This window comes from Desulfovibrio aminophilus DSM 12254, from assembly GCF_000422565.1.
Lineage (GTDB): Bacteria > Desulfobacterota > Desulfovibrionia > Desulfovibrionales > Desulfovibrionaceae > Aminidesulfovibrio > Aminidesulfovibrio aminophilus.
The window spans coordinates 337926-393460 of sequence record NZ_AUMA01000003.1 but is presented as its reverse complement, the minus strand read 5'-3'; the positions used below and the strand labels follow the sequence as shown (position 1 = coordinate 393460).

The following is a 55535-nucleotide window of genomic DNA, read 5'->3' as shown; positions in this document are numbered from 1 at the left end:
ATCGTTTGTGTGTTGTCAAGCGATGGCCATGGTGCGCCCTTGGCATGGAGACTAGCCAACCGTGCAAGCTTAGCAGGTGGCATGAAGGACGCGATGCTCCTTGGGTTGCGCAGCTTGAACGTGACCTACTGACAAAGGGAATTGGCAGGTCATGTTTGGCTGAGGATGACACCGCTTAAGGTCAGGGCGGCGGCAAGATACTGTGTTGGGGTGAGGGTTTCGCCAAGTACGAACTGCCCCATGAGGACGGCAAACACAGGGATGAGGTTGGTGAAGGCGGCAGCCCTGCTTGCTGGGATGCGGCTGACAGCCATGTTATAGAGGCTGTACCCGACAAGGGTGACAAAAACACCGAGGTAGATGATGGCTAAGGCCGGGGTCATCAGAGGGACATCCGGGCTAACGGTGGAAGGAAAGGCGATGGCCAGGGGCAGGAAGAAAGCGATGCCGATATAGGCTTGCATGGCGGTCAAAACGAGCGGGGGGTAGCGGAGACAGAGACGCTTGAAAAGGACCGTATATCCTGCCACCGAGGCCACTGCGAGGAACTCTAACAAGTTGCCAAAGGCTGGGGCCGGGGCCGATTCGGTAGCTGCTCCCGCAAGAGACAGCCAGATCGCTCCAGCGATGGCCAAGGCGAAGCCAAAGGCAGCTCGTGAGGTGATCTTTTCCTTGAGCAGTAATACTGCCGCACCTGCGACCATGAGGGGCTGTGTGGAAAAGATCATGCCAGCCTGGGAGGCGGAAGTATAAGTCAGCGCCAAGGTCTCGCATACGAAGCAGATACATGGCTGGAGCAGGGCCATAAGGAACAACCATTTCCAGTCGCCGGGCAAGTAACGCACGTTCCCACGCCAACCCTTGAGTAGGGGCAGGAAACACAAACCGGCCACGACCATGCGTCCAAAGACCACAGCCATGGGGTGAAACCCCTTAAGGGCGTACTTCAAGGCGACGAACGAACTCGCCCAGATAAGCATAGCTAGGACAAGCTTGGCCAACGCTGCCCAGGAATTGGATGCCAATGTCATTTCTCCATGAGAAGGATTTGACTTAATCCCCTGCCTGCCCAGGCTGCAAATATCAAGCTCAGTGGTCAAGCCTCTCGCATCGAGACGTGGGAGAGAGCGCCGCGTCCCGAACGCGGAGACCGGACACCACCCAAGCCCAGGAGAACTGAAGGACTTTGCTTGTCCTGTCCAGCACAGCAGGACGCACGGCATGATACGCAGTACAGGGCGCTTCTGTGGTGTCAGCGCCTCGGCATCATGCAGTGCGCGGAGGATTGCTTGACTTCGCCCCGAGGTTGCAGGCATGGTGCATCGTCACAAGGCACACCTACAGGACGCCACGGCACAACCACACAGGGCACGGCCCCCCGGCACGGGGTAACTGTGGGAGAAAAAGAGGTCGATATTGCCCGCTCACATTTCGACGGCAAAACTCGTGGAACTCGAACCCACGTCCCAGACAGGAACTTGAAAACAAGGGCTTGACCCCCGCCCGTGTTTCCGTCACATGCAGGCCAGGGGATGGGGCTGATCCTGGTCCCCTAAACTGGTACACCAAAGCTTCCAGGCTGGAGAGGCAAGTTTAGGAATAACAGCAAGTTACAAGCGCAAACCCGGAATCCCACCCTCTCCGCCATATCGAATCATCCTGTCCGAGCAGGACGGCAAGGCCCCATGCGGGGCCTTTTTCGTTTCAAACCGGCCGAGGCATTGGCTTCAAGTGATTTTTCACCTTGTGTCGCCCATTCCACCGCGTGGCTGCACGATTCTTGCTCCGTGCCCCGAGGAGGAAAAACATTCCTCCCCGGAACGACGCCGCACAAACGGCGGGGGCCATCCCGCCGAAAGGAGAAATATCATGTATCGTGTGACCAGCGCCATGATCGCCCGCTACATGCCCGGTCTCATGACCGGCAGCAGCGACAATTCGCAGACCTCGGAAACGTCCGCCGCCGGAGCCCAGGTGGCCGCGCGCAAATGCATCCAGGACAATGACAAGAATCGAGACAACGTTCTGACCAAGGACGAAGTGACCATTTCCGATGAGGCGTTTCAAAAACTGGACGCCAACGGCGACAACGCCGTTGATCGAGACGAGATGCGCACCTACCTGAGCAAGAACGGCAAGGCCATCCAGACCTATGTCAAAAACTACAAGTCGTTGTCCAAGACGAGCAATATCCTCAACGAACTCATGGACAACAGCAGCGATGTCGGTTCCACGGACCTGGCCAAGGCCGCGACCGAATACATTAAAAAGAACGACAAGAACAGCGACGGCGTCCTCTCACGCAGCGAAACCAAGATGGCCAATGAATCGTTCACGAGGATCGACACGAACAAGGACGGCGTCATCAGCGCCGAGGAATTGACCACGTTCCTGAAAGGGAGCCGGCAACTGCTCGATTCCATCACGAATTCGAGCACATCCAGCGATTCGAGCAGCACGTCCAAGGTGATCGGCAATTACATCGACAAAAACGATCGGGACAAGGACGGCAAGCTCACGCGCAGTGAAACCAAGCTCACCTCCGAGGCATTCGCCAAGCTCGACACGGACGGCGACGGCAAGCTCAACGCCGAAGAATTGAAGAAGCTCGTCCAGAGCAACGAAAGCCTGTTGAAGAGTTTCTCCTCGGCTTCGAGTTCGGCGAGCAGCACGGATCTGCTCTCCTATCTCATCAAGCAAGGAGTCTAGTCAGGTTCGAACAGGGAACGATACGCGCCGTAGCCTTCGCGCTCCAAGTCCCGGGCGGGCACGAACCGCAGGGCCGCCGAGTTCATGCAGTAGCGCATGCCCATGGGCGGCGGGCCGTCCGGGAATACATGCCCGAGATGGTTGCCGGAGCGCCGCGCCAGCACCTCGGTGCGCGGGGGGAAGAGCGACTCGTCCCGGTGGGTGCCGATGCTCTCCGGCTCCAAGGGGCGACTGAAGCTGGGCCAGCCCGTGCCGGAGTCGTACTTGTCCCGCGAGGCGAAGAGCGGATCTCCGGAAAGCACGTCCACGTATATCCCCGGTTCCTTGCGGTCCCAGTGTTCGTTGGCGAAGGGCGGCTCAGTGCCGCTCTCCCTGGTCACGTGATATTGCAAGGGCGTCAGCCGGGCGCGTAACTCCTTCTCCGAAGGCGAATCGCCTTCGCCCGCGGCCGGTGGCGCCACGGGTGATGCCTCCGCACCCCAGACCTCCTCCAGAAAGCTGTCCCGACCTGATCCGGCCCGATACTGGGCATAGTGGGCCGGTCGACGTCGGCAGTACTTCTGGTGTCCGTCCTCGGCCGGGTAAAATCCCGTGTACGGCCGGATGTCCACCCGGATCGGGACGCGGAACCGACCCGTTTTCTCCAGACGTTCGAGCGAGGCCTCCGCCAGCCGCCGCTGCTCCACGTCATGATGGAAAATCACGGGAGCGTACTGGGGGCCGCGATCCACGAACTGCCCTTCGCCATCCGTGGGATCGATGTGCCGCCAGAACCAGTCCAGAAGCTCGTTGTATGAGATTTGTCCGGGGTCGTAGACCAGTTGCACGGCCTCCACATGCCCGGTGCGGCCGGTGGCCACCAACTCGTATCGGGCCTCCTCGGCCGCCCCTCCGACGTACCCGGACGTCACTGAGAGCACTCCGGGAAGTTTGAGAAAATCCGCCTCGATGCACCAGAAGCACCCTCCGGCGAAGGTGGCCTTGCGTTTCAGCGTCATGAGAATCCTCCCGGCTGTCGAGTCGTGTGCGGCAGCATGGTTCAGGTAACGCCTAGGGAGCGGGTGTCAATGCGGGCACTGCATGGAACCAATTCGATGGTCTGTGCCGCCCGCATCCCAGGTCTTCCGGAGGCCAAAAACCCCGTTTTGTTTCTGGATGGGAATAAAAATTTTAGTATTGAATTTCAATATATAGATTTTATCTAGTCAATTTCTAGATTCAATATTATGTCAGACGGCTTTTTTATAAAAGAGGCAAAGCGTTCGCTCACTGACGAAAAAATAGAACTATCCCAGCGTGATGAATCGTTGTTCCATTTTTTCTGAAGAAACGGACTGATGCGGCGAGTCCGGCCGCTCATCGCGCCGGAGGGATGTCGTGGGGAGTGGTCAGCGTTCCTGAAGGCCTTGGCTCATGGTGTCCAGGAAAGGATCAAGGATGTAGCCGAGCACGCTGCGGGAACCGATGTGGATTCCCGCCACCACGCGCATGCCCGGATAAAGTTGGTAGCGATCCGACCCGCTGGAAAAATGATCGCGTTCGGTTTCCACCAACACGCGGTAGTAGGTCGCTCCGCTGGGCATACTGATGGCGTCCGGGCTCACCTGGGTCACCTTGCCCTCCAGGAAGCCGAAGCGCCGGGCGTCGCGGGAGGCCAGTTTGATCACCGCCCGCTGTCCCGGCTGGACATAGCCGATGTCCGCGATGGGCAGATGCGCCTCGATGATGAGCGTGTCCCCGGCGGGAACGATGTCCATGATGGTCATGCCCGGCTTGATGATCTCGCCCACATTGACCACGTAAAGCGCCTTGACCACACCCGCCACGGGTGAGCGGATCACCGTGCGTGTCAGCTCGTCCGTATACTTGCGCAGCCGCTGGCTGAACTCCAGAAGGTCGGTCTGGGCCTTGCGCAGGGCTCCCTGCACTTCCTCGTGATAGGCGTTCAGGATGCGTTCCCGTTCACTCCGCGCGGCGGCCAGGGCCGAATTGGAGCGGTCCAGCGCGGCCGTGTCTTCCTCGATGCGGCTCACGAGGTTGGATTCTTCCTGCAAAAAACTGAGGTGTTTGTATTTCGAGGTGAGCTGGTCCTTGAGCAACGAGGCGCTGATGGCGATCTGCTGGCGCAGCAGTTCCAGGCTGTGGCGTGAATTACGCAACCGGGCCGTGATCTCCTCCACGTCCTTCTCGCGCTGGCGGATCTTTTCGTCCTGCCCGGTCAATTCGCTTTCCAGGCGTTTACGCCGAGAGCGGAAATGCTCCTGGGACTGGTTGACCACTTCCGGGGACTCCCGCCGGATTTCCTCGGGATAGTCGGGCTCGGCCTTCCCCTGCTCCTCGGCCTCCAGCCGGGCGATCTCCACCCTCAGGGAGTTGGTTCGGACCTGCAATTCCTCCACGTTCGTCTCGCTGGAGGTGGTGACCAGCTCCACTAAGGGCTGGTTTTCGGTCACAGTGTCGCCCTCGCGGACCAAAAGCTCGCGGATGATGCCGCCTTCAAGGTGCTGAATACGCTTGACTTTTGAGCGAGGAATGACTTCCCCCTGAGCTTCGCTCACGATGTCCAGCCTGCCCACGAGGCTCCAGAAGAAAAGCAGCAGGCAGCCCGCCCCGCACAGGTAGAAGAAGGAACGCGTGGCCCGCGAGACCAGAACCGTGTCGTCTCCGGGATCGATCACCGGGCTGAACAGGTCCGCGAATTTCATGACGCCGCCTCCCGCTGCCCGGCCCTTGCCGTGCGGACCACGCTGGGCACGGGCTTATCCGAGAGATCGAGCACTTGTGCGGCGACCCGAAGTATCTGCGGGTCGCGCGTGACGACGACGATGGACATTCCCGCCTTGGCCAGGCGTCCGAGGACGCCGTGGACCGCAGCCACGCCTTCGGCGTCCAGGCCTTCGGTGGGCTCATCGAACACAGCCAGCCGCCCGGCCGGAACCAGGGCGCGGGCCAAGGCCAAGCGCTTGCGTATGCCCGCCGGGAGATCTCGCCCGGCCTCCAGAATGATCGCGTCGAGCCCGTCGGGGCTCATATCCAGGTGTCGGCGTAGTCCTGCCAGTCGCACGACCTCGTTGAGCCGCTCATTGGAGGCTTCCGGCATATTCAGGAGGATATTCTCGCGGAAGCTACCGCTCAGGAAGGTAGGATCCTGGGGCAGGTAGAGAACTTGTTTGCGCCACCATTCCAGGGCGAGCTGGCGCAATTCCACTCCGTCGACGAGGATCTGGCCGCGCAGCGGGTCCAGGAGTCCCACCAGCAGACGGGTCAAGGTGCTCTTGCCCGATCCGTTGAACCCATGAACCACCAGGATGTCCCCGGGAGTCAGCGTCAGGTTGAGTGATTCGAAAAGCGGGCCGCTGGCGTTGGGATAACCGAAGGTCACGTCGCGCAGTTCGATCCGTCCGGTAAAGGACTTCAGGGCGGTTCCCGAAAGGGATTCGCGCGGCAGGCGCTGGAACTCCTCGATCATGCGCAGGCTTTCCCCGGCCTTGTCCAGCAGGAAGGATGCCTGCATGAAACCCGAGGCCAGCTGAACGACCTTGGCCGAAAGGATGCTCACGCCGATGAGCCCGCCCACCGACAGATCACCGCGCACGGCCTGCACCGCGCCCACCGCGTAGACAAGCACGCGCAGCAGCATGGCCGCGCCGCCTATGAGCGCCTGCCCCAGGCCGCGCTGGGCGGCGAGCTTCCGTTGCAGGGAAAGGATGGCCTCCGTGTGTCGGTTCCAGAGCCGCCGCACGAAGAATTCGCCCATGAACGCGCGCAGGGTGTCTCCGCCGGAGAGCACGGAAGACACCAGGTCGCGGTGGGCCGCGGTGGAGGAGCGCATCTCCCGGAAGGCCGAACGTCCGGCCGTGACGTTCATCCAGCCGCCGATCAGCGCGGCAGCCGTGGCCAGGATGGTCAGCAAGGCCAGGAGCGGGCTCAGGAGGAACACGGCCAGAATGAAGATGAGCACGAACGGCAAATCAAGGATGGCCGTGAGTTGCGGGGCGCTGTACGCGGTCTGGATGGTTTGGAGCCCATCGACCATCTCCTGGAGCCGGACGCGTGGAATGCGGTTCAGAGCCGAGAGGCGCACCTGGGTCAACGCGGACAGCAGGGCCGAGGCCAGTTCGCGGTCGGGAGCCACGCTTACGGCCGAGGCCAGCCGCGTGCGCACCGAGGCGAAGGCGAACCCCAAGCCGGCGGCAAGGAGCGTCCCGGTGGTCAGGGTGATGAGGGTGCCGTCAAAGCCGTAGCCCATATAACGGTTCAGAACCTGGATGACGAAGATGGGCGAGGCCAGGGACAGGACGTTGACGAACAGGGAGGCGGTGAGGATCTCCCAGGCCAATCGGCGCGAAAGGAAAAGGCGTCTGAACAGTTCCTTCATGGCGTGGGGACGCCTTGCGGACGTCGGTCGTGTCCGCCCGGGGGAACCCTAGCGGGCCACGTTGTCCAGGGACACGTGCCCCATCTGGTACAACAGGGTGTAACCGGCGAGGGTCTCGTCGATCTCCGTGGCCACGCGTGAACTCACGGCGGAAATATAGTCGCGTTCTCCCACCAGGATGTCCAGGAGATTGACTTCGCCGCCCATGGCCTTCTTCTTCTTGATGAGCCCCAGGAACTCCCAGGTGATGTTGGCCTGGTTCTGATACAGTTCCACATTCTTGCGCATGGTTTCGAGATCGACCCAGGCGTTGCGGACGTTCTCCTCCACCGTGCGGCGACGATCAAGGAGCCCCTTGCGCGCGGCGGTGACGTCGGCGTTGGCGGCGCTCACGTTCTCCATGTCGCCCATGCCGGAAAAGATGTTGTAGGTCATGAGCACGCTGGCGCGGTTTTCGTCGCGCAGACCTCTGTCGCCCTGGTCGTTTTCCTTGCGCAGGGTTTCGCCCACCAGTTGGAACTTGGGGTAGAAGCTCGCCTTGCGGGACTGAAGATCGCCCTCGGCGCGGGCCACCGAGGATTCCAGTTCCTTGAGCGCGAAGTTGTTCTTCACGGCAGTGTCCAGGGCGACGTCCAACGTGTCGGGAATGAGTCCCTTGGGCAGCACGGGCACGACCATTCCCTGGATCTGGACGTCAGTGGGCTCGAAGCCGAAGACGGAGCGGAACATGTTCTTGGCCGTGGCCAGGGCTCGCTCCTGGGTCACCCGGTAGGATTGGGAGCCCGCGAGCTGGGCCTTGACCTGAAGCTCTTCGTAGGACAGCCCGGCTCCCCGGGCGACCAGAGCCTCCTGCATGCCGGAGAGGCGCTTGATGTTGTCCTCGGACTGGATGGCGTATTTCAGCGTTTCGCGGGCCCGGATGGTGGTGAGGTAGGCCGAGATGCCCCGGATCAAGACATCCTGCACGGTCTGGTCGCGCCGGGCTTCCATTTCGCCGGACAGGCCGGAATACATGCCGATGTTTCCCGATGTGCCGCCGAAATCGTAGAGCAATTGGGTGGCGCGCAGCCCCTGGACGTTGCGCCACTTCTCCGTGGTCGCCTGGCCGGGCTTGCTCATTTCCTCGTAGCCGCCCTCGGCCGTGGCGTCCAGACGCGGATACCAGCCGCTTTTGGCCTTTTCCACCATGTGCTGGGAGGATTCATAGGAGGCCTCGGCGGCCTTGATGCGGTCATGGGTCACGGCCAGATCGCGCAGCAGGGGTTTGAGGGGGAACTTCGGAACGTCCTGCGCCTGGGCCGCGCCGGACAGCGCAAGCAAAACGGCCGCCATGCAGAGCAGCAAACAATTCTGAGCCGAACGACGCTTCATTCTCCCCCCCTGAGCGTTCCGACAGCCTTGCTTACGAGGCTTATTTTTTGACTATTTAGAATAAATAAACAAAAAAATCTACTCCCAATACGACGAGAAAAAAGATACATCCCGAAACATCAAAGCATGGGTCGCAAACGCTCCGCAACATGCCGTCCAGCACTGCCGCACCACGGGGAGGGAGCCATGTCAGTCAAGCCCAAGAAGCGTTTCAAGACGGACAAGCTCATCATCCTCGCATCAGGGCTCGCTTGCACCTGCATCATGGCGTTGTTGTTCGTCTTCCGCCCGCCAGTCTTGAATTTCCTGGATTCCAAGATATATGACGTCCTGCTGACGCGCGGGACGCACAAGGCGGCCACGAACCTGCCGCTCATCGTGGACATCGACGAAAAAAGTCTCGCGGAATACGGACAATGGCCCTGGCCGCGTTACCGGGTCGCCCTGTTGCTGGCCAAGTTACACTCCGCCGGGGCCTTGGCCGTGGGGCTGGACGTCCTCTTCGCCGAACCGGATCGCACCTCGCCGGCCATATTGCGCGAGCAACTCAAGAAAGAATTGCAGGTGGACGTCTCCTTCCAGGGGTTGCCGCCGCAACTGGAAGACAACGATCAAGTTTTGGCCGGAGTGCTGGCTTCGGGGCCGTTCGTGCTCGGCTTCAATTTCACGCACTCCTCGACCGGGGCGACCGGAACGGAGTGCGACGTCAAGCCCGCGAGGGTCGCCCTGCTCTCCGGCCCCGACGCACTCAAGCCCGAGCAGTGCCTGCATCAGGCCCGGGAGATGATCTGCCCATACCCGCTTCTGGCCCAAGCCGCGTCCGCCTGCGGCTTCTTCACCACCGTCTCGGATCGGGACGGCACCCTGCGTCGCGTTCCTCTTCTCGTCTCCTGGAACGGCAGGCTCTACCCCAGCCTGGCCCTGGCCACGCTCATGCAGGCCGCCGGAATCAAGAACGCGGTGCTCAAGCTCGGGCCCAGCGGGGCCGAATCCCTGCGGGTGGGGCAGGCCGTGGTGCCCTTGAACAGCCTGGGCGAGATGCTCGTGCGCTACCAGGGCGGGGCCGGAGCCTTCCCCTATCTCAGCGCCGCCGACATTCTTTCCGATCGCGCCGACCTCGGCCAGCTGAAGGACAAGATCGTCTTCATCGGCACCTCGGCGGCCGGGCTCAAGGATCTGCGGTCCACCCCCTTCGATCCGGTCTACCCCGGCGTGGAGACCCACGCCACCATTGTGGACAACATTCTTTCCAAAGACTTTCTGTCCATCCCGGACTGGGCACCAGGCGTGGAATTCCTGAGCATGGTCCTGGTGGGTGTGCTGACCACGCTCCTGCTCACCTGGGCACGGGCCGTCTGGTTCACCATCCCGCTGGCGGCCCTGGCCGTCGGCTTGTGGCTGGGCGCGATCCACGTCTTCGACAACCTGCGTCTGTACATCTCGCCGCTCTTTTCCTATCTGGCCCTGGCCGCGAACTTCGGTCTGATCACGGCCTTCAAGTTCTGGCGCGAGGAACGAGCCAAAAAATTCATCCACGGGGCTTTCTCCCATTACCTGGCTCCGGCGGTGATCTCCCGGATCATGGATAATCCCGACGCGCTGACGCTGGAAGGCGAGGAGAAGGAAGTCACGGTCCTCTTCTCGGACGTGCGCGGATTCACCAGCCTTTCCGAGAAGCTCACGCCCACCCAGGTCACGGAACTCCTGCACGCCTATCTCACTCCCATGACCCGGCTCATCACCGAGAACTCCGGCACCTTGGACAAGTTCATCGGCGACGCCATCATGGCCTTCTGGAATGCCCCCCTGGACGTGCCTGACCACCAGTTCCGCGCCCTGTCCGCGGCCCTGGTCATGTTCGACCGCTTGGAGGAGTTGAACCGGGAATTCGAACGGACTTACGGCTTCGGCATCCAAATAGGGGTGGGACTGCACAGCGGTCGTGTGCGCGTGGGCAACATGGGCTCGGCCGACCTCTTCGACTATACCCTCATCGGCGACAACGTGAACCTCACCTCGCGCCTGGAGAGTCTGACCAAGTACTACGGCCAGCGCATCCTGGTCAGCGACGCCATCCGTGAGGCCTGCGGCGAGCGCTTCATCTTCATTGAAATGGACCGCGTGCGGGTCAAGGGCAAGACCGAGCCCGTGACGCTCTACACCGTTCACACCAAGTCCCAGGCCGAAGCCCAGGCCGAAGAATTGGACGCCTACGGCCGGGCGTTGAGCCTGTATCAGGCCGCGCGCTTCGACGAGGCCGGGAACTCCTTCAAGGAATGTTCCTCGCGTTTCGGGGAGAAGATCCTCTACTCGATGTACGCGGAGCGTTGCGAGGCGCTTCAGGCGCAGCCGCCCGGACCGGACTGGGACGGCGTGTACACGCACAAGACCAAGTAGGCTCGCGAGCCTCGCCGTCCGGGACGAAACCGCCCGCCCTAAAGAACGGCGCCCCTCGCGCCGATAAGACGCGCGAGGACACTGTACAAGCGAGGTGGAGCATGGCCCCGACTCTCAGCAGCGGCATGGAATTCAAAAGGGCCCTTGAGTTGGCCCATAATGGCGACCTGGACGGCGCGCGGGCGATCCTCGGGCGGCTTCAGGGCGACTATCTGCGGCTGTGCGAGGAAAACGAGGCCTTGCGCCGGCAAATGGACGAAGTCGCCAGGGTTTTGGACCTGGCCGAGAACATGGAGTTCGACGGACAGAAATACTGGCTGCTGGAGAATTTCAAGAAAAAAGGTCCGTTCTGTCAGGTCTGCTACGACCGCGAGGCGCTGCTCGTGCGCCTGCAGGAGCACGACAAGCATTGGCACTGCCAGGGCTGCGGCAATCTCTACCTCAAACGCCGGGCGTCGAACGCGGGCAAGACCGGCCTGCGCTCCGTCCTGGGAAAGACCATTCCCCTCTTCGGCGACTGATCCTGGGGCGGGCCTCCCCCCAATCCCACCTACGGCGAGAAGCGTGTGCCGAACAGCATGGTTCGGCGCAGCCAGAACTCCAGTTCTCCGCGCGGATCGAAATGCGCCACGGCGTAGGCCAAGCCGTTGGGATTCATATCCGGCAGGAAGATGTCCAGAACCACGTCCCGCCCGGCCTGACGCTTCTGTCGCCAGATGCTCCGGGAAAAATCCTTCAGGGCTTCCGGCTCGGGAAGAACGGTCACGTCGAGGAAAATCTTCACCTCGATGACCGCCACGTCACCCACGCGATCTTCCTCGCTCTCCAGAATCTTGTAGCGGTACCCGTGCAGCGTGCTGTCCGCCACGGGCATCTCCGGCCGCCTGGGAGTGAAGGGGTTGGTCAGGCCCTTGGCCACCGGGGCCTGGACGGACGGCGCTTGTGGCTTCGCCGCGACCGCTGAAGACGACGATGCGGGAGCAGTGGTCGGAGGTGCGGGCGCTGGGGTCAGGTCTGGACCTGCCGGCCGGGGCGGGGCCTCGGACGGCGAAATTGATGCGGCGGCTGGTGATGGGGGGATAGTGGTTTTCGGCGAGTCCTCGGCTTGCCCATCGAGTTCGGCGCGCGTGGCGTAGCCCCAGGCCTTGGCCGGATCGGGCGCGGTTTCGGATGGTGAGTAGACCGCGTACCAGTTTTGCCCCACATCTTCCACGCGCACCGGCGTGCCCCGCTCCAGCGTACGGGCGTGTCCGGCGTGGACCGAGGGGCTGCGGGAAAGGGCTACCTTGTTTTTGGTCGTGAGAGCCTGGCCCCAATTCGTCGAGTTCATGAGCGCCATGGGCGGTGTGGCAGGTTCCAGCCGGGGTTCCTCGGAACCGGGACGGGATTTTGAGGGGACCGGGAGCGGCCGCACCGGTTCGATAGGGGCGAGTGTCACGTTCTTGCCCGCAGGCAGCAGAAAACGCGCCTTGGAATAGCCGATGGCCCGGGACTCATCGCGTACCGGGGCGTCGGGGGGGAAGACCGCGAACCACCCATCGCGGAGAAAGTCCACCTTGACCACTTCGCCCGGCTTGAGCGTCCGCACGTGTTCGGAATCGGGGTCGCGTTTCGCGCGGACGGCCAGTTGGCGGTCGGCGGAGCGCAGTTCTCCCCAGGCGTTGGAGTGGCGCGCGGCGGCCTGGATGGGCGGCGCTGCTTCCGGGGAAGTGGAACTCGCCGTCGGGGCGGACGGCTTCGGAGTCTCCTCCCGGGACGGTGCGGCGGACGCGGGTGTCGTCTCTTTGGTGCTCGCGGCGACATCTTCGGCTGGGACGGGCGGTTTCACAGCCGCCTGCTTGGGTTGGGGGGCTGGCGACGCCGCAGGGCTGGTGGTCGAAACGGCTGCCCCGGCGAGAGCGGGCTTGAAGAAACCGGCCCGGGCGTAGCCGAGGGCCCGGGATTCGTCGCGGGTCTTCTCCGTGAGGCGGAAGACGGCATACCAGTCGTCGCGGAGGAAATCCACCCGAACGACCTCGCCGGGCATGAGCACGTCGCGGGAAGGTGAATTGAGATCACGGGATTGCCGCAGGTTCACCGGGCTCACCGGGGTGGCCGTCTCGCCCCACTCCTGCGCACCGGCTGGAAGCGCCAGGAAAAGGACGGCCAGAAGGACAGGCAGTACTCTTTGGATCATTTCTTCTTCGGCGGCGGCTGGTCGCCGGCCTGATCCAGGGCGCGCAGAACCTGGTCGGTGATGTCCATGGCCGGATCGACGTAGCCGATGGCCTCCGGGTCGGTGAGGATCATGGTGAAGCCCTGGCGCGTGGCGATCTGGCGCATGATCGCGTCGGCCTTCTGCATGACGTAGCGGGCCAGGCGCTGCTCCTCCACCCGCACTTCCTCGTTGCTTTCCTGGATCAGCCGGTCCTGTTGCTGGAGTTTCTGCCGCAAGGCGTCAGCCTTGCGGCGGGTCTCGTCCTCGGACAGGTTCCCGGCCTTCAATTCATTCTGCAACGCCTGGAGTTCCTGGGTCGCGGCCTGGATGCGGCGATCCTTCTCCTGGGCGAAGCGGTTCAGGTCTTCCTGGGCCACCTTGCCCACCTTGGATTCGTTGAGCACGCGCTGGGGATGAAGAAAGCCCACCTTGCCCTGTTGGGCCAGGGTCGGAACGGCCGTGGCCAGGGCCAGGACAAGGACAAAAAACGCGGTGCGGAATGCGGACATGTGGTCACCTTTACAATCGGTTGGCGGAAAAGATAGCCGCTTTGCCCCTTACTGTCGAGGCCGGACGGCCGGATGGCAGCCCATGCTCAGAGCATGTTCACCGGGTCCAGGTCCAGTTCCAGGCGCAGATGGCGGGGAGCGGGGTTGTCCCGGTGCAGGCGCGCGAACAGGTTGCGGATGGTGGGCCAGTCGGCGGCCTTGAGTAGGCAATGATAGCGCTTGCGTCCGCGCAGCCGGGCCAGCGGCGCCGGGGCCGGTCCCAGGGCCGTGATGGACAGGGGCTTGGCCGCCGCGCGCAGAGCTTTGCCGAAGGCGGCCACGGTCGCCCCGCCTTCCTCCCAGTCTACCGGGAAACTCAGGCGCAACAAGGCCAGCTTGACGAAGGGCGGATAGCGGTACTTCTCCCGCAAGGCTATCTCGCGCTCGTAGAAGCCTTGGTAGTCACCCTCGATGACGAATTTCCAAAAAGGCAGCCCGGGGTTGCGGGTCTGGATGAGCACCTCGCCGTGCCGTTCTCCGCGACCAGCCCGCCCGGATACCTGGACCATGAGTTGGAAGGCCCGTTCCGAGGCGCGATAGTCCGGAAGATTCAGGCCCAGGTCCGCGTTCACGGCCACCACCAGGGTCACGTCTGGGAAATGGTGTCCCTTGGCCAACATCTGGGTGCCCACCAGAACCTGGGCCCTGCCCTGGGAAAAACGGGCCAGGATGTCTTCCAGACGTTCCTGGCGGCGGGCGCTGTCCCGGTCCAGGCGCAGGATGCGTTCAGGTTCCGGAACGAGCTTGCGGAGCTGTTCTTCCAGCCGTTCGGTGCCCTCGCCCAGGGGCAGGAAGTTCCCCCCCCCGCAGCCGGGGCAGAGCAGCGGCCAGGACAGGGTGTGGCCGCAGTAGTGGCAGACGAGGCGTTCGCTGCGCTTGTGCCAAGTCAGGCCCACATGACAGTCCGGGCAACGCACGGTCTGGCCGCAGTCCAGGCAGTACATGAGCGGGGCGTAGCCCCGACGATTGAGCAGGATCATGGCCTGATCCCCGGCGGCCAGGGTTTCGCGCAGCCGTTCCAGGGCCTCGTCGGCCAGCGGAGTTTCAGGGTCGCGCAGTTCCGTGATGTCCAGCACGCATACCGAAGGCAGGGTGCCGCCCCCGGCGCGATGGGTCATGGTCACCAGTGGGATACGGCCGGAGCTGGCGGCGTGGAAGGTCTTCAGATCCGGGGTGGCCGAGCCCAGCACCAGAAGCCCGCCCTGGCTCCCCACCCGGAAGTGCGCTACCTCTTTGGCTTGATAGGACAGGCGCTCCTCCTGTTTGAAGGATTCGTCGTGCTCCTCGTCCAAGACCACCATGCCCAATTTGGGCACAGGCAGGAAGAGGGCCGAGCGCGTTCCCACCACCAGGGCCGGGCGTTTGCCGCGGCCCAGCCGCAGAAAGGACGCCTCGCGCCGGGCCGGGGATTGATAACCGTGATAAAAAATCCGCTCCGCCTCCGGGAAACGTGTCGAGACCGCGCGCCAGAGGGCACAGGCCAGGGCCACCTCCGGCGCCAGAAGAATGGCCGAGCGGCCGGACTCCAGGCAATGCGCGGCCAGCTCAAGGTAGACGTGCGTTTTGCCCGAACCTGTGACCCCATGCACCAGCACGCTTTCGGCCCCCGACGACTCCAGCGCCGTACGGAGTATGGCCAGGGCCGCTTCCTGCTCCCCGGTATTGGCCAATTCCTCCGCGGGAGTGGCGCAGACTCCGACTCCGGATTCAAAGGGATCGTCCTCTTCGGCGGCATAGGACACGCGCACGAGACCGGCGTTGGCCAGAGCCTGGGCCAGCGCCAGTGCGCCGGGGCCCAGGACGCGGGCCAGGGCTTCCAGACTGTGCGGCCCCTCGGCCAGCAGGAAGTCCAGGAGTTCGATGCGTTTTTTCGCGTTGGGCCGGACGGGCCAGGGCGGATCGCAGGCCAGGGAAACCTGGCGCTCACGAGCTTCCTTGGCCGGATGAACCCTCACGCGCATGTTTCCGGCCAGCCAGATGTCCATGAGCGCGGCCCGGTTCGCGTCATCCATGGATTTCAGCGCCCGTGGCGGCAATCCGGCCGGAAAGCGTCCACCGGCGCGGTCGGCCAAGGCGAAGGTCAACTGGGCCGTGCGTAGGCCGCGCGGCAGTATGGCTTCCAGGATGCGCCCCAAGGGGACCATCTGACGGGCGGCGAGGTTCCGGGCCATGTCCATCCAGGCCACGTCCAGCAAAGGCTCGCGGTCCAGCGGCCACAGCAGCTCCTTGAGCGTCACGCCTTCGGGCGCATTCTCTTCCGGCCCTTCGAGCACGGCGGCGCGCAATCCCTGTCCCACGGGCGCGAGAACCCGCTGGCCGGGCCATGGCTCGGGGAACCAGGCCGGTCGCGCGTAGGTCAGGGCCGCGTAGGGTGGGCTCGTGAGAACGGCCCGCCAAAGTGCTCGCATGATGTCCACCGGGGTTGCGTACTTGTGGTTAGCCCAGGGAGTGGGCGAAAAAAAGCCCCCGGGGAACGCCCCGGGGGCCGTGATTCCCGCGATCGTCCGTCAGCAGGGCATGAGTTCGCGCAGCCGCCGCACCAGGGGTTCGCGCAGTTCCTCGTCATGCAGGGCGAAGTAGATGTTGGCCGTGAGATATTCGACCCAGTCCCCGGCGTCGAACCGCTGACCGCGCAGGCGCACCGCCAGGAGTTTTTTGTCGTTGGCCAGCCCCTGCAGGGCGTCGGTGAGCTGGATCTCGCCGCCCACGCCCGGCTTCACGTTCTCCAGGTGCTGGAAGATTTCCGGCAGGAGCACGTACCGGCCCACGATGGCCAGCCGCGAGGGCGCCGTGCCGATGGCGGGCTTCTCCACCAAGTTGCGCACCCGGTACATGCCCGGGGCGTATTCTTCGCCCTGGATGATGCCGTAGCGGTTGACCTTGTCCTCCGGCACCTCGATGACCCCGACCACGGCCATGTTCTCGCTTTTGGCCGCGTCCAAGAGCTGGCTGATGCCGGAGTGCATGCCGAACATGAGGTCGTCGCCGACCATGACCGCGAAGGGGTCGTTCTTGCAGACCTCCTTGGCGCAGAGCACGGCGTGGCCCAGTCCGAGCTGCTTCTTCTGGCGTACGGAGATGATGTTGACCATCTCGGCCACGGCCCGGACTTCCTTGAGGATGTCCAGTTTGCCCGCGCGCTCCAGGGTGTCCTCCAGCGACGGGTTGTAGTCGAAATGGTCCTCGATGATCTTCTTGTACTGGTTGTTGATGAAGACCACGTCGGTGAGCCCCGCGTTCATGGCCTCCTCGACCACGTACTGGACCACGGGCTTTTTGAAGATCGGCAGCATTTCCTTTGGGATGTTCTTGGTCGCGGGAAGGGACCGGGTACCCCACCCGGCCACGGGAATGACGACCTTGGTGATCTGCATGCTGCCCCTCCTCCTCTGCCCGCGCGCCGCTCAGCGCAGGTTTTTTTCCAAGAGTTCCGCCAACTCCCCGGCGTATTGCTCGACCTTGTCCGGGTTCTCGCCCTCGACCATGACCCGCGCCAGAGGTTCGGTGCCCGAGTAGCGCAGAAGCACCCGCCCCTTGCCGGCCATGTCGCGCTCCACGGCCTCCACGGCCTTGGCGATGGCCGGTACTTCCTCGAAGGGCGTCTTCTTGACCACCCGCACGTTCTTCAGCACCTGAGGGAACGGTTCGAGAAGATGCGCCAATTCCGACAGAAGTTTACCCGTGTCGCGCATGATCCGCAAGAGTTGCAGGGCGGCCAGCAGACCGTCGCCCGTGGTGCTGAACTCGCGGAAAATGAGGTGGCCGGACTGCTCCCCTCCGAGCATGGCGTTCTCGCGCCGCATGGCCTCGACCACGTAACGGTCGCCCACCGGCGTGCGCATGAGCCTTCCCCCATGGTCCTTCATGAAGATTTCCAGGGCCATGTTGCTCATGACCGTGGCCACCAGAAGATTCTTGTTCAGCTTCTCCTGCTCCATGAGGTCCAGGGCGCAGAGAGCCATGATCTGGTCGCCGTCCAGGATGCGGCCCTTCTCGTCCACCACGATGAGCCGGTCGGCGTCGCCGTCCAGGGCCAAGCCGATGTCCGCGCCCTCGTCCTGGACGATGTCGGCCACCACCTGAGGATGCAGGGAGCCGCAACGGTCGTTGATGTTCAGGCCGTTGGGCTTGACGCCCACGCTGATGACCTCGGCGCCCAATTCCTCCAGGATCAGCGGGGCCACGGAATAGGCCGCGCCGTGGGCGCAGTCCACAACGATCTTGAAGCCGTCCAGGGTGAGAACCTCGGAAAAACTGTGCTTCAGGTAGACCACGTAGCGGCCCCGGCTGTCCTGAATCTTGTGGGCGCGGCCCACCTTGTCCGCGGCAGGGAAGTCCCAGGCCGGGTTCTCGGAGAGGACCATCGCGGATATCTCGTCTTCGACGTCGTCCGGCAGCTTGAAGCCCTGACGGTCGAAGAACTTGATGCCGTTGTCCATGAAGGGGTTGTGCGAGGCCGAGATGACCACGCCCAGGTCCGCGCGCATGTTGCGGGTCAGGAAGCTGATGGCCGGCGTCGGCAGGGGCCCTACCAGGAAGACGTCCATGCCCGTGGCGCAGAAGCCCGAGGTCAGGGCGGTTTCGAAGATGTAGCCGGACAGCCGGGTGTCCTTGCCGATGACCACGCGGTGCATGCGTGCCCCGTCGCGGAAATATTGGCCCGCGGCCAATCCCAGCCGCAGGGCGATCTCGGGAGTCATGGGGAAGGTGTTCACTTCCCCGCGCAGGCCGTCAGTGCCGAAAAGACGTCTCTTGCTCAAGGCTGTTCCTCGCGAAGTCCGCCCGTCCGGGCGGCGGGCGTGTTATTTGGGAATGGTCACCGTCACGGTCTCCGGGTCGCGTTTGAGCACGCGCACCTTGTCCGGCAGACCGCGCACCTGATAGTTCAGTTCGTGTTTCCCCGGCCGAAGCCCCGGGTCCACGACCATGGCGGCATGGATGTCCTTCTTGAACTCCGAAGTACGCAACAGGGCCTGGGGGCCTTCGACGAGGAGCCGCACGTTGTCGCGGGAGGGCCGAACCTTCAGGCCCGGCGAGGCGCGCACGTCCAGGGGAATCTTGATCCACAGCTCCTTGGTCTTGACCCCGAAGGCCAGGATCATGCGCACCAGCCCCGGATCGGCCGAGACCTCAGGCGGCAGCGTCAGGGAGACGTTCTCGTCCCAAACCTCCGGAGGGTCTTCCTCATAGCTGACCACGGCCGTGGCCTTGGCCTGGGTCAGGCGCCTGAGCACACCCTCTGGACCGCGCAGAGTCACCTCGTCGGGCACCACCTTCTTGGAGAGAAGTCGATAGTCCGCAGGCACCTGACCGGACCATTCCGCGCTCACGGGTACGGTTTTCTCGGCCATGCGGTCCACCGTCAGAACCACTTGGTTCGGACGGATCTCGACCACTTCGAAGGCTCGGGAAAACGGCATGCGTTCGGCATCGATGTCGATGAGGTTCTCGCCGACCTTGAGCTGGCGCACGTCCAGCGGATAGCTCAGACGCTTGGCGTCCAGGCCCCGGACCAGTCCCTTGGGACCGCGCACCCGCACCTCGATGGTGCTGACCATGCCCTTGCGGATGGTCAGTCCGCTGGGCGGGTTGGTCATCTCCACATTCATGGAAACCCAGACTTCGACCTTTTCCCGCCCGGTGACGAGATACCAGGTGGATACGGCCAGAAACACCGCCAGAAGGATATATTGCCAGTTTTTGCGCATCTCAACGTTCCAGCACGGTCTTCAGAACCCGGCGCAGCCGCACCTCGTCCAGGCTCGTGGTCAGGCGGCCGCCGATGGCCACCGACACGGCCCCGCGCTCCTCGGAGACCACCACGGTCACGGCGTCGGATTCCTCGCTGATTCCAAGGGCCGCGCGGTGACGGGTGCCGAAGACGGTCTGGCCCTTGAACTTGGAGCTCAGCGGCAGGATGCAGGCGGCGGCGGCCAGACGTCCCTTGCGCACGATGACCGCGCCGTCGTGCAGGGGCGTGTCGTAGTGGAAGATGGTCAGCAGAAGCTCCTTGCTCAGGCGGGAGTCGATCTCCACCCCGCGCTCCACGATGTCGCCCAAGGGCATGGTGCGTTCCAGGACGATGATGGCGCCCATCTTGATCCGCGACATGGTCATCACGGACTGCACGAGCTGATCCAGGGTCTCCTCGCGCAAATCGGGCTTGCGCCAGAGCGGACCGGCGCCCACCTGGGCCAGGGCCTTCTTGATGTCGCTCTGGAAGAGGATGATGACCACCAGGAAAATGGAGCCCAGGAAGTTGGTCAAGAGCCAGTTCAGAGTGTACAGGCCGAAGACGTCGGAGAGGTGGAAGACGAAGAGCACCAGAACCAGGCCGTAGATCACGGCCACCGCGCGGGTGCCGCGCACGAGCAGGATAAGATAGTAATAGATGAGCGCGACGATCCCGATGTCCAGGATCTCGCGCAGAGGCAAGGTCAATCCTTCGAACTCCATACCGCCCCGCCGTGATGAACTCAGGCCATGGCCGCCGCCAGGCGCAATGTGCGGACAGTTTCCGCCACGTCATGCACGCGATGCACGGCCACGCCTTTCGCGGCCAAGACGGCCGTGGCAACTTGGGTCGCCGTGCCGCGACGCCCCGGTTCCAGCCCCAGCAACCCCTGAAACAGGGATTTGTTGGAGAGCCCCATGTACACCGGACGTCCCAGACTCTCGAACCGTTTGATTTCGCGGAGAAGGCGCAGGTTGTGCTCCAAGGTTTTGCCGAAGCCGATGCCCGGATCGAGCACGATACGATCCTCCGGAAGTCCGCGTCCGCACAAATACTGCAACCGTTCCTCGAAAAACGCCAGCACTTCTTCCACGACGTCGCCGTAGGCGGGAGCCTTCTGCATGACCCGAGGGCGTCCCTGGCTATGCATGAGCACGTAGCCGGGTTTTTCCTGGGCCAGCACGTCGGCCAGAGCTTCGTCGAAACGACAGGCCGAGATGTCGTTGACGATCCCCGCTCCGGCCGCCAGGCTTTCAGCCGCCACGCGGGCCTTGAAGGTGTCCACCGACAGCACCGGATATTCCCCGGAGCAGTCCGGCAGTGCCGCTCGGGGGAGCGTCGCCAGTTCCGCGATCACCGGCAGCACGCGGCGCAGTTCTTCGTCTTCGGAAACTTCGGCCGCGCCTGGACGCGTGCTTTCCCCGCCCACGTCCAGAATGTGCGCACCCTGGGCCGCCAGTTCCCGGCCGTGCGCCACCGCGGCTCGGGTGTCGAACCAGCGGCCGCCGTCATGAAAGGAATCCGGCGTCACGTTGACGATGCCGGCGATGAAAAAGGGGGCCGGTCCCAAGACCTTGCCCCCCTTGATGCTCCAACTGTTCTCACGCATGAGCCTTAACAGCTCCTATTGCACCTTTTTACCGTCGTCGCCCTCGTCCTCTTCGAGAGAGAACTCGTCCGAATCTCCCGTCGCTGGCTTGCCCTCGGCGCGCGGCACGTAGCCCGGGCCGGAGCCGGAACCGGAAGACGCGGAGCCGCCGCCGGGGCGCTCCGCATTCAGAGGAGGGAGCGGCTCTCCCTTGATGAGCAGGTCGATGTCATCCCCGGAAATGGTCTCGCGCTCAAGCAGGGCTTCGGCGATGCGGTCCAGGGCGGCGCGATTCTCGCCGATCAGAGTCCGGGCCTTGGCGTGGGCCTGATCGATGATGCCGCGAATTTCGTCGTCGATGGTCCGGGCCGTGTCCTCGGAGTAGTTTTTGTGCTGGATGAGTTCACGCCCGAGGAATATCTGCTCTCCTCCGTCACCGAAGGACAGGGGGCCCAGTTTGTCGCTCATGCCCCACTGGCAGACCATCTTGCGGGCCGTTTTGGTGGCCCGGTCGATGTCGTTGCTCGCGCCGGTGGTCTTCTGGTTCAGCACCAACTCCTCGGCCACCCGGCCGCCGAGCATCATGGCCAGCTGGTTCTCCAGGAATTCCTTGGAGTAGTTATGGCGATCGTCCACAGGCAGCTGCATGGTCACGCCCAGGGCCATGCCGCGGGGAATGATGGACACCTTGTGCACCGGATCGGTGCCGGGCAGCAGCTTGGCGGCCAGAGCATGGCCCGCCTCGTGATAGGCCGTGGTCTTCTTCTCCTCATCGGAGAGGATGACGCTGCGGCGCTCCTTGCCCATGAGCACCTTGTCCTTGGCCTCCTCGAAGTCGGCCATGTGGACCTGTTCCTTGTTCATCTTGGCCGCATGCAGAGCGGCCTCGTTGACCAGATTCTCCAGATCCGCGCCGGAGAAGCCGGGCGTACCCCGGGCCAGGACATCCAGGTTGACCTCTCCGGCAAGGGGAACCTTGCGGGTGTGCACCTGGAGGATACGCTTGCGGCCGCGCACGTCCGGGGTCGGCACCACCACCTGGCGGTCGAAGCGACCGGGCCGCAGAAGCGCCGGATCGAGCACGTCCGGACGGTTGGTGGCGGCCACCAGGATCACGCCCTCGTTGGACTCGAAACCGTCCATCTCCACCAGGAGTTGGTTCAAGGTCTGTTCACGTTCGTCGTGACCACCGCCCAGGCCCGCTCCGCGCTGACGGCCCACGGCATCGATCTCGTCGATGAAGATGAGGCAGGGCGCGTTCTTCTTGCCCTGGACGAAGAGGTCGCGCACACGGGCCGCGCCCACGCCCACGAACATCTCCACGAAGTCGGAACCGGAAATGGAGAAGAAGGGCACCCCGGCCTCGCCGGCCACGGCCCGGGCCAGAAGCGTCTTACCCGTGCCGGGGGGGCCCACGAGGAGAACGCCCTTGGGAATACGCCCGCCCAGGCGGGTGAACTTCTTGGGTTCACGCAGGAAATCCACGATTTCCTGCAGCTCCTCCTTGGCCTCGTCCACGCCGGCCACGTCCTCGAAGGTCACCTTGGCGCTTTGCTCGTTGATGAGCCGGGCCCGGGACCGGCCGAAGGACATGGCCCCCCGTCCGCCGCTGCCGCCCCCCTGCATCTGGCGCATGAAGAAGACCCAGACGCCGATCAGAAGCAGCATGGGGAACCAGGAAACCAGGAGCGTCATGTACCAGGGCGCCTCTTCCTGGGGTTCGGCGGTGACCTCGACCTTGTTCTTGATCAGGGTCGCCACCAGGGTCGGATCCTCCGGGGCGAAGGTCGCGAAGCGCTTGTCGGCCCCCATGGAGCCGGTGATCTTCTGGCCTTGGATCTTGACCGAGAGGATCTCCCCGCTGTTCACCTTGGTGATAAACTCGCTGTAGGAGAGCTTGTGCTGCGGCTGCGGCGCCTGGTTGAAAAGATTGAAGAGGACCACCATCATCAGTGCGATGGTGATCCAGATGAAGAGATTTTTGGCGAAATTATTCAAACAGTGTTCCTCCGCAAGGTCGGGACGGGCCCACCCGGGACGCGGGTGTCGGCGGGCATGAATGCCACTTTAAGTCCGCGAGAAAAAAAATCAAGGGGACTGGACGGATTTCCCACCCTTGCCCTGGCTCCGTTTCCTTGGTAAGTGCCTCGGATTCGGAATCAATGGAAGCGTTTCGTCACCGGTGTGGCGCGTGGGCTTCAAACCCATTGCGAGACTCATCCTCTCGGGCAGGTTCGACTCCTGTACGCTTCCGCCACTCCGCCGACTACATGGCGTACCCCAGTTGTTTGAGAATCTTCATGGACTTGTCCGAAAGGACGAAGCCCTTCTCGTACTTCACGTTCTTGCCCTTGACCTTGATCTGAAAGATGTATCCCGCGTCGTAGAGATAGTCGATGACGGCCTTGTCGTAGTCGTCCATGATGTCCGTGGGGGCCATCCCGCCGAACTTGTTGGTCTTGGAAAAATGGTAGACGTCCACCAGAGCGTCGATATGCTCCTTCTCCAACTGGTCCAGGGTGACGACCTCTTCTTCCTTGACCTTGTCCCAGTCCCCGCCGTGGTCGGAGAAGTCCACCCCAAGCTTTTTCAGTTCTTCCTTGGCGTGTTCCGCGATGCGGTAGCCCGTGGGGTTGGAGCCGCAACGGGTGAAGATGACGCCCTCCTCCACGATGCCGTTCTCCTGGAGCGACTCGAGCACCGCGTCGTCGAACATGAAGCACTCCTTGCGGGGCAGCAATCCGTGATAGCGCTTGATGCGCGAGTACCGGTTGATGTCCTTGAGCAGTTGGATGTGCTTCTCGGTCAGGATCACGGTTCGGCCTTCCATCCTTTGGCCGCCAGCCAAGCCGACACAGCGGATATCTGCCGACGCACGGAGTCGGGGCCCGTGCCGCCGGGGGTGCTCCGCCGGGCCACGGCCGTCTCGTGGCGCAGGGCCTCGAAAACGTCGTTCTCGATCAACGGCGAGAAACCGCGCAGATCCTCCAGGCTCAGGTCTTCCAAACCGCAGCCGCGCGATTCGGCCAAAGCCACGGCGGAGCCCGCCGCGTGATGGGCCTCCCGGAAAGGCAGACCACGGGCCGCCAAGTAGTCGGCCAACTCGGTGGCGTTCAGGAATCCCCGAGACAGCGCCCGGCGCATGGCCTCGGGCACGAAGGTCATCTCGGCCAACATGTCGGCCATGATGGACACCGAGGCCGAGACGGTGCGGTCGGCGTCCAGGAAGGGTTCCTTGTCCTCCTGCATGTCCCGATTGTAGGCCAAGGGCAGTCCCTTCATCAGGGTCAGCAGGGACACCAGGGAGCCGTAGACCCGGCCGGTCTTGCCGCGCATGAGCTCACAGACGTCCGGGTTCTTCTTCTGGGGCATGATCGAGGAACCCGTGGAGTAGGCGTCCGGCAGGCGCACGTAGCCGAAGGCCGGATTGGCCCAGAGGATGAGCTCCTCGCAGAAACGCGAGAGGTGCATCATCACGAGGCTGCCGCCGAACAGGGCCTCCAGGGCGAAATCCCGGTCCGAGACCGCGTCCATGCTGTTGCCGAAGATTTCGGTCATGCCGAGTTCCGCAGCCACCGAGGCGGGGTCCAGGGGATAGGTGGTGCCGGCCAGCGCGGCCGCCCCCAGGGGCGAGACGCGGATGCGCGTCTGGAAGGATTCCAGGCGTTCGGCGTCGCGGCGGAACATCCAGGCGTAGGCCAAGAGATGCTGGGCCAGGGACACGGGTTGCGCGGGCTGGAGATGCGTGCAGCCCGGCAAGAGCGTGTTCTCGTGCTCCGAGGCGCGCGCCAGAAGCACCTCCACCAGCCGGGCCAATTCCCTGGTCCAGGCCGAGACGCGGCCGGAGACGAAAAGCCGGAAGTCCAGGGCCACCTGATCGTTGCGCGACCGGCCGGTGTGCAACTTGCCGCCCACGGGGCCGACGATGTCGGTCAGGCGGCGCTCGATGTTCATATGCACGTCTTCCAGGGCCACGTCCCAGGCGAAGGTTCCGGCCTCGATCTCGGCCAGCACCGCGTCCAGACCGGAAACGAGGGTCTCGGCCTCCTCGGCCGTGAGCAGGCCCTGGCGGGCCAACATGCGGGCATGGGCCTTGGACCCGACGATGTCCTCGGCGTAGAGCCGCCGGTCGAAGGACACCGACTGGGTGTAATCCTCCACGGAGGAGTCGGTGGCCGCCCGGAACCGGCCGCCCCACATCTTCTTCCCGCTCATGCCCCGCTCCCGTCTAACGTTTGCCGGACATCCGGCCCTTGAGCCGCAGACCCACCAGCCGGATGAAGCCGCGCGCGTCGGCCTGGTCGTAGACCTCGTCTTCCTCGAAGGTGGCCAGCTTCATGTCGTAGAGCGAATACGGCGACTTGCGGCCCAGGGGGATGACGTTGCCCTTGTAGAGCTTCAGGCGCACCGTGCCGGTGACGCGCTCCTGGCTCTTGTCGATCAACGCCTGCAGGGCCTCGCGCTCGGGCGAGTACCAGTAGCCGTAGTAGACCATCTCGGCGTAGCGCGGGATGAGGCCGTCGCGCAGGTGCATGACCTCGCGATCCAGGCAGATGCCCTCCAGGTCGCGGTGCGCCGCGTGGATGATGGTCCCGCCGGGAGTCTCGTAGACCCCGCGCGACTTCATGCCCACGAAGCGGTTTTCGACCATGTCCACCCGGCCCACGCCGTGGCGGCCGCCCAATTCGTTGAGCTTGGCCACCAACTTGGCCGGAGAAAGCTTCTTGCCGTTCACGGCCACGGGATCGCCCGCCTCGAAGTCGATGGTTACGACCTCGGGCTTGTTCGGGGCCTTCTCCACGGGCACGCAGTAACGGTGACAGTCCTTGTGCGGCTCGTTCCAGGGGTCTTCCAACTCGCCGCCCTCGAAGCTCACGTGCAGGAGGTTGGCGTCCATGCTCCAGGGCTTCTTCTTGGTCACGGGCACCGGAATGCCGTGCTCCTTGGCGAAGTTCACCAGATCCGTGCGCGACTTGAGATCCCACTCGCGCCAGGGGGCGATGGTCTTCAGCCGGGGATCCAGGGCCATGGTGGTCAGCTCGAAGCGCACCTGGTCGTTGCCCTTGCCCGTGGCGCCGTGGGCCACGGCCTGCGCGCCCTCGGCCTGGGCGATCTCGACCATGCGCTTGGCGATGAGCGGACGGGCGATGGAGGTGCCCAGCAGGTAGCGCCCCTCGTAGACCGCGCCGGAGCGGAACATGGGGAAGAGGAAGTCGCGGGCGTACTCCTCGCGCAAATCCTCCACGTAGGCCTTGGAGGCGCCGGTGGCATGGGCCTTGGTCTCCACGCCGGAAAGGTCCTCGTCCTGGCCCAGGTCGGCGGTGAAGGTCACCACCTCGCAATCGTAGGCCACCTGGAGCCACTTCAGGATGATGGAGGTGTCCAGGCCGCCGGAATAGGCCAGCACGACCTTCTTGATTTTCTTGGGCTTGGCCGCCTTGGCGGCAGGCTTGGCAGCGGGCTTGCTCATTTCGAAATCCCCTTAGATTGTCCCGAAAACCCATTCCAGGACCGCTTTCTGCATGTGCAGGCGGTTCTCGGCCTGATCGAAGGCGATGGATGCCGGGCCTTCCAGCACCGCCTCGCTGATCTCCTCGCCGCGATGCGCGGGCAGACAATGCATGACCTTGCAGGCGGGCTTGGCCAGGGACAGCAGGCGGTCGTCCACCTGAAACCCGGCGAAAACCCGTTCGCGTTCACGCTGCTCCCCTTCCTGCCCCATGCTGGCCCAGACGTCGGTGTTCAGGTAGTCCGCGTCGCGGGCGGCGTCCTCGGGGTTCCGGGTGAGCGTCACGCGCGCGCCCCGCTCCCGGGCCTGGGCCACGATGGCGGGATCGGGGTCGTAGCCCGCGGGGCAGGCCAGGACCAGATCGAAGCCGAAGAGCGCGGCCGCGTCGATGAAGGAATGGGCCATGTTGTTGCCGTCGCCGATCCAGGCCACGCGCAATGAACCCAGGTCCGACGTGCGCTCGTACATGCTGAGCATGTCGGAGAGCACCTGGCAGGGGTGGTGCTCGTCGGAGAGGGCGTTGACCACCGGGATGGAACTGAACCGCACCAGGGTTTCCAGTTTCTCCTGGCCGTAGGTCCGCACCACCAGGCAGTCGGCGTAACGCGACAGACAGCGGGCGGTGTCCTTGAGCGGTTCGCTGCGGCCGAGCTGGGATTCCACCGGGGTCATGAAGATGGTCTGTCCGCCCAGGTGGCGCACGGCCACCTCGAAGGACACGCGGGTGCGGGTGGAGGACTTTTCGAAGATGAGAATGGCCGTGCGGCCGTCCATGGTCTTCGTGCGGATTCCGCCGTCTTTGAGTTCCTTGGCCCGGTGCAGGATCTTCCAGGCGTCTTCCCGGCTCAGGTCCGCGATGCGCAAAAGATGTCTGGGCATGTTCACTCCTTCACTGGTCGGGGCTTTGCCCGACTGGGAAAGCGGCCATATTGCCCCACGCGTAATCGATTGTAAAGTGCGGGAGGCCGCCGCTTACAGTCGGACGGCGTCCACGGCGTGCTCGGTGAGGGCGTCCATCTCCGGGCCGTGGTCGAACCCCGCCAGATGAAGCAGGGCGTGGGCCAGAAGGCGGGCCAGATGCCGCGCGGGCTCCTGGCCGTAAAGCCGCGCCTCGCGCAGACAGGCGGGCACGGAGAGCACGATCTCGCCCAGTCCGTCCTCTCCGCCCGACTCGAAGGCCAGGACATTGGTCGGCCCGGGGCAGCCCAAATGGCGGAGATTCAAAACGGCCATCTCGCGGTCGTCCACCAAGGCCAGGGAAAACTCGCCGTCGATGCCCAGGGCTCCGGTCAGATCCGCCAGCAACCCATCCAGCTCGCGCCGCGACAGGGGCAGCCGCGGGTCCGGTGCGAGACGGCGTTCAACGACCGCCACGCCGTTTTTCCTCGGCCTGATCGTGCTGATCGTAAGCCTGCACGATGCGGCCCACCAGGGGGTGGCGGATCACATCGTCCTCGTTGAAGCGGATGAAGGCGATGCCGGTCACGGCGGAGAGGATTTCGGCGGCCTGGATGAGTCCCGAGCGGCTTCCGGCGGGCAGGTCGATCTGGGTCACGTCGCCGGTGACCACGGCCCGGGAGCCGAAACCCAGGCGGGTGAGGAACATCTTCATCTGTTCCGGGGTGGTGTTCTGGGCCTCGTCCAGGATGACGAAGGCGTCGTTCAGGGTGCGGCCGCGCATGAAGGCCAGGGGGGCCACCTCGATGATTCCGGTGTCGAGCATTTCCTGCACCTTGCGGAAGTCCAGCATGTCGTGCAGGGCGTCATAGAGCGGGCGCAGATAGGGATTGACCTTCTCGACCATGTCGCCGGGCAGGAAGCCGAGCTTTTCCCCGGCCTCCACGGCCGGGCGCGTGAGCACGATGCGCTTGACCTCGCGCCGGGTCAGGGCCGCCACGGCCGTGGCCACGGCCAGATAGGTCTTGCCCGTGCCCGCCGGGCCGATGGCGAGGACCAGATCGTTTTCGCGGATGGCCGTGAGGTAGTCACGCTGAGTCACGGTGCGCGGGGTGATCGTCTTCTTGGGCGAGGCCGTGTAGACGCTGTCGCGGAAGACGCGGGCGAGATCCGTGCGCGGGTCGCGGGCGAGCATGCGGCAGGCGCAGTCCACGTCCTGGGGATGCACGGGACGGCCCTGCTGGAGCAGACCATAGAGCTGCGTCAGCACGGACTCGACGAGATTCAGGCGGTCCTCGGTCTCGGCCGTGAGCGTCAGCCGCCCTCCCCTGCTCTCGATGCCGACCCCCGCCCGTTCGCCCACGAGCTGAAGATTGGCGTTCTGCGGGCCGAAGAGCTGTCCCGCCAGCACCGCGTCGTCAAAATCCAGAGTACGGACAATATCCTTTTTGCGTCTGCTCATGCGCCTCCTAGCGCCGCCCGGCCCGCATCCAGGCGCAGACCCGGCGCTCCAGCAAGTCGGCGGCCTCATACAGCGCCGCGCCCATGACGCTCATGCCCAGGATGCCGGTGAACATGGCCACGTAGTCCATGCGGCCCCAGGCGTCCATGATGCAATACCCCAGGCCGCTCGTAGTGGCAAACGACTCCACGAAGAACAAAACCGCGACCGAGACGCCCGTGCCGAGACGCAGGGCCGTAAAGCCATGCGGCAGCGCCGCCGGGAGCAGCACCTCAAGCAGGATGTCCAGCCTGCCGCCTCCCAGGGAGCGCACCGAGTCCACGTACTTGGGATGTACCGAGCGGACCCCGTCGCGGGTGGTCACCAGAACCTGATAGCCGAGGATCAGGACGATGATCGCGATCTTGGCCGCGTCGCCCAGGCCCAGGAGCACCAGGAGCACGGGCAGGAGCACGATCTTGGGCACCGGATAGGTGAGCAATACGAATGGCCCCAACAGGGCGTCGGCGCGACGCGATCCGCCCATGACCAACCCCAGGGGGAAGGCCAGGGCGAAGGCAAGGAGCATGCCCAGGCCCGCGCGCACGAAGCTGGCCCAAAAGTGGCACCAGAACTCCGTCGTGCCCAGGGCCCGGATGAAGGCCCCGCCCGCCTCCAGCGGCGGAGGCAGCACGGCCGAGCCCAAGGAGGCTGAGAGAACCTGCCAGAGAAGTCCCAGGACCAGGACCACCAGCCCGTAGCTCAGGGCCTTGCGGGCCAGACCGCTCACCACAAATCCTCCACGCTCCGGCGCAGCCTGCGCACGAGTTCGAAGTAGTCGTCCCGTTCGCGGTAGCGCCCGTCGCCGAAGCCGGGGTTGTCGAAACTCGCGGCCACCCCGGCGGGCCGTCCCGCCAAAACCAGGATGCGCCGGCCCAGGAAGACGGCTTCCTCCAGGCTGTGGGTCACGAGCACGTAAGGCACGCGCCGCCTGCTCCAGACGTCCAGCAGCGTATGCTGGAGTTTTTCCCGGGTCAGGGCGTCCAGGGAGGAAAAGGGCTCGTCCATAAGCAGGAGTCGGGGTCGCCCCACGAAGGCCCGGGCGATGGCCACCCGCTGCTTTTCACCGCCGGAGAGACGCCCCGGCCAGTCGCGGTCGCGGCCGCTGATGCCCAACTCGGCCAGCTGTTCCCGGGCCAGTTTCAGGCGTTCGAACTGGGGCATGCCCCGCAGCTTGAGGCCCAGGGCCACGTTTTCGATGACGCTCTTCCAGGGCAGCAGGCCATAGTCCTGCAGGATGATGGACATGTCGGGATTCGGCCCGACCACCGGCGCGCCGTCCAGGAGCACACGCCCGGAGTCCGGCCGGGCCAGCCCGCAGAGAAGATAGAGCAGTGTGGTCTTGCCGCAACCCGACGGGCCCACCACGGCCAGGGTCTCGTTCTCGGCCAGGGTCAGGGAAACGTCGCTCAGGATGTCCTCGCCCGAGCGGTAGGCCTTGCGGATGCCGAGGGCTTCGAGCATGGCTCAGTGCGCGAGGGCGACGGCCCGCTCGAAGGGAATGCGCGCCTGGAGCAGGCCGTGGTCGAGCATCCAGTCCTGGACGTCGTCCAGTTCGGTGCGCGTGGGCGGCACGGGCGCGGGATAGGGCGGCACGGGGAACCGCGCGGTGAGGGGCGCGGGAATGGCGCAGGAGCGGACCATGAGTTCTCGGTAGGACTCGGGATCGCGGGTCAGCCGCTCCAGGGCCTCGGCGTAGGCCGCGCGGAAGGCCGGGAATTGCGGCCTCAGTCGCTCATGCAGACAGACCACGGTCAAGGGCAGATTCAGGTCTCCGTCCGTGGCCGCCAGGGAACCGCCCTTGAGCACGTTCAGGGACACCAACGGCTCGGGCAGGAGCGCCAGATCGATCTGGCCCGTGGCCAGCATCTGGAGACGGAGCGGGAATTTTTTGATCTCCACCCGCCGGAAGTAGTCCCTGGGCAGATGGTGGCGGGCTTCCAGGCGATCCAGAAGAAATTCGATGATCGTCGAAGTGGAGATGCCCACGCTCGCGCCCTTGAGGTCGGCCAAAGTCGCTCCCTTGCGGCCCGGGGTGGTCACCAGGGCGAACATGGGGTGGCCCGGGGTGGTGCGATATGACACCAGCAGGGCGGGCATGGGCACGTCTGAACGCAGCAGCAGGAGCGCGGCCACGAGGTCACCGAAATAACCGTCGATCCGCCCGGCCTGAGCAGCCATGTCCCGCTCCAGGGCGCTCTGGAACGGAACCAACTCCACGTCCAGGCCCTGCTCCAGGAACAGACCGTCTTGGGTGGCCACCTGCAAAGGCAGCGCGTCCAGCACCGGTAGAACGCCGATGCGCACGGTCTCGGCCCGGGCCGTGCGTCCGGACGGAAGAATCATGGCCAGCACCAACCCGGCCCACACAATGCTCACGAAGATGCGCCGCATCCGCACGTACTTACGACTTTCCTCTTTTTCCGGCAAGTGCCGGACGCGTGGAAGCGCCTCGTGCTCGGAGCCCCGGAGCGCGGACATGCGCGCTTTCCCGGCGGAGGCTCAACGTCGAGCCAGCGTGTTGTGGGCCTGGATGATGGACTCGCGCCAACGCAGCCGGTCCAGGGACAGGGCGATGATGGCGGGCGTGGATTTTCCTTCGAACTCGCCCCGACCGGAAAGCACCTTGATCTCTTCGCCGGCCAGCGGGCCGAGATGGGACAGCAGAAGTTGGACCACATGCAAGGGGGGCAGGCTGAGTCCGCTCACGCCACCGCGCTCGAACCGCTCCATGCGCCCCAGCAGGGCGGCGTCCAGTTCGCCGGCCTCGCCGCTTTCGGCCGTGGCGGCTTTGCGCAGCGAAGGTAAAACCCGCGTCAATGGCTCAGCCCGAAGGCGGAGCAGAAGCGTCCGCATGTGCTCCAGAATACGGGCGGCCTCCTCGCCCACGACCCGGGCGGTGAGCCCCTGACTGGCACGCTCGAAACGCCGCAGCACGTCGGACATGGAAAGACGCAGTCCCTGGCGGGCCTTGAAGAGTTCCGTCAAGGCGTCGTTGAGGGGCTTGACCAGTTGGAATATCGCCCGTTTGGCGGCTTTGGATTCCAGGACGGCATTGAGAAAGAAAAGCGCCTTGTCCGTGCCGCCCAGGATGTCGTCCAGGCTCAAATCCTGTTTGGCCAAGCGATCCAGCATGTTGATGTCGCCTAGAAGCTCCAGGGCGCTGATTCGTTTGCGGTCCATGGACAAGGCCGCCCGGAGGGCCTGCATGTAATTTTCCCCCAGGGCGGCGGCAACCCCGCGCAGGGTCGCGTCGTCGCGTCGCCGGGCCGCCTGTTCCAGAAGTCGCAGGCGGCTGGCGAAATCCTTCAACAAAGCCCGGCATTTGAGCGCCCGGGCATCCCCCTCGGGCGCCACAGTGGTGAGAACGCAAAGTTCAATGACCGCGCGCATCTTTTCCAGGTTGGCCTGCAACGCTGCGGGGCTCGGTTCCATGAAGCCCTTGCCCAGGCCGCCCAGCTGGCAGACGCGACCAAGGCGGGCGAGAATGTCGGGCCGAGGGTCCAAGGACGCCTCGGGTCGCGTTCCCGTCGCCGCGATTTTTTTGCGCGGCGGCATGGCGTTCTGGTTGAAGCGCCGCACCACGGAATGCTCCCAGTTCACCCGACGCTGGAGGAAACGCACGAAATCCAGCGGCTGCGACGTCTTGAGCCGGGCCAGGATGACGCGCACGCCCACGTCCTCGTCCCGCTCCCCTCCCGTCAGGCTCTCGCGGACACGCAACAGATTTTCGACCATGGGCGACTGAAAATTGGCCAGGATCAGATTGAGCAGGAAGCCCGGCTGCTGGGCCAGGGAATCCAGTGACCCCTTGAAACGGTCCAGGTCGGCGAGCAGCCGCAGATCGACCTCACCCTCGGCGCCGTAGCCGCCGGTCTGCATGGCGCGCTGCACCGAACGGAGCAGGGTTCTGGGCGAGATGTCCCCCAGGCGGGCCAGCTCGAATTCCAGATCCTCGACGGCGGCCACGCCCTCCCCCGCCCGCTCCTTGAGCATGGCCAGGGTATCCACGGGCCAACGCAGAGCCCGCGTCAGCGGGAATTCCTCCGCGGCGCCGACGGCGGCGAGCGCCGCATCGAGAGCCGAAACGAAGTCCTCCAGAGCCGCGCGCACGGCCGCGCGTCCCTCGTCGGAGTGCATGACGTCGTTGAAGAACAGGGCCGCACGAGTGGGGTGACGGAACAGTTCGTCGACACCCACTTCCTCGGCCGAAATCGCGGCCAGAATTTCCAAGTCGTTCTGAAGATGACCCTCGGGTCTCTTCTCCCTGGGGACCGCGTTGATCGCATGCACCTTGGCCGCCAGGCGGTCCGAGAGCACGTCCAGCATGATCAGGATGTTCGGCGCGTCGGGGTTGGGACCGTAGACGTTCTTCTCCATATCCCGCAGGATGCCCGCGACTTCGGACAGGACGCCCTCGACCTCGGGGGGGCATTCGCCCGGTGATCCGAGCCCGAGAAATTCAAGGTAACGCAGAATCTTACGGATGTCGTGGCCGATCTTCTTGGTGTTCTTGAGCACGAAGTCCGCGCCCAGTCCCGAAAGCTTGCAGAAACGCTCCAGGCGCGCCGAAACCTGGTTCAGAATCTCCTGTCCCAGTTCGCTGGCCCGCACAGGTTCCCAGGCGTTGAACTCCCAGACATAATGTCGGCCCGAATCCACGTTGCGCAAAACGAACACCGCCGAACCGCTTTCACGCTCCTCGCCCAGGGTGAAGACCCCCTCCTCCATGCGCAACCGGGAGCGCTCCCCCACTCCCCAAGCCGCCAGACGCTGGGGCGTTGCGCGCAGATCCTCCACCTTTCGTGGCCAGGACAGGGACAAATCGCCTCCGCGCTCCATAGGAGGAGGGTCCTCGCGCAGGATGTCCTGGTGCAGCACCACGTCCCCGGCCACGCGCAGGGCGTGGATGAAGGAGCGCGTACGAACACGGGCGTTGCGGGCCACAAGGTTGCCGCGCACCTCGCGAATGTAGGGAATGACGAAGAGAGTCTTGACGTCGTCGGCCAGGATCAGGTCGCCGAGCCAGGTTCCCTTGCGGAAGAGAATTCCAACCTGTTTGGTTTCCGGATCTTCGCCTACGCGTGTCTTGGCCGAGAGCATGTCCAGAAAGGTCCGCCAACGTTCGACGTTTTCCGGGTTGTCGGGAACGTCGGCCCCCGGCAAAAAAGGCACGGCGTAAGCATGGGATCTTGTTTTGATCTCTATTTGTATGAGGTGGCGTTCGTTCGTCATGCCTGAGTGCGCTCGGGGAAAAGCCGTGCTCGCCTTTCTGAAAACCGGCGAAGCCGGGCCCCCCGGTCCCGTCTCCAATACGAAGTCGCGTCGTGCGCGCGCCGTCTCGGGCGCGGCGCGGCCAACCGGCCTACTGGTTTTCCGTGGCCTTGGTCAAGAGCGTCACATTGCTTTTCGTGAAAAAGCCGTCGAATCCGTCGTAGCGCTCGATATACTCGTTGACCAGGAGCGTCCGCTGCGAGGGCCGGGAGAAGGTCTGCCTGAGACCTTCCTCGCGCGAACCCACGAGCTCCGTGAGAAATTCCATGCCATCGGTCTTGAGCGAGGGAAACACCGCCCGGATGTCTCGACAGCGGAAGGCCATGTGGTGGACCCGCCGACCATAGTTGTGGATGTACTGCTCGGTCGGCCCCGAAGAGCCGTCCGCGGAATAGGGTTCAATGCCCGAGGTGAAGACCATGGCGAAGCCGCCGCCGGGCATACGCGCCACATTGGTGATGGAGTTGAGCGACTCCACGTGGACCGCGAAATCAAAATTGTAGGCGGTCAGGCCCATGAACTCCAAAATCGCCGGATCGCGGTCTCGAGCATGGACCCGGGTGGCAGTATGGTCCACTTCGAGGATATTCGCGAGATGAGGCTTTCCAGGTTTCTCCAAGGGCAGAACCAGGTCCGCGCAGCCGCCGTGGCGGTAGCGCCCAGGTTCGCCCTTCCACTGCACGAACCCCAAGGAATTCCCGGTATGGACCGACGGTCGGGTCTGGATGAACAGGGATGCCTCGGTCTCCACCGGCTCCGGGGTCAGAAACTCCACCCCGCGTCCCTTCTGAATCGCCGCGTAGCGCCGCACGTCGCCGCAGCGAAAAACGAAGGTTTCCAGTCTGGTGTCCGGTAGATGTTCGGACTTGGGGCCGAAATTATACGACCGGAAAGGGTTGTCTCGTACCGTACCTGCCCGCAGGAGCAGATCGGCTGAACCGGGCAGGCGCAGGAGGCAACAACGCTGTCCGCCTTCCTCAAAGGCGTCCGTCAGGACATGACCGGTCCGTTCCAGGAACTCCCGCGCGGCCGGGACGAAATCGTCGGGCTCCACGCGGATGCATATCGCCTCCAAGCCTCCCACGAGTCCTTCAAGGCCCAGGCGACGGCGTTCCGCGAGAACCGCCTCCGCGCTCATGCGCAGTGTTTCGTCGTCGTTGCGGAACGTGGCCATGAACATGACTCCTTCCGAGGCTTCCGACCGACGGCGGGTCGGCCGTCGGGACACACCGTCCCGGCTTCACCCAGCAAGGTGCATGGCGGGGGCGGCGGCGTCAAGGGAATCGACGGCGCGCCTCGATCTTTCTAACGCCGATCCCGGGTCGTGCCCGTTGCCGGGCCTCATTGACGCCGAATGGGTTTGGCGGATAAGCATACCATAGGATGAAAGCCATGTCGCGACCCAGCGGAGACAGCCGATCATGACCACTTACGGCGACGACGTCCTCACCGTCTTCGTGGAGGAGAGCCGGGAACGCCTCGCATCCATCGAGCGGGGTTTGTTGGTGCTGGAAAAAAACTGCCGCGACGCGGATGAGGCCATGATCCACGGCATCTTCCGCGAGGCCCATTCGATCAAGGCGGGGGCCAATCTGCTCCATCTGCGCAACATCGAGGAATTGGCCCACAAATTGGAGAACATCCTGGAGCGGATGCGCAGACGGGAACTGACGCCCACCGGGCGCATCATCTCCATCCTGCTGGAAGGATTGGACGCAATGCGTGAGATGGTGGAGGACGTCGAGGCCGGCGAAGTCCGTGACGTCTCCGCACTTCTGGAACGCCTGGGCCGGGTGGCCGGTCTGCGGGCCGGGGTTCAGCGCACGTAACCCCACTGCACGAGCCTGGCGTAGGCGTACTGGGCCTGCTGCCCGGACCCGCCGTTGCGCAGGAAGTTCCTATACAGGCTCGCCGCGTCGCGGGTGCGGCCTTGTTTCTCGCGGCAATAGCCTCGAAGGAAGTTCAGTCCGTTGTTGCCCGGGAATATCCGATTGTATTCGGTGAAATCCACGTAGGCCTGTTCGAACTCGTCCGAGGCCAGGGCGATCTGCCCGCCCACCAGCACGGCCTGGGCCTCGCCGGGATAGGCCTGACGGGCGAGCCTGGCGAACTGGCGGGCATCGCGCCAGCGCTCCATGGCCGCCTGACATTTGGCCATCATGAGCAGCCCGGCGTAGTCCCCAGGGGCCGCCGCCAGGGCCGCGTCATAGGCCTGGGCCGCCTCGCCGTAGTTCTTCTTGGCCATGTACTTGTCGCCGTCCTGCATGGCCCGGATGGCTCCGGCCTGTTTGCGCAACGAGGCCGTGTTGTCCATGTAGCGGGCCTCAAGGAACGGAAGGTCGCGCACCTGGGCGTACTGGGTCTCGGTCCGCCGGATCGCGTCGGCCCGGCGCTCGTCGCTCATGGGGTGGGTGGCGAACAGAGTCTCCAGGGCATTCGGCCTGTCCTTGTGTTGGGCCATGAGGAACTCCATGAGCTGGACCTCGCCCAAGGGATTGTAACCCGCGCGGACCATATACTCCATGCCCAGTTCGTCGGCCTGACGCTCATCGTCTCGGCTGTAGCTGGCCAGCATGGCGCTGACCCCGAGCCCGCCGAGCCCCTGGACCACCTGGCCCAAGGCTCCACCTCCGGCCACGGCCCCGGCTCCCCCCAGGAGCAATTGGGCCAGGACGCCCTGGCTCATGCGCGCGGCCGTGTGCCGGGCGTTCACGTGCCCAATCTCGTGTCCCAGCAAGGCGGCCAGTTCGGCCTCGTTGCGCAGGCCCACCAGGATGCCCCTTGTGCAGGCGATGTTGCCGCCGGGAAAGGTGTAGGCGTTGACGTAGGTGGCGCTGACCGCCTGAAAGGAATACGGCATGTCCGGCCGGTGCGAACGGGCGGCCAGGGTCTGGCCCACGGAGTTCACATAGGCGTTCAGAGCCTTGTCCCGGACCACGCCGTAGTCGTTGGAGTGCTGGCGAGGAGCGTACTGACGGTCGATCTTGACCTCGTCGTCCTTGTCGATGAACATGAGCTGCGACTGGCCGGTGACGGGGTTCACCGCGCAGCCCGCCAGCAGCCCGATGGCGGCCACGCCGCCCAGCCGCAGAAAATCGCGGCGGCTCATGCCGCCTGGGAGGCGTCGAGCAAGCGAACGTCCATTCACGGCCTTCTCACTCCCCCTTCTCGCCCATGAGCATGTCCACGCGCTGCAACTCCGCGATGGGTGTGTTCCGGGCCACTTCGTCGGACACGGCGTCCATGAACTGCTCCAAGGTCATGGTATAGATGTCCAGGCACACGTCCCGAAGCTTGAAATAGGCGTCCAGGAAGCGGGCCAATTCAGGTTCGCGCAGCAGCTTGGCGATGTCCTTGTGCGACTCCGCCGCCGTGAAGGGCTTGTTCCGTCCGGCCAGGAGGAAAAGGTCCAAGCGGGTGACCCCGTCGGTGATCACGCCCAGGAGGTTGAAGGTGGACAGGCGGGAGATGAACTCCTCGTCCACGCCCGGGAACTCCAGCAACTCGGCCTTGGGATAGAAACCGCAGAAGACGGCCTGTCCATCTTCGTAGAGCGTATGGCGGAAGACCTTCTCGCCCCGCACCTGGCGGGCGGCGCGCACGGTTTCGTACAGGTCCAGGGCGAAGGCTTCCTTCAGTCGTTCGATGACGCGGCGGTCCATGTTCGTTCCTCGCTAGATGATGCCGTGCAGCGGCCCACCAGGGGCCCCCAGCTCATCCACGCGGCGCTCCACCTCGGGATCGGGCGTCAGCGGCGGGGCGTGGTAGGTCTTGAGCCGGGCGTCCATGACCAGGGGGCCGTGGCAGCCCCAATGCTTGCAATGGGTGAAGGCCCGGACCCCGTAAAGGTCCGTGGCCGGATCCGAACGGGTGAAGGCCACCCAGAGAAAATTTTCCCAAGAGGCGGCGGTGAAGGCCGCATCATCGGCCAGCAGCACCAACGGAAAACCAGAGAGGTCTCCGGCCTGTTCCAGGGCCCGGCAGAGGTCTTCCAGCCGGGGATCCTGGCTGTCGCGTTCGCGGTCGTGCGGCGGTCCCTGAAGCACGAGAATGCCCGGTGATTGAACGTGGAGTCCGCCAAAGCCTTCCGGCAGGGGGAGCTCCCTGTCCAGTCGGGACGCCAGGGATCGCCGAGGTCTGCCCGCTGCGGCCAGGATCACCTTGGAGCCCTGGTTCAGGCTGATGCCGGAATAGTCCAGGGTATCCATGGTGGTGCGGGTGACGAAGTGCAGGTCGCGGCTGAGGTCCAGGCGTTCCAGAAGATGCCGGAAGAAGCCCGGGATGTCCTTGGCCGTGAGCCGGTCGTCGTCCTCCCGCGCGGCGATGAGCACGTATTTGGACAGGGAGGTCTGGGTCGTGCCCAAAAGATTCATGGCGCAGGTCAGCAGTTCCTGGGGTTGGCGATCGCGAGCATAGGGCACGTAGCGTTCGCTGCCCACGGCCAGAAGCAGCGGATGGACCCCGGCGGCGTCCACGGCGTGGACCTCGTGGACCCCGGAAAAGACCGTGGGCACCAGGGAGCCGGTCAGTTCGTGGATGAAGGTTCCGAAGACCGTATCCTCTTGCGGCGGACGGCCCACGGTGGTGAAGGGCCAGATCGCGTCCTTGCGGTGCAGGAGCTTGTCCACCCGCATCACCGGAAAGTCGTGGGCCAGGCTGTAGTAGCCCAGATGGTCGCCGAAAGGGCCCTCGGGAAGCTGCACGTCCGGGTCCACGCTGCCGCAGATGCAGAAGTCGGCTTCGGAGAGGACGGGCAGGCAGCCTTCGGGAGTGGCCATGGGGATGCGGTGCCCGGCCAGGACTCCGGCGAAAAATATCTCGGGCAGGCCCTCGGGCAAGGGCATGACGGCCGCCAAGGTCATGGCCGGGGGACCGCCCACGAAGACGTTCACGCGCAGGGGTTCTCCCCTACGGATGGCCTCGGCGTGGTGCGGGCCGATGCCGCGGTGGATCTGGTAGTGCAGGCCCACCTCCTCGTCCGCGCGGTAGCGGTTGCCGGAGAGCTGCACCCGGTACATGCCGAGGTTGGAGTCGCGAAATCCAGGTCGGGCCGGGTGTTCGGTGTAGACTTGCGGCAGCGTGACATACGGTCCGCCGTCGCGAGGCCAGGAGACAAGTCGAGGCAGGCTGGAGATGCTGGTCTCGCATTCCAGCACCGGCCCGGTGGCCACCCGGCGCGGCTGGGTGTTCCAGAGAGCCTTGGGTGCTCCAAGATACTTCAAGGGGTGTTTCAAGGCTTCCAGGGGATCAATCTTGAGCCGGAACAGATTCTCCAGGGATCGCAAGGTGTCCCGGAAGATGAAATGCGTCCGTTCCAGGGTGCCGAATAGGTTGGCGGCCATGGGGAAGGCGCAGTTCCTGACCCGGGTGAACAGCAGGGCCGGTCCCCCGGACAGGAAGACGCGGCGCTGGATGGCTCCGGCAAGAAGCTCGGCCTCCACCTCCACGTCGATGCGCCTGAGCTGCCCCACCCGTTCCAGGTCGGTCAGGCAGGCGCGCAGATTATGGTATCCCATGCGTGTCGCTCCCGATATCGTCCTACACCGGAACCCGGGGGCATGGGAAGAGCGGAGCCTCCGGAACCGGAATGACGCGCAGGCCCCGGACGTTCCGCGACGCCCGGGGCCTGAATGTTTCCGCGCTTCGGCGGGTCGTCAGCCGTTCTGCCCGTGAACTCGGGTGGCCAGGGTGATCTCCCGCCAGATTTCCTTCATGGTGTAATACCGCTCCCGGCGGCGATCCCCGTAGCCGGTATGCAGCAGTTCATGGGCCAGATGGGAATTGGGCCGCTCAAGAAAATCCTCGTAAAGCTTTCGGATAAGCGGGTTGTTGTGCGACTGGCGCACCCCGCAGCCCCGGTCGATGGCGAACAGGGCCTGTCGCCGGGCCTGGGCGTGCGGTTGGTAGGCCCGCTTCACCCGAGGTTGGCCGCCGCCGTCCATGCAGCCGCCGGGGCAGGCCATGACCTCGATGAAGGCGTGGTCCGAGCGTCCGGCCAACACGTCCTCGACCATGCGCGCGGCGCCCTTCAGGCCGTGAACCACGGCCACCTTCAGGGGCCCGGCCTCCGGGCCCAGGTCGAGCACGGCCTCGCGGACGTTCTCGTAGCCCCGCAGCGGAGTCAGTTCGATGTTCTCCAGTTCCCGGCCGTTGAGCACGTGGTAGACCGTGCGCACGGCCGCCTCCATGACTCCACCGGTGGTGCCGAAGATGGCCCCCGCTCCGGAATAGGCGCCCATGAGCGGATTGTCGAAATCGGATTCGGGCAGGTTTTTCAGGTCCAGGCCGTGCATGCGCATGAGTTCGGCGAACTCCCGGGTGGTCAGCACCACATCCACGTCCGGCGAACCATCCGTGAACAGCGCGGGACGCCGGGCCTCGTCCTTCTTGGCCGTGCAAGGCATGATCGAGATCACACGCACACGTTCCCGCTCCAGGCTCATGTTGCGGGCCAGATAGGTCTTGGCCAGCGCGCCCAGGCACTGTTGCGGCGAACGGGTGCTGGAGATCCGGGGCAGCAGTTCGGGATGGCGGGTCTCCACGAAGTTGATCCAGGCCGGGCAGCAGGAGGTGAACAGGGGCAGCGGGCCACCTTGCTTCAGACGACCGAGGAGTTCGGTGCCCTCCTCCATGATGACCAGGTCGGCGGCGAAGTTGGTGTCGAGAACCACATCCACGCCCAAAGCCCGCAGTGCGGAGATGATGCGTCCTTCCACGTTGACGCCCGGGGCCAAGCCGAATTCCTCGCCCAGGCCCACGCGCACGGCCGGAGCGAACTGGGCCACTACCACGCTGTCCGGGTCGGCCAGCATGTCCGCGGCCCGGCCCGTGTCGTCCTTGGCGGCCAGGGCCCCCACCGGACAGACCAGGGTGCACTGACCGCAGGACACGCAGCCGGGCTCCGGGCGGCTTTGGCCGTCGCGCAGATTGATCTCGCAGGTCAAGCCCTCCCCGGCCACCACCAGGGCGTCCACGCCCTGAATGTTGCGGCACACGGCCAGGCAGCGCAGGCAGCGCACACACTTGCCCATGTCCCGGGTCACAGCCGTGGCCGTCAGGTTGCGGGTGCGGCCTCCGCCTGGGTGTTCCAGGACCGGGCGTTCCCGCTCGATGCCCACCACCCGTGCCACGTCGAGCAGTTCGCAGTCGCCGTGCCGGGAGCAGGAAGCGCAGTCCTGGTCGTGGTCGGCCAGGAGTAGTTCTACCTGAAGCCGCCGCATGCGCCGCAATTCCAGGGAGTTGGTGGACACGAGCATGTCCTCCTGCAAGGGCGTGTTGCAGGACGTGACCACCACCGGCACGGCATCCGGGGTTCGGCGCATCTCCACCAGACAGACCCGGCAGGTGCCGGGAGTGTGGTTGATGTCGGCCAGCTCGCAGAGCGTGGGAATAAAAAAGCCGTTGTTCCGGGCCACCTCGAGGATGCTCTGACCGTCCTCGAACACGACTTCCCTGCCGTCGATATGCGCGCGCATGGCCGTCCTCCTAGTAGCTGCCCTTGGGGATGGGCGATTCCGTGACCAGGGAATAGATTCGGTAGCAACGCAGACAACGCCCGGCCTCGCGGTAAGCCTCCTCCTGTCCGATCGGGCGCTCCACCTCCTCGAACAGTTCACGGCGTTCGGCGGGATCCAGTTCCTGCCCCCGGATGCGGTAGAGGTGCTTCACCGGGGCGTCCGTCCACTCCTTGGAGCGGACCATGAAGTCGTTGATGAGCTTGCGCATGCGGCTGCGGGCGAAGAAGCGCACCCGGCCGTAGGTCAGATAGTCGTCTATGGCCCGAGAGGCCTTGAGGCCGTTGGCCATGGCATGAATCAGGGTTGAGGGGCCGAGCACGCAGTCGCCGCCCGCGAAGACGCCTTGTCGGGCCGTGGCCAAAGTCATGGGGTCGGTCTCCAGGCAGCCGCGTTTGTCGATGACCACGCCGTCGCCGGGACTGACGGAAGCGCTGTCCATCTGCTGACCCACGGCCGAGATGAGCAGGTCGCAGGGCAGTACGCGCTCCGTGCCGGGCACGGGGTCCACCCCGCGCCGTCCCCGGCCGTCGGTCTCCACCGGACGCATCTCGATGAGTTCCACGCCGATGACCCGCCCATCCTCGGAGAGGATGCGCGTGGGGTTGCTCAGAAAATGGAAGATCACGCCTTCCTGCTCGGCGGCCTCGACCTCCTCGTGATCCGCCGGCATGTCTTCGCGGCCCCGGCGGTAGACCAGATGCACGGCTTTGGCTCCCAGACGCAATGCCGAGCGCACGCAGTCCATGGCCACGTTGCCGCCGCCCACGGCCACCACGGTCCTGCCGGTCAGGCTCATGGGGCGCTGGCCCTCCACGTGATCATGCACGTCCAGGAGGAAATCCACGCCGGAACGACAGCCCTCGGAGCAGTGCTCTCCCTTCACGCCCAGCGGTCGGCCCGTGGAGCAGCCCAGGGCGAGGAACACGGCCTTGTAGCCCTGGGCGAAGAGATCGTCGAGGGTGAAGTCGCGACCCATGCGGCGATTGTAGAAGATGCGGCCGCCCAGATCCTCCACGATGCGCACCTCGGACTTGAGCACGGACTTGGGCAGACGATAGCTGGGGATGCCGCAGGCGGCCATGCCTCCGGCCTCGTCGCGGGCCTCCAGCACGTCCACGGGATAGCCCTTGAGCAACAGATGGTAGGCGCAGGAGATGCCCGCCGGGCCGGCGCCCACCACGGCCACCTTGAGATGCGACGGCTTCTCTTCCTCGATGAGGTCGCGGGTGAACCAATGTTCGGAAAGATGGTGCTCGTGGTCGGCCACATAGCGCTTGAGGGTCTTGATGCCCACGGGCTCGTCCACCAGGCCCCGGCGGCAGGCCTGTTCGCAGAAGCGCACGCAGACCCGGCCGCAGGTGGCGGCCATGGGATATTTTTGCAGGATCACGCCCAGGGAATGCGAAGGCTTGCCGTCCTTGATGTAGTCGATGTAGCGCGGCACGTTGACCTTGGCCGGGCAGGCCTCCACGCAGGGGGCCGTGGTGTAGGACTGGCCGGGCTGCACCGGCAGCGGCGCGGCCAGGATCTCGGCCTCGAGCACATCGCGGAAATGCTCCACGGCGGCCAGCAGGGCCACGGCGCTGGAGCGGCCCAGGTTGCAGCGCGAGGTCGATCCGGCCAGCCGGGCCAGTTCGGCGGCCTCGTCCAGGAGTTCCGGCCCGCCCTTGCCGTCACGCAAGGCGGCGAGTTTTTCCTGGATGAGATGCAATCCCACGCGGCAAGGCGTGCACTTTCCGCAGGATTCCACGGCGGCGGCGGCCAAGTGGCGGAACAGGGCGTCCAGCAGGCTCGTGTCCGGGGCGAAGACGAAGAATCCCCGGTCGCCCACGAAGGCCTTGATGGGGTTGCCCTGATTGAAGGCGTCGAACTCGGCCAGCTCCACCGATTCCGGGATTTCAAACAGGCCCTTGCCCCGATTGTCATGGACCCGCGAATCCCAGACTCCATAGATGATGCGCGCCATGTTTCCCTCGCTGCGGTTGCGTTCTTCCGCTTCCCGGTCGTCTCCCTCTACAAGGATCCGTCCGTGGACAGGAACGTGGACCTGCCCCCGCCCACGATGTCGTTGAGCAGGGCCTTGTTGCCTTCGGTGCCCTTGGCCGCCACCAGCGTGCGGATGGAGAAGCAGCGCAGGGCGTCGCTCACCGAGAGCGTGCCCTCGGCCGAGTCCTTGCGCCCCGTGAACGGGAACGTATCCGGGCCGCGCTGGCACTTGCTGTTGACGTTCACCCGGCAGACCTGATTGACCAGAGGGTCGATGAGTCGGGCCAGGGCCTCGGGGTCGGAACTGAACACGCTGACCTGCTGTCCGTATTTGGAACGCACCAGGGCCTCGATGGGTTCGCGGGCGTCGCGATACGGCACCACGGGAACGATCGGCCCGAACTGCTCCTCGTGAAAGACACGCATGTCCCCGCTCACCGGCGACAGCAGGGCGGGATGATACAAGGCCCCCACCGAGGCGCCGCCGTCGGGATTGACCACATGCGCCCCCCGGGAGCGGGCGTCGTCCAGCAGCTCCGTCAGGTACTCGATTTTGCCGTGCGTCGGCAGGGGAGTGATGTTCACGCCCTGGATCCAGGGCATGCCCACGGTAAGCCTTCCGATGCCCCGGGACAGACGTTCGAGCATCTCGTCCAGACGGCTCTCATGCACGAAGACGATCTTCAACGCGGTGCAGCGCTGGCCGCTGAAGGCCAAGCTGCCGGTCAGCACTTCCGAGGCCGCCAGCTCCATGTCCGCGGATTCCGTGACGATGGCCGGATTCTTGGCGTCCAGGCCGAGCACGCAGCGCAGGCGGTTCGGGTGGGGATGGAGTGCACGCAGGGAGGCCGCGACGGCGCTCGTGCCGATGAAGGCCAACACGCTTATCCTGCCGGACTGGAGGATGGGCCGGACCACGCGGCGGTCGCCGTGCAGAACGTTCACCACGCCCTTTGGGAAACAGTCACGGAAGGCCTCCAGAAGCGGACCGAAGATCAGGCGGCCCTGGCGCGGGGTTTTGACGATGGCCGTGTTGCCCATGAGCAGCGCCGGGATGAGCGTGGCGAAGGTCTCGTTCAGGGGATAGTTGTAGGGCCCCATGCAGAGCACCGGTCCAAGGGGGGCGCGCCGGATTTGGGCGAAGATGCCCTTCTCCTCGACGAAGCGGGCCGAGGCGCGATGCAGGCCATCGAGGGCCTCCACGGTGTCGCGGATGTCCTCCACGGTGCGTTCGAATTCGTCCCGAGCCTCTTTCAGCGGCTTGCAAATCTCCCACATCATGAACCGGACGACATCGTCACGGCACGCCTCCAGGCGAGGGATGAACTCCCGCACGTGTCGGATGCGTTCGGCCACGCCCATGGTCGGCCAAGCCCCCATGCCGTCGCCGTAGGCCGCGTCGGCGGCCGCCACGGCCGCCAAGCCGGCCGCTTCGTCCAGAACCGGACCGTAGCCGAGATGAACCGGAGCGAGCCGGTCGCCGGAACGAACGGCCACAGTTGAATCGATGCGCGTCATTTCGCCGGGCCAGCGCAGAATCTCACCGTTGAGCAGATAGCCGCGATCCTCCAGCGGAGCGGCCAGGGCATATTCGGAAGGGATGTCGCCCTCGCGAGGATAGGCGTCCAGCAAACGTTCGACAATGGACATGAAACCTTCTCGACCTCCTTGGGGGAACTCCCCCGCCGGGTTTGGTTAAGCCATTCCCGAGAGAAACAAAAGGCTTTTCCAGGCCCCCGGACAGAGAACGCCGGACGCCGCTGCTGGACAGGTTCGCAGGCGTGAAAACGACAAAGGACTTGCGATTTCATGTCGCAAGTCCTTTGTCTTCAACGCCCACCAACAGAAGGGCCTTCATCATCTCGGATGCATCGCGGGCGACCTCCCTGTTCAGACCTCCGGTTCAATGCCGAATGCCTTCCACTGAGCGGCGGCCTCCAGGGTCGCGCGGTTCACGACGTCATCCGCCCAAGGTTCGATGACCAGGGCCTCGGCCACCACCTGCCAGAGGTACTTCACCTCGTACTTGAGATCCTTGTAGTACTTGGGCAGGCGCTTCATGATCTGGTCGCGGCAGTTGGAACAGCCGACCACCACCACGTCCGCGCCGGTACGCCGGATCTGCTCGGCCTTGTAGCGGCCGTGGAAGGCCGATTGTTTCTCGAAGGGGCCTGGCCAGTTGCCCCCGCCCGCGCCGCAGCAGTAATTGGCCTCGCGGTTGGGCGTCATCTCCACGAAGTCGTCCACGCACTGGGAGAGAATCCAGCGTGGTTCGTCGAAAAACGCCTGCCCGTAGTGTTTGAGCAGTTCGCGGCCGTGCTTACAGGAATCGTGCCAGGTAAAGAGCTTGCCGGCATGCACGCTCTTGTCCAGCTTGATCCGCCCCTGCTCGATGATTTCCTTCAGGTAGTCATAAAGATAAATGAAATTGACCTTATTCTCCTCGTTCAGCTCGATACAGTGCTTCATGCCGGTCCGGCAACCGTAGGAGCCGCCGCCACAGTCCGGCATGATCATTCGCCGGATGCCGTGCCGCTTGATGAACTCGATCTTGCGCTCGGCCAGGGCCCTGATTCCCTCGTAGTTGCCGGTGAACAGGGCCCAATCCACTGCCTCCCAACCCTCTGAGGGCACAGTCCAGTTCTCTCCCGCGGCGTAGAATATCTTCCACCACCAGAACTGATCCTCGAAGTCGCCGTAGACTTCCTTGGAGTTGGGAAAGAACAGGATGTCGGCGGCGGCGCGATCCACGGGCACGTAGAAGCCGGGACACTCCTCGTCCGAGAGCTGCTGGCCCAATTCGGCCATGCCCTGGAGGTAGTCGTCCCGCGAGATGTTCATGTTGTTGCCGCTCTCCAGATTGTTCACGATGCCCTTCTGGAGCACGCCGGGCACCGCGTCGCGGGAGCGGAGGTGCTTCATATGGAGCATGATCGGCACGATGTCCAGGCCCATGGGGCAAGCCAGGGCGCAGCGGCCGCAGCCCGTACAGAGCCAGGGGAAGTTGGAGGCCACGACTTCGTCCAGCATCCCGTAGGCCAACATGCGCAACACCTTGCGGATGTTCCAGCCCTCGTTGTCCGGGGCGTCGCCGCTCGGGCAGCCGCTGCTGCACGCCCCGCAGGCCAAACAGGCGCTGAAATCGAACTTGGCGAGATGCAGCCGGATTTCCTCATCCAGGGAGGTGGGAATGACGGTGCTCATGGCGAACCTCACTCGCTGCGGGGCGTCGTCGCGGGGGCGCCCGGCCCGGAGGCCGGACGCGCCCCGCAACGCGTCATAGCCCCACGCCGGCCAGGTCTTCGCCCAGATAGCTGCGCTCGTTCTCTCCAAGACACCCCATGGACAAGCAGATAAGGGTCCAAAGGTGAACCACCGGAAAATGCTTGCCTGAATGTTCGGAGAGATCGTGAATCTGTGAATGGCAGTTGTGGCACGGAGCAATGCAATAGTCCGCGCCGGTGTTCAGAATCTGTCGCAACTTCCTTTCCCCATAGGCTCTCCTCTCGGCGGTGAAGCCGGATTGGAGATAGCCGCCCCCGCCGCCGCAGCAATAATTGTTGGAACGGTTGGGGTACATCTCGATGAAGTGCTCCTCGCCGACCACGGACTTGACCACGAACCGCAGATCCTCGGCCACCGGGTCGCCGAAGGACTTGCGCACGAGCTGGCAGGGATCCTGGACCGTAAAGGTTACTCCAATATCCCGGTTCCAGTCGGAACTGACCTTCAGCTTCCCTTCCCGTATCCAACGGGCATACAGGCGGATGATGCTCTCGATCTCGAACTTGGGGGTGATGCCGAACTTCTGCAATCCGGACCGGATTGCGTACATCTCGTGCCCTCACTCCGTGTTCAGCCAATAGCGGCATCCCAGCTCCTCCACAGCCCGGACCTTGTTGCGCACGATCGTTTCCCAGGCCTTGTCGTCGGCCAGGAACATGCAGTAGTTCTCGGCGGCCCAGCCCAATGTTCCATAGGTCCAATCACATTGCGTGGTGTGCAGGATTTTCCACAGCGGGACCATCTCGTCCGGCTCGGTCACGGGTTCGCGGGAGTTCTGGTTCAGGAAATACTCCGCGCCCTGGCGATTGAAGGAAACGGAAAGATCCTCCCAGCCGGGCTGCGACTCCTTGACCTCCTGCAGGATGTCCTCGACCACGAACTTGAAGTCCTCGCTTCTCGCCCCCATGGCCGAATTGCCTTCCGTGTTCAGCGCCTGGTCGCAGGAACCCCGGATGCCCTTGGGCCGGTTCTCCCTGGGCCACGAAGAACGCGCCTCGTAAATCAGACGCGGAATGTCGATGCGCATGGGACAAGCGTAAACGCATCGCTGGCACATGGTGCACATCCAGACCCAGGGGGTGGAGAGCACGATTTCATCCTGTCCCAGGGCGCACAGCCGAAGAAACTTGCGCGGGTCCATGTCGTGCAGGCCCGACGCTGGACACCCTGCAGCGCAGGCACCACAGGTCAGACACATGGACAGGTTTCCGCCTTCCGGCATCAGGTTCATGACCTTGCCCAGGAATTCGCTGGTCCTGGGCGTCAGCGTCGTCATTGTCTCTCCCATGGCATTCCCTCCTTGGCCGCGCCGGGCGCTAGCCGACCGTCGCCCCGGTCCTGCTTCCGTGGGCCCTGCGGATCACCTCCAGGAGCTTCTCCGTCTTGCAGGGCTTGAGCAGGTAGTCGAAAGCCCCCAGCCGAAGGAACTCGGCCGCGTCGTCCGGCGAGGCGTGCCCCGTGACCACGATGATCCTGGCCCCGACCCGGGCCTCGCCCAGACGCTCCAGGGTGGCCGTACCGGTGAGCCCGGGCAGACGCATGTCCAGGAGCACCACGTCGTAGGCGTCCCGGCCCAAGGTCTTCACGGCCTCCTCACCGCTGTTCACCGTGTCGGCGAAGAGGCCGTATGCCTCCAGGAGCTTGGCCATATTGCCGGCGAAACGCGCGTCGTCGTCCACCACCAGCACCCTGATCAGTTCGTTCATGGCATTCCTTCCCGGGCTAGACGGCGGCCATACCGGTTTCCGAGACCACTTCGCCGCCCTGGTCGTACATCAGACCGCAGCGCAGGTCGAAATGACGGTTCACGCTCATGGTCGGACAGGTGGCGTTGAGGGCCACTTGGACCACGGTGGATCCCAGGAAGGCCTTCTCGGGATCGGTTTCACGGGTATGGTGGGCCATGAGGATGAGATCGGCCTCGCGCATCCGCGCCAGCTTGAGGATCTCCATGGCGGGCATTCCCTCCCAGGCGTCGAAGGAGCAATTCTTGATGCCCCGGAGCTTGTCTCCGTACCGGTCCTCAAGAGCGGTCTTGGCCGTCTCGATGGAGCGGCGGATCTCCTCCTGGCTCAACGAAACCCGACCAGACTCTCCGCCCGCGTCCACGCAGTGGAAGACCGAGAGACCGGCCTTGTAATGCCGGGCGATCTGGCCGCCGTAGAAGACCGCGCAATCGGCCTGCTCGGAGAAGTCCGTGGCGGCGACGATGTTCATGAAATTGTGTTCGCCGTAAGGCGTGGACTTGGCCACGATCATGACCGGACAACGCGACTTCTGGCTGACCTGCTCCAGGGTGCTGCCGGCCATGCCCCACTGGCGGGAACGCAACTCCGCGTATTCCTTGGTGTGCGGCCCCATGACGATGAGGTCGGAGTTCATCTTGCGGGCGATGCGCAGAATCTCGGCGTGAGGCACGCCGGGCACCACCTTGATCTCGTAGTTCTCAAGCCCCTTGAGCTTGTCCTTGTAGTATTCCTCCACCGAGGCCTTGATCCGGCCGACCTCGCCGGAAGACTCCAGGAACTCCATCTCGCCCCAGCCCTGGACCATGCCACAGACATGCACCACGACCAGGCGGGACTCGAACCGCTGCGCGAAGTGGAAGGCCGCGTCAGCCGCACAGTCGCACAATTCCGACGGCGTGATCGCCAAAAGGATGTCCTTGAACATATCCTCACCCTCCTGTTGGGGTTCCGTGACCTCAGACCGTCGCGGCCGCGGGCGCGCGCAGCTTGCCGCGCAGAGCGTCCGTGACCGCCATGTTCTTGCCCAACAACACGTCGTCTTCCGAAAGACCCAGCGCCAGGCCCATGAGCTGAGGCAGATAGAGCACCGACACCGGGCGTCCCCTGCCGCCGGAGCGGATGGCCTCCTTCTGGTAGGCCTCCAGGTTCATCTGGCACATGGGGCAGACCGTGACGATGAGATCCGCCTCAGATGCCGCGTCCAGGATGGCGGACACCAGGGCCAGTGCCGCCGCGCGCTTGGTGGCCATGAGCGAGGCTCCACAGCAGCGGCCGCCCATGTCCCAGTCCAAGACCTCGACCCCCAAGGCCTTGAGCAGGGGCTCCATCGAGGCCGGACGTTCCGGATCGTCGAACAGCGGATAGGGTCGCAGCACCTGACAGCCGTAATAAGGCGCCACGGTCAGCCCCTCCAGGCGGCGGACCACGGCCTGGCCCACCCGCTCCGGGCCCACGTCCCGGGCGAGCACGTCCAGGAGGTGGCGGACCCGCACCGTGCCTGAGCGGCTCAGTCCCTCGGCGGAGAGGGCCTCGTTGACCCTGGCCGCGAGTTTGCGGTCCGCCTCGCATTCCCGCTCCACGCGCATGTGGTTCAGGTAGCAGGCGCTGCACGGCACGAGCATGTCCGCGTCCGGAGCCTCGCGCTCGGCCAGGGCCAGATTGCGGGCCGGCAGGGCCAGGGTCAGCAGGCGGCTCACGGGCTCCACGGCGCTCGCGCCGCAGCAGGTCCAATCCGGAATTTCCGCCAGCTCCACGCCGAGCAGACGCAACACCTCGCGGCTGGAAAGGTCGTACTCCACCGCCCCGCTCTCCAGGGAGCAGCCGGGATAGTAGCTGTACTTCATGGCCGGGCCTCCATTTCACGGACCTTGGCGAAGAGCGGGCCGAGCCTGCCTCGCTGTCCGCTTCCGCCCAGGCGCAGCTTGCCCTTGCGCAGGAGCTTCAGGCCGAGCGGGGTGTAGTCCAGGGGCAGGAGCGGATCGCGCATGTCCAGGAAGTAGTGGAGCATGAGTTCCGTTTCGCGCACCCGCCCGTTCTTCTCCACGTTGCGTATGAAGTCCTCGTAGAAGAGCCCGCGCTTGCGGTCCGCGGCCCGGCCGTCGGTGGCGGCCAAGCGCTTCAGCGCGGCCATGGCCTCGGTCAGGGGCAGGCCGCGCGGGCAGCGCAGCGTGCAGGAGTAGCAGGCCGAGCAGAGCCAGAAAGTTCGGCTTTCCAGCACCTCGTCCACGAGCCCCAGCAGGAGCATGCGCCACAGACTCCTGGGCGTGCGGTCCATGGCCGGGGCGTTGGGGCAGGAGGCGGAGCAGGTTCCGCACTGCATGCAGGCCCGCACCATGTCCTGGATTTCCGCCAGGGCCGTGATGTCGACCGCGATGGTCGCGGCCGCGGGCAGAGAAACGGCTTCGGTCCGTTCGTTCATGGCGAGTCCTCCTTCACCGTCCGGTGTTCACGACCGCGGACTGGGACGATCCGGCCAGGGCCGCGTCGATCACGGCCATGACCTGCTCGTCGCGGAAGCCGCGCAACACGGTGGCGCTGTTGGGACAGACCGCCATGCACGAACCGCAGCCCTGACAGAGCAGGTCGTCCACCACGATGGCGTCGTGCTCCAGGTCCAGGGACCGCGCCCCATACGGGCAGACCGGGATGCAGCGGCCGCAGCGCGAGCAAAGGGTGTTGCGGACCTCGGCCACCACGTTGCCGCAAGTGAGGTGCTTCTCGTTCAGAATGCGCACGGCCCGCTGGGCGGCGGCCTTGGACGAAAGGAGCGTGTCGCGCATGGTGGCCGGTCCAAGGGCCAGGCCGCAGGCGAAGACGCCGTGCTTGAGGAAGTCCACCGGCCGCCACTTGGTCTCGGCCTCCTGGTAGAAGCCGTCCTCGGTCAGCCCCACGCCGAAGAGTTCGGCCACCTCGGCGGCGTCGTTGGGCTCAACGCCGCTGGAAAGCACGAGCAGATCCGGCCGCACCTGAATCTCACCTCCCAGGACGGGGTCCAGGGCGGTGATCACCGGCCTCTGGTCCTCGAACTCCACGCGCGGCTTGTTCGCCAGGGTGTAGCGGACGAACACGGCCCCGGCGCGCCGGGCCTCGGTGTAGAAGTGCTCCGAGAAGCCCGTGCTCATGATGTCGCGGTAGAAGACGTAGATGGGCAAGCCGGGATTGCGACGCTTGAGCATGAGAATGTTCTTCAGCGCGCTCAGGCAGCAAATCCGGCTGCAATAGCGGCGCGACTCGTCGCGCGAGCGCCAACACTGGATCATGGCGACCCCGCCGAGCCCGGAGGCGTCCACCGCGCCATCGGCCAAACGCTGCTCCAGCTCCAACTGGGTCAGCACGCACTTGTGCACCCTGTTGCCGTATTCGTAGACCCGGGCTTCCCGGCCGCCGGTGGCCAGGATGGTGGCTCCGTGGTGCAGGGTGTGGGCCACGCCCTCGCCGGTGGCGATGACGGTCACGAAACGTCCGGCCCGCCCGCGCGAGAGCACCACACGGGAGTCCTTGAGCACGCGGATGTTGGGGTTCTTCTCCACCTGCTCCACCAGATCTTCCATGAAGCGGACGGGATCTTCTCCCTCAAGAGTGTAGCGCAGGTTCATGGCCATGCCGCCCAACTCTTCGGCCTCTTCCACCAGGAAGACCTTGAACCCCTGGTCCGCGATGCCCATGGCGGCGGTCATGCCCGCCAGTCCGCCGCCCACCACCAGGGCATTGGGCGAAACCGACGTGGCCTGTGGCAGGGGCGAGGGATCCGCCCCCAGCAACTTGGCCTCGGCCATGGCCAACAGAGAGGCCGTCTCGTTTGTCCGCGCGGACTTATTCCCGTTGCCCCCGGCGAATGCGGCGGTGTGGATGTCCACCACGTCCATGAGCGCGGGGTTGAGTTCGAGCGCCTCGCCCAGCTCCCGCAGACGCGGCACGTGGGCGTACGGCAGACAGGCCCCAATGAGCACCCGGTTGGGGTGCAGCTCGGCGGCCTCGTTCCTGATGGCCTCCCAGCCCTGGCGTGTGCAGGCGGAAGCCACCTCGACCACCCGGGCCACCCCGGGCAGGGACTCCATGCGCCGCCGCAGCTCGGCCATGTCCGCCCGGCGCTCCAGAGTCGGACAGGACGTGCAGATGGCCATGAGCACCCGGGGTTCCTGGCGGGAAACATCGGTGTAGACCGGCTCCTCCTCCACCACCTCCTCACGCGGCCCGCGGTAGACGCGGATCATGCGCGAGGCTCCCATGGCCGCCGCTCCGGCCTGGATCAAGGAGTCGCGAATGTCCTTGGGCTCTCCGAAGGCTCCGGCCGCGAACACGCCCAGTCGGCTCGTGCGGTTGGGGGCCAGGGGCTTCGTTTCGCAGAAACCCCACGGGTTGACCTCGACCCCGGCGGCCAAGGCCAAGCGCTCCATGGAACGGGGCGGTCTGGCGCCCACGGCAAGAACCACGGCATCGAAGACCTCCGAACGCAATTCACCGGAATAGTCGTAATATTCCACCAGCACGCCGCCGTCCGGTCCGGGCAGCAAGGTATGCGGACGGGCGGGCACGAAACGGACCCCGCCCGAGGTTTCGGCCTCGTCGCGGTAGCGCTGATAGTCCCGCCCCGGCGTACGCATGTCCATGTAGAAAATGACCGTTTCGGCCTCGCCCCCCGACAGCTTCTTGGCCAGCATGGCTTCCTTGATGGAGATCATGCAGCAGAAGGAGGAGCAGAAGTCCGCGTTGCGCTTCACATCCCGTGATCCCACGCACTGGAGCCAGGCGATCCGGCGCAGGGGCTTCTCGTCCCCGGGCCGGAGCATGCGGCCGCCGGTGGGGCCGGTGGAGCTGCACAGGCGCTCGAACTCCACGGAGGTGAGCACGCCCGGATGCGAGCCGTAGGCCAGAATGTCGGCGCATCCGGCCGGGGCCGTGGCCGGGTTGAAGCACTCGAACCCGGCGGCCAGGATCACCGCGCCAACCTCCAGCTCCAGACTCTGGTCCGAAGCCAAGCGCATGAAGAGCTTGTCCAGCCAGGGCACCGCCGTCTCCCGAACCAGGGGCTTGCGCAGCACGTCGCGTGCGCCGAGCTTGAGCAGGACATCGGCCGCGTCCTCGTGTCCAGGCGCGGCCAGCAGAACCACGGCCAGCCCTGGCCGCAACTCCAGGGCGCGGCGCAGAGTCCGCTCGGCCCCGCCGCCGGGCAGGTCCAAATCCAAAAGCAACAGGCCGCAGTCCGCGCCGCCGCCGAGTCGGTCCACGGCGGTCTCGCTTGCGCCCTCCACCCGCGTGGGGAAATCCAGATCCTGGAGCCATTGCGTCAGCTCCGCCCCGGCCGCCGCGTCCGGCGTGACCACCAGGACATGAAATCCGGCGCGCTGGGCCGAACGGAAGTCGATGGCCCCGGTGGGGCAGGCCTCGTGACAACGCCAGCAGCGTTGGCAACTGTCCAGGTCCACCACGTAGTGGTTGGGGATGTTGTGCGGCACGGGCAGATAGACTGCCGCCCGTTCGTTCAGCCCGGCGTTGAACTCGTTGGGCACCCGCACCGGGCAGACCTCGGCGCACATGCCGCAACTCACGCAACGTTCCGGGTCCACGAAGGTGGAGCGGCGACTCAAGCTGGCGTGAAACTTGCCCGGATCGCCCTCCAGAGCAGTCAACTCGGTGTGCAGGAAGATGTCGATGTTCTTGTGGAACAATCCCTTGCGCAGGCAATACTGGCTCGACTGGTCGCGCTGCGTCAGGGGAAGCATCTTGCACATGCCGCATCCATCCGTGGGGAATTGCAGATCGAGCTGCGTCAGGATTCCTCCCAGATTCGGCCGGGCGTCGATGAGGGCCACCTTGTGCCCGGTTTCGGCCAGGTCCAGGGCTGCGCGGATGCCTCCGATTCCGGCTCCAACCACCAGGGCTCCGTATTCCTTCTTCATGCGATCCTCCCGCGTCCCACACGGCCCCCGCGACGGGGGCTACTCCAATCCTCCGGTGACCTCGGCGAATTCCCGCTCCCGGAACACCGACAGCGGCGGGGGCTCATTGAGATTTCGGCCCGCCTCGTACTCGAAAGCACGTTGGGTTGAGGCGGCGATGGTCCGGAACAGCTCCATGACCGGTACCCCGTTGGGACAGGCGTTGGAGCACTGCCCGCACCCCACGCAGGCGGTGCTCATGTGGGCCAGACGGGTGATGTGGAAAAAGACGGTGTCCGTGGGCATCTTCAGGCTGCCGCGCTGACGGGCCCAGGAGATGTACTGCCAGGGCTTGTGGTCGAAGACGTCGGTGAGGAAGACGCACTCCTTGCAATAGCAGACCGGGCAGGCCATCCGGCAGTTGTAGCAGTTGACGCAGGCCGCGAGGAAAGTGGACAGGCCGTTCATGTCCGAGGTGGCGGCGGACGTCTCCTCGAACATCCTGTCGCGGGCGGCGCTCCGCTCGGCGACCAGCTCTCCGAGAGCCTTGCTCCGCCCCCCGTCGTCGACGACCTCGGGCAATTGCAGCCGGGTCATAAATCCTTCGCCCCGGGGGGTGTTGGCCAGAAGCAGCAGACCCTGATCCGGACTCTGGCCGAAGATGCCGATGGACAGGTCGGCTTCCGCGCTCGAGGGATGATCGCAGACCGCGCAGGCCCGCGCGATCTCCACGCCGTTGAAGTTTCCCCGTCCTTCGGCGCGCAGGAAGTCCGTCTCGGCCTCTGCCGCGTCGCCATTTCCCGCGAAGGTGGGATAATCCGCATTGGAAAAGGCCCCTGGACAGTCGGCGCTGATGATCAGGGCGTTTTCCATGCTGCCCTGATTCAGCTTGCACAACTCCACGAAAGCCCGAACCTCGCAAGGCCGCAGGAAAGCCGCCACCAGGCCGCCATCCGTGCCGCCCCGGGTGAGCCGGGCCAACATGCGGGCTCCGTTGATGCGGAAGGATGGAGCCAG

The 55535-nt window shown here is 64.8% G+C and carries 43 protein-coding genes and 1 tRNA gene (1 of these 44 only partly in view); 5 read left to right on the top strand and 39 right to left on the bottom strand.

All coding sequences use genetic code 11. The features are described from left to right. Positions 1-149: 149 nt before the first annotated feature. A complete protein-coding gene (locus H587_RS0101940; protein ID WP_245560804.1) occupies positions 150-1100 on the bottom strand; it encodes a DMT family transporter in 951 nt (316 codons plus the stop codon). A 769-nt stretch (positions 1101-1869) separates the two neighbouring features. On the opposite strand from H587_RS0101940, the gene H587_RS0101935 reads away from it, so the two are divergent. Continuing rightward, positions 1870-2709 (top strand): EF-hand domain-containing protein, encoded by an 840-nt coding sequence (locus tag H587_RS0101935; RefSeq protein ID WP_027174821.1) that lies wholly within the window; start codon positions 1870-1872, stop codon positions 2707-2709. Here H587_RS0101935 and msrB read toward each other — a convergent pair. The 4 genes from msrB to H587_RS0101915 all read right to left on the bottom strand — a co-directional run bounded on the left by msrB (position 2706) and on the right by H587_RS0101915 (position 8458). Beyond that, on the bottom strand, positions 2706-3707 hold the full coding sequence (msrB, locus tag H587_RS0101930) for a peptide-methionine (R)-S-oxide reductase MsrB (protein WP_034608404.1): 1002 nt from the start codon (positions 3705-3707) through the stop codon (positions 2706-2708). The two genes, H587_RS0101935 and msrB, sit on opposite strands and share 4 nt — an antisense overlap. A gap of 390 nt (positions 3708-4097) precedes the next feature. Continuing rightward, entirely contained in the window at positions 4098-5414 is a 1317-nt protein-coding gene (locus H587_RS0101925; protein ID WP_084630327.1) for an HlyD family type I secretion periplasmic adaptor subunit, read from the bottom strand. After that, a complete protein-coding gene (locus H587_RS0101920) occupies positions 5411-7087 on the bottom strand; it encodes an ATP-binding cassette domain-containing protein (protein ID WP_027174818.1) in 1677 nt (558 codons plus the stop codon). Before H587_RS0101920 ends, H587_RS0101925 begins: the two co-directional genes overlap by 4 nt. Before the next feature lie 48 nt (positions 7088-7135). After that, the gene (locus H587_RS0101915; protein WP_245560803.1) at positions 7136-8458 is read right to left on the bottom strand and encodes a TolC family protein; all 1323 of its coding nucleotides are present in this window, start codon (positions 8456-8458) and stop codon (positions 7136-7138) included. 186 nt (positions 8459-8644) lie between these two features. Here H587_RS0101915 and H587_RS0101910 point away from each other — a divergent pair, with 186 nt between their 5' ends. Both H587_RS0101910 and H587_RS0101905 read left to right on the top strand, forming a co-directional pair. Continuing rightward, a complete protein-coding gene (locus H587_RS0101910; protein WP_027174816.1) occupies positions 8645-10855 on the top strand; it encodes a CHASE2 domain-containing protein in 2211 nt (736 codons plus the stop codon). 101 nt (positions 10856-10956) lie between these two features. Further along, the gene (locus H587_RS0101905; RefSeq protein WP_027174815.1) at positions 10957-11376 is read left to right on the top strand and encodes a hypothetical protein; all 420 of its coding nucleotides are present in this window, start codon (positions 10957-10959) and stop codon (positions 11374-11376) included. A gap of 29 nt (positions 11377-11405) precedes the next feature. Here H587_RS0101905 and H587_RS20460 read toward each other — a convergent pair whose 3' ends face one another. The 9 genes from H587_RS20460 to ftsH all read right to left on the bottom strand — a co-directional run bounded on the left by H587_RS20460 (position 11406) and on the right by ftsH (position 22920). Continuing rightward, positions 11406-13031: a hypothetical protein gene (locus H587_RS20460; RefSeq protein WP_156904421.1), complete on the bottom strand. Its 1626-nt coding sequence runs from the start codon at positions 13029-13031 to the stop codon at positions 11406-11408. Next, complete coding sequence (locus H587_RS16910) at positions 13028-13561, bottom strand: OmpH/Skp family outer membrane protein (protein ID WP_034608402.1); 534 nt, start codon at positions 13559-13561, stop codon at positions 13028-13030. The genes H587_RS20460 and H587_RS16910 overlap by 4 nt, the downstream gene beginning before the upstream one ends. A gap of 86 nt (positions 13562-13647) precedes the next feature. Further along, positions 13648-16008 (bottom strand): replication restart helicase PriA, encoded by a 2361-nt coding sequence (gene priA / locus H587_RS0101885; RefSeq protein ID WP_027174812.1) that lies wholly within the window; start codon positions 16006-16008, stop codon positions 13648-13650. Positions 16009-16107: 99 nt separating this feature from the next. Beyond that, positions 16108-16974 carry a UTP--glucose-1-phosphate uridylyltransferase GalU gene (gene galU, locus H587_RS0101880; protein WP_027174811.1) on the bottom strand — a complete coding sequence of 289 codons (867 nt, stop codon included), beginning with the start codon at positions 16972-16974 and terminating at the stop codon, positions 16108-16110. A 30-nt stretch (positions 16975-17004) separates the two neighbouring features. Continuing rightward, the gene (glmM, locus tag H587_RS0101875) at positions 17005-18360 is read right to left on the bottom strand and encodes a phosphoglucosamine mutase (RefSeq protein WP_027174810.1); all 1356 of its coding nucleotides are present in this window, start codon (positions 18358-18360) and stop codon (positions 17005-17007) included. Positions 18361-18402: 42 nt separating this feature from the next. Next, positions 18403-19308 carry a CdaR family protein gene (locus H587_RS0101870; RefSeq protein WP_027174809.1) on the bottom strand — a complete coding sequence of 302 codons (906 nt, stop codon included), beginning with the start codon at positions 19306-19308 and terminating at the stop codon, positions 18403-18405. A gap of 1 nt (position 19309) precedes the next feature. After that, positions 19310-20056 carry a diadenylate cyclase CdaA gene (gene cdaA, locus H587_RS0101865; RefSeq protein WP_027174808.1) on the bottom strand — a complete coding sequence of 249 codons (747 nt, stop codon included), beginning with the start codon at positions 20054-20056 and terminating at the stop codon, positions 19310-19312. 20 nt (positions 20057-20076) lie between these two features. Further along, positions 20077-20943: a dihydropteroate synthase gene (folP, locus tag H587_RS0101860; RefSeq protein ID WP_027174807.1), complete on the bottom strand. Its 867-nt coding sequence runs from the start codon at positions 20941-20943 to the stop codon at positions 20077-20079. 15 nt (positions 20944-20958) lie between these two features. Then, positions 20959-22920 (bottom strand): ATP-dependent zinc metalloprotease FtsH, encoded by a 1962-nt coding sequence (gene ftsH / locus H587_RS0101855; RefSeq protein ID WP_027174806.1) that lies wholly within the window; start codon positions 22918-22920, stop codon positions 20959-20961. 166 nt (positions 22921-23086) lie between these two features. On the opposite strand from ftsH, the gene H587_RS0101850 reads away from it, so the two are divergent. Further along, positions 23087-23179: transfer RNA gene (locus H587_RS0101850), tRNA-Sec, on the top strand. A gap of 9 nt (positions 23180-23188) precedes the next feature. Here the strand turns inward: H587_RS0101850 and H587_RS0101845 are convergent. The 11 genes from H587_RS0101845 to H587_RS0101795 all read right to left on the bottom strand — a co-directional run bounded on the left by H587_RS0101845 (position 23189) and on the right by H587_RS0101795 (position 35277). Further along, the gene (locus H587_RS0101845; protein WP_156904420.1) at positions 23189-23752 is read right to left on the bottom strand and encodes a hypothetical protein; all 564 of its coding nucleotides are present in this window, start codon (positions 23750-23752) and stop codon (positions 23189-23191) included. Beyond that, positions 23734-25137, bottom strand: a complete 1404-nt coding sequence (gene argH, locus H587_RS0101840) for an argininosuccinate lyase (RefSeq protein WP_027174804.1) — start codon at positions 25135-25137, stop codon at positions 23734-23736. Before argH ends, H587_RS0101845 begins: the two co-directional genes overlap by 19 nt. Before the next feature lie 13 nt (positions 25138-25150). Continuing rightward, positions 25151-26392, bottom strand: a complete 1242-nt coding sequence (locus H587_RS0101835; protein WP_051202366.1) for an argininosuccinate synthase — start codon at positions 26390-26392, stop codon at positions 25151-25153. A 12-nt stretch (positions 26393-26404) separates the two neighbouring features. Beyond that, complete coding sequence (argF, locus tag H587_RS0101830) at positions 26405-27310, bottom strand: ornithine carbamoyltransferase (RefSeq protein ID WP_027174802.1); 906 nt, start codon at positions 27308-27310, stop codon at positions 26405-26407. 93 nt (positions 27311-27403) lie between these two features. After that, entirely contained in the window at positions 27404-27805 is a 402-nt protein-coding gene (ybeY, locus tag H587_RS0101825; RefSeq protein ID WP_027174801.1) for an rRNA maturation RNase YbeY, read from the bottom strand. Then, a complete protein-coding gene (locus H587_RS0101820; RefSeq protein WP_027174800.1) occupies positions 27792-28790 on the bottom strand; it encodes a PhoH family protein in 999 nt (332 codons plus the stop codon). Before H587_RS0101820 ends, ybeY begins: the two co-directional genes overlap by 14 nt. Before the next feature lie 7 nt (positions 28791-28797). Beyond that, positions 28798-29559: an ABC transporter permease gene (locus tag H587_RS0101815; RefSeq protein ID WP_027174799.1), complete on the bottom strand. Its 762-nt coding sequence runs from the start codon at positions 29557-29559 to the stop codon at positions 28798-28800. Further along, complete coding sequence (locus H587_RS0101810) at positions 29556-30293, bottom strand: ABC transporter ATP-binding protein (RefSeq protein ID WP_027174798.1); 738 nt, start codon at positions 30291-30293, stop codon at positions 29556-29558. Before H587_RS0101810 ends, H587_RS0101815 begins: the two co-directional genes overlap by 4 nt. A gap of 3 nt (positions 30294-30296) precedes the next feature. Further along, a complete protein-coding gene (locus H587_RS0101805; RefSeq protein WP_245560802.1) occupies positions 30297-31310 on the bottom strand; it encodes an ABC transporter substrate-binding protein in 1014 nt (337 codons plus the stop codon). A 21-nt stretch (positions 31311-31331) separates the two neighbouring features. Further along, a complete protein-coding gene (locus tag H587_RS0101800) occupies positions 31332-34064 on the bottom strand; it encodes a hypothetical protein (protein WP_156904419.1) in 2733 nt (910 codons plus the stop codon). 130 nt (positions 34065-34194) lie between these two features. Continuing rightward, entirely contained in the window at positions 34195-35277 is a 1083-nt protein-coding gene (locus H587_RS0101795) for a VOC family protein (RefSeq protein ID WP_027174795.1), read from the bottom strand. Between the two features lie 247 nt (positions 35278-35524). Between H587_RS0101795 and H587_RS16905 the strand changes: the two genes are divergently transcribed. Continuing rightward, the gene (locus H587_RS16905; RefSeq protein ID WP_051202365.1) at positions 35525-35932 is read left to right on the top strand and encodes an Hpt domain-containing protein; all 408 of its coding nucleotides are present in this window, start codon (positions 35525-35527) and stop codon (positions 35930-35932) included. On the opposite strand, the gene H587_RS0101785 is transcribed toward H587_RS16905, so the two are convergent. The 14 genes from H587_RS0101785 to H587_RS0101720 all read right to left on the bottom strand — a co-directional run. Next, complete coding sequence (locus H587_RS0101785; RefSeq protein WP_027174794.1) at positions 35920-37212, bottom strand: M48 family metalloprotease; 1293 nt, start codon at positions 37210-37212, stop codon at positions 35920-35922. The two genes, H587_RS16905 and H587_RS0101785, sit on opposite strands and share 13 nt — an antisense overlap. A gap of 46 nt (positions 37213-37258) precedes the next feature. Then, on the bottom strand, positions 37259-37765 hold the full coding sequence (locus tag H587_RS0101780; protein WP_027174793.1) for a hypothetical protein: 507 nt from the start codon (positions 37763-37765) through the stop codon (positions 37259-37261). 12 nt (positions 37766-37777) lie between these two features. Beyond that, positions 37778-39619: a UbiD family decarboxylase gene (locus H587_RS0101775; RefSeq protein ID WP_027174792.1), complete on the bottom strand. Its 1842-nt coding sequence runs from the start codon at positions 39617-39619 to the stop codon at positions 37778-37780. A gap of 138 nt (positions 39620-39757) precedes the next feature. Further along, positions 39758-41578 carry a 2Fe-2S iron-sulfur cluster binding domain-containing protein gene (locus H587_RS0101770; protein ID WP_027174791.1) on the bottom strand — a complete coding sequence of 607 codons (1821 nt, stop codon included), beginning with the start codon at positions 41576-41578 and terminating at the stop codon, positions 39758-39760. 10 nt (positions 41579-41588) lie between these two features. Beyond that, positions 41589-43586 (bottom strand): FAD-dependent oxidoreductase, encoded by a 1998-nt coding sequence (locus tag H587_RS0101765; protein ID WP_027174790.1) that lies wholly within the window; start codon positions 43584-43586, stop codon positions 41589-41591. Between the two features lie 47 nt (positions 43587-43633). Further along, positions 43634-45256 carry an aldehyde dehydrogenase family protein gene (locus H587_RS0101760; protein ID WP_027174789.1) on the bottom strand — a complete coding sequence of 541 codons (1623 nt, stop codon included), beginning with the start codon at positions 45254-45256 and terminating at the stop codon, positions 43634-43636. 240 nt (positions 45257-45496) lie between these two features. Further along, complete coding sequence (locus tag H587_RS0101755) at positions 45497-46810, bottom strand: (Fe-S)-binding protein (RefSeq protein WP_027174788.1); 1314 nt, start codon at positions 46808-46810, stop codon at positions 45497-45499. Between the two features lie 73 nt (positions 46811-46883). After that, complete coding sequence (locus tag H587_RS20120; RefSeq protein WP_245560806.1) at positions 46884-48167, bottom strand: (Fe-S)-binding protein; 1284 nt, start codon at positions 48165-48167, stop codon at positions 46884-46886. Between the two features lie 40 nt (positions 48168-48207). Continuing rightward, positions 48208-48597: a response regulator gene (locus H587_RS0101745; RefSeq protein ID WP_027174787.1), complete on the bottom strand. Its 390-nt coding sequence runs from the start codon at positions 48595-48597 to the stop codon at positions 48208-48210. A 16-nt stretch (positions 48598-48613) separates the two neighbouring features. Further along, the gene (locus H587_RS0101740; RefSeq protein ID WP_027174786.1) at positions 48614-49564 is read right to left on the bottom strand and encodes a universal stress protein; all 951 of its coding nucleotides are present in this window, start codon (positions 49562-49564) and stop codon (positions 48614-48616) included. 31 nt (positions 49565-49595) lie between these two features. After that, a complete protein-coding gene (locus H587_RS0101735) occupies positions 49596-50483 on the bottom strand; it encodes a CoB--CoM heterodisulfide reductase iron-sulfur subunit B family protein (protein WP_027174785.1) in 888 nt (295 codons plus the stop codon). After that, entirely contained in the window at positions 50480-51058 is a 579-nt protein-coding gene (locus tag H587_RS0101730) for a 4Fe-4S dicluster domain-containing protein (protein ID WP_027174784.1), read from the bottom strand. The genes H587_RS0101735 and H587_RS0101730 overlap by 4 nt, the downstream gene beginning before the upstream one ends. A 13-nt stretch (positions 51059-51071) precedes the next feature. Continuing rightward, the gene (locus H587_RS0101725; RefSeq protein ID WP_027174783.1) at positions 51072-54539 is read right to left on the bottom strand and encodes a 4Fe-4S binding protein; all 3468 of its coding nucleotides are present in this window, start codon (positions 54537-54539) and stop codon (positions 51072-51074) included. Positions 54540-54578: 39 nt separating this feature from the next. Then, on the bottom strand, positions 54579-55535 hold the 3' portion of the coding sequence (locus H587_RS0101720; RefSeq protein ID WP_027174782.1) for a 4Fe-4S binding protein. It continues 186 nt past the right edge of the window; 957 of the gene's 1143 nt are visible here — the last part of the coding sequence; the start codon falls outside the window, past its right edge; the stop codon is at positions 54579-54581.

Coding starts and splice junctions, on each gene's coding strand:
- galU (WP_027174811.1), bottom strand. CDS start 16,974: ATGCAGATCACCAAGGTCGTCATTCCCGTGGCCGGGTGGGGTACCCGG.
- H587_RS16910 (WP_034608402.1), bottom strand. CDS start 13,561: ATGTCCGCATTCCGCACCGCGTTTTTTGTCCTTGTCCTGGCCCTGGCC.
- H587_RS20460 (WP_156904421.1), bottom strand. CDS start 13,031: ATGATCCAAAGAGTACTGCCTGTCCTTCTGGCCGTCCTTTTCCTGGCG.
- H587_RS0101935 (WP_027174821.1), top strand. CDS start 1,870: ATGTATCGTGTGACCAGCGCCATGATCGCCCGCTACATGCCCGGTCTC.
- msrB (WP_034608404.1), bottom strand. CDS start 3,707: ATGACGCTGAAACGCAAGGCCACCTTCGCCGGAGGGTGCTTCTGGTGC.
- H587_RS0101835 (WP_051202366.1), bottom strand. CDS start 26,392: ATGAGCAAGCCCGCTGCCAAGCCTGCCGCCAAGGCGGCCAAGCCCAAG.
- H587_RS0101805 (WP_245560802.1), bottom strand. CDS start 31,310: ATGTCCGCGCTCCGGGGCTCCGAGCACGAGGCGCTTCCACGCGTCCGG.
- H587_RS0101770 (WP_027174791.1), bottom strand. CDS start 41,578: ATGCGCGCGCATATCGACGGCAGGGAAGTCGTGTTCGAGGACGGTCAG.
- folP (WP_027174807.1), bottom strand. CDS start 20,943: ATGCGTGAGAACAGTTGGAGCATCAAGGGGGGCAAGGTCTTGGGACCG.
- H587_RS0101740 (WP_027174786.1), bottom strand. CDS start 49,564: ATGTTCAAGGACATCCTTTTGGCGATCACGCCGTCGGAATTGTGCGAC.
- H587_RS0101870 (WP_027174809.1), bottom strand. CDS start 19,308: ATGCGCAAAAACTGGCAATATATCCTTCTGGCGGTGTTTCTGGCCGTA.
- H587_RS0101745 (WP_027174787.1), bottom strand. CDS start 48,597: ATGAACGAACTGATCAGGGTGCTGGTGGTGGACGACGACGCGCGTTTC.
- H587_RS0101780 (WP_027174793.1), bottom strand. CDS start 37,765: ATGGACCGCCGCGTCATCGAACGACTGAAGGAAGCCTTCGCCCTGGAC.
- H587_RS0101785 (WP_027174794.1), bottom strand. CDS start 37,212: ATGAGCCGCCGCGATTTTCTGCGGCTGGGCGGCGTGGCCGCCATCGGG.
- cdaA (WP_027174808.1), bottom strand. CDS start 20,056: ATGGAGTTCGAAGGATTGACCTTGCCTCTGCGCGAGATCCTGGACATC.
- H587_RS0101810 (WP_027174798.1), bottom strand. CDS start 30,293: ATGCTCGAAGCCCTCGGCATCCGCAAGGCCTACCGCTCGGGCGAGGAC.
- H587_RS0101775 (WP_027174792.1), bottom strand. CDS start 39,619: ATGGGATACCATAATCTGCGCGCCTGCCTGACCGACCTGGAACGGGTG.
- H587_RS0101755 (WP_027174788.1), bottom strand. CDS start 46,810: ATGAGCACCGTCATTCCCACCTCCCTGGATGAGGAAATCCGGCTGCAT.
- H587_RS0101735 (WP_027174785.1), bottom strand. CDS start 50,483: ATGAAGTACAGCTACTATCCCGGCTGCTCCCTGGAGAGCGGGGCGGTG.
- H587_RS0101760 (WP_027174789.1), bottom strand. CDS start 45,256: ATGTCCATTGTCGAACGTTTGCTGGACGCCTATCCTCGCGAGGGCGAC.
- priA (WP_027174812.1), bottom strand. CDS start 16,008: ATGCGAGCACTTTGGCGGGCCGTTCTCACGAGCCCACCCTACGCGGCC.
- H587_RS16905 (WP_051202365.1), top strand. CDS start 35,525: ATGACCACTTACGGCGACGACGTCCTCACCGTCTTCGTGGAGGAGAGC.
- H587_RS0101795 (WP_027174795.1), bottom strand. CDS start 35,277: ATGGCCACGTTCCGCAACGACGACGAAACACTGCGCATGAGCGCGGAG.
- H587_RS0101910 (WP_027174816.1), top strand. CDS start 8,645: ATGTCAGTCAAGCCCAAGAAGCGTTTCAAGACGGACAAGCTCATCATC.
- H587_RS0101845 (WP_156904420.1), bottom strand. CDS start 23,752: ATGGAAGGCCGAACCGTGATCCTGACCGAGAAGCACATCCAACTGCTC.
- H587_RS0101920 (WP_027174818.1), bottom strand. CDS start 7,087: ATGAAGGAACTGTTCAGACGCCTTTTCCTTTCGCGCCGATTGGCCTGG.
- H587_RS0101725 (WP_027174783.1), bottom strand. CDS start 54,539: ATGAAGAAGGAATACGGAGCCCTGGTGGTTGGAGCCGGAATCGGAGGC.
- H587_RS0101730 (WP_027174784.1), bottom strand. CDS start 51,058: ATGAACGAACGGACCGAAGCCGTTTCTCTGCCCGCGGCCGCGACCATC.
- argH (WP_027174804.1), bottom strand. CDS start 25,137: ATGAGCGGGAAGAAGATGTGGGGCGGCCGGTTCCGGGCGGCCACCGAC.
- H587_RS0101905 (WP_027174815.1), top strand. CDS start 10,957: ATGGCCCCGACTCTCAGCAGCGGCATGGAATTCAAAAGGGCCCTTGAG.
- H587_RS0101765 (WP_027174790.1), bottom strand. CDS start 43,586: ATGGCGCGCATCATCTATGGAGTCTGGGATTCGCGGGTCCATGACAAT.
- H587_RS0101820 (WP_027174800.1), bottom strand. CDS start 28,790: ATGAGCAGACGCAAAAAGGATATTGTCCGTACTCTGGATTTTGACGAC.
- H587_RS0101915 (WP_245560803.1), bottom strand. CDS start 8,458: ATGAAGCGTCGTTCGGCTCAGAATTGTTTGCTGCTCTGCATGGCGGCC.
- H587_RS0101925 (WP_084630327.1), bottom strand. CDS start 5,414: ATGAAATTCGCGGACCTGTTCAGCCCGGTGATCGATCCCGGAGACGAC.
- H587_RS0101800 (WP_156904419.1), bottom strand. CDS start 34,064: ATGACGAACGAACGCCACCTCATACAAATAGAGATCAAAACAAGATCC.
- argF (WP_027174802.1), bottom strand. CDS start 27,310: ATGCCCAGACATCTTTTGCGCATCGCGGACCTGAGCCGGGAAGACGCC.